Origin of the sequence: Nocardia grenadensis NBRC 108939 (assembly GCF_001613445.1) — a bacterium.
Lineage (GTDB): Bacteria > Actinomycetota > Actinomycetes > Mycobacteriales > Mycobacteriaceae > Nocardia > Nocardia grenadensis.
Genome location: NZ_BDCJ01000011.1, coordinates 55,878 through 112,328, shown reverse-complemented (window position 1 = coordinate 112,328; position 56,451 = coordinate 55,878). Strand labels below are relative to the sequence as shown.

The following is a 56,451-nucleotide window of genomic DNA, read 5'->3' as shown; positions in this document are numbered from 1 at the left end:
GGACGGGGCACCGGCGGCATCACGGTGCGGTCGGTGTCTTCGGCTGGCCCAGCGACAACACCGGCTTCCGTGGCGGCGGTCCCGGCGACGGAAAGTAGCCGCCGTCCGCGCGTCCGGACCCATTCCCAGGAGGAAACAATGCTCGAAGACCTGCCCGCGAACGCCGGCGCCGCGGCCGCCTATTCCGGCCTCGGGATCGTGCTGATGGTGCTGGGGTTCGTCCTGGTGGATGTGCTCACTCCCGGCGACCTGCGTCATCAGATCTGGGTGGAGCGCAACCGCAATGCCGCCCTGCTGGTCGCCGCGAATATGCTGGGTGTGGGCATCATCGTCGCCACCGCCATCTGGACCTCCGACGGTGCGGTCGGGCAGGCGCTGGTCACCAGCGCGGTGTACGGGGTCATCGGGCTGGTGGCGATGGCGCTGGCGTTCCTGGTGCTGGAGTTCGCCACTCCCGGCGAGTTCCGGGGTGTGGTGAACGAGCCCGAACTGCACCCGGGGGTGTGGGTGAGTGCGGCGGTGCATATCGCGGTGTCCGCGGTGGTCGCGTCCGCGCTGACCTGAGTTGGCACCGCACGATTTCCCGGCCGGCACCGTCGCGCCGGAAGTCCCGCCGGTCGGGGACGCGTACGCGTCCGCCGCCGAACCGGCCGAGGCGCCGCCCGTCTCCGGACGGTTCGCGCGACTGGCCCTGCTCACCACGGTGTTCGTCTGTGCCGCGTGCGGGCTGGTGTACGAACTGTCTCTGGTGACGCTGGGCAGCTATCTGATCGGCGATACCGCCACCCAGGCGTCGATCACGCTCAGCGTGATGGTCTGCGCGATGGGGGTCGGTGCCCTGGCCGCGAAACCGTTGCGACAGCGGGCCGCCGCTGCTTTCGTGGTGGTGGAGTTGGCGCTGGCGTTGGTGGGCGGTCTCTCGGTGCTGGGCCTGTACGCCGCCTACGCCTGGCTCGACCTGTACACGGCGGCACTGGTGGCCGCGTCCTGTGTGATCGGGGCCTTGGTGGGCGCCGAGATCCCGCTGCTGATGGAGATGTTGCAGCGGATCCGCAAACAGGAGGCGGGCAGTGCGGTCGCCGATCTGTTCGCCGCCGACTATGTGGGTGCGCTGCTCGGCGGTCTGGCGTTCCCGTTCCTGCTGCTGCCGGTGTTCGGGCAGATCCGCGGCAGTCTGATCGTCGGAGTGGTGAACGCGGTGGCCGGGCTGGTCCTGGTGCTCATCTGGTTCCGCGCCGATCTGTCCCGGCTGGTGCGGGTGGTTCTCGGTGCGGTGACCCTGCTGGTGGCGGCGGTCCTGGTCGGCAGTTATGTCTACGCCGACCGATTCGAGGCCACCGCCCAGCAGGCCCTGTTCGCGTATCCGATCGTCTGGCAGCGGCAGACCGAATACCAGAAGATCGTGCTCACCGAATCGGTCTCGCCGTTCGGAACCCGGGACACCCGGTTGTTCCTCAATGGTGATCTGCAGTTCTCGTCGGTGGACGAGTACCGGTACCACGAGGCGATGGTGCATCCGACGCTGGCCGGGCCGCGCCGCGAAGTGCTGGTCATCGGAGGCGGTGACGGGCTGGCCCTGCGTGAGATCCTGGCGTATCCCGATGTGGAGTCGGTGACGCTGGTCGAACTGGATCCGGCCGTGATCGAGCTCGCCCGCACCGACCCCCGCCTCACCGAACTCAACCGGAACTCCTTCGCCGATCCGCGGGTGCGGGTGGTCACGGCGGACGCCTTCTCCTGGTTGCGGACCGCCGGTGCCGACTACGACGCGGTGATCGTCGATCTGCCCGACCCCGACCAGACTTCCATCGCCAAGCTCTATTCCACCGAGTTCTACGCGATGACGGCCCGGGTGCTGGCCCCCGGCGGCACCATGGTGGTGCAGGCGGGTTCGCCGTTCTTCGCTCCGCACTCGTACTGGTGTATCGCGGCCACCGTCCGTACGTCTGGTTTGAATATCTTGCCCTACCACGTGGACGTCCCCAGTTTCGGTGACTGGGGTTTCATCCAGGCCACCCGGGCCCGCGAGCCGCGGCTCGCGCTGGACCCGCCGGCCTCGCTGCGGTCGATGGACGAGGAGAGCCTGCGGGCCGCGACGATCTTCGCGCCGGATCGCCGGGACACCGGCGAACAGCCGTCGACGCTCATGCATCCGACAATTCTCGAGCTGGCCCGCAAAGAGTGGGTTTAGCGGCCGGACCTCCGCTGTCCCGATCCGCCGCAGCGTGGCCGGGGCGGCTCAGGCAAGCGGTGTCCAGGACAGCACCGGACCCAACGCACGCAGGGCCGCGGCGTCCGGGGCCAGGCGCAGCACGGTGTTGCGCAGCGGAGTCGCCGCCGGCAGCGCGAGTTGCAGTGCGGCGCCCATCCGGTGCGACAGCCGGGCCAGTGGCTGTACCCGGGCACGGCGGATTCGGTCGTATTCGGTGAGAGCGCCGGGGATATCGGGTGCTCGGTCGAGTAGGGCCGCCAGGGTGACGGCATCCTCGACGGCGAGGTTCGCGCCCTGGCCCAGATTCGGGGTCATGGCGTGGGCCGCGTCGCCCAGTAATGCCACCGGTCCCCGCACGTAGGTGTCCAGCGGCGGCAGTTCGTAGATATCGTGCCGCAGTATCGCGGCCGGGTCGGCCGCCGCCAGCAGCGCCGGAATCGGGTCGTGCCAGCTGCCGAACCGGCGGCGCAGTGCGTCCAGTTCCCGGCCGGGATCACGCTGCCCGGCCGGCAGATTCGCGGTGCCGAACAGGTAGACGCATCCGTCGCGCAGCGGCGCGATACCGAAACGCTGCCCGCGGCCCAGGGTCTCGCCGCCGGCGAATACCGGTTCGGCCGGGGTGACGATGGTCCGCCAGGCGGTGTACCCGGCGTACACCGGGCGCCGGGCGCGCGGCCACAGGGTGGCGCGGAGCGCGCTGTTGATCCCGTCGGCGCCGACCACCAGGTCGGCCTCGGCGGTCCCGGCGCTGTGCCGCAACCTCACCCCATGCCCGCTGAACTCGACCGCCTCCACCGCGCACCCGAACCGCAGCGATCCGGTGCCCAGTGCGGTGCGCAGAATGTCCGACAGCTGGTTGCGGTGGATCACCACCAGGTCCCCGTAACGGTCGCGGAGGGTGGCGATATCGGTACGGGACAGCCAGCGGCCGGCGGTATCGCGCATCCCGCCCTCGGTCGCCGCCAGCGACTGTGCGCGGATCGCGGCACCGACACCGATCACATCGAGACCGCGCAGACCGTTGGGCCACAGGCTCAGTCCCGAACCGGCCGGTACCACTCCGGCGGCCCGTTCCAGGACCTCGACCCGCCAGCCGCGCTGTCGCAACGCGATCGCGGCCGTGAGTCCCGCGACCCCGGCGCCCACGACCACTGCCCGGCGTTCGGCACCCACCGGTTCCGCGCTCATCGCCACCTCCGCTTTCGAACTATGCTGCTCGACACGATTATTGCCGCGGGCCGGCGCGTATCACCGATCGGCCGATGACCAGCGGTATCCCCTGAAATCGGCGAACGTGTGGCGACCCGGCATGGTTCGTGGTGGCGGCGGTGTCACTTCGACGGCTGCCGCGTTGCCATTCCGTCGGTCGCCGCGCGTCCGCCGTCGCGGGGCGGTCGCCTGCCAGGGCGTCGCTGCCGGTCGTGGCGACGACCGCAGCGCCGGCCTGTACCGGATCAGGCGGTGTCGGGCGCGGGAGTGGAAGAGGGTCCGGAGGAGGGAGCCGGAGCCGGTGGCGGGGCCGGAAGGCGGGTGGAAGCCGGGATGGAGGAGGTCGGGACCGGGGCGGACGAAGAGACCGGGTCCTCGGGGGAATCCGGGGACGGGGAAACGAGCGTGGCGGTGGCGGCCGGGCCGGAGGCCGCCGTGGGCGGCAGGGCGGCGGGCGACGAGGCCGGAACGGTGGCGGGAACGTGGCCGGAAGAGGAGATCGCGCTGCCCCGGGTCCGTGGCTGTTCGGTGGTCGCGCTGTTCGCGGCGGCGCTCGTCTCCTCGCCGGTACCGGTGGTCTCCGGTGGGGTCGTCGTGGTCTCGCCGGGGGAGGGGGTGGTGGTACTCGTCCCGGGATCGGTGGTCGTGGTGGGAGAAGTCGGCGAGGCGGTCGGTTCGACAGTGGTGGTGGTCGGCGGTGCGGCGACACTGGTGGTCGGCAGTGGCGGCTTCGGCGGCGTGGTCGGTTGCTCCTCCACCGGATCACCCTGAGGCGTGGTGGGTACGTGTTCCACGATGGTGGTTTCCGGAACGGCCGGGGGTGCGGACGGAACCACCGGCATCGACCGGGTTTCCGAAAGGGTCGGCTCCTGTCCGGTGAGCTCCGGTGCGGGGGCGGGCGCGACCTCGGCTGCCCGATCGCCCGGCACCGCGGTGGCCGACACCTTCGACGGTGCCGTGGGTACCGGTGCGTCGGTGACCGTGGTGGTGTCCTCTCGGGTCAAGGCGAGGGCGGACACGCTCACCACCGCGGTCACGAGCGCGGCGGCCGCGGCCGTGGTCTTGGCCCGGATACGGGACCGTGTGCCGGGCGGTATGTCATCCGGCGTACCGAGGGTGGTCGGACGGTCGGCGGGCGGGGCGGCAGGGTATGTGGCCGGTGAGAAGCCGGGGGCGCGTGGGTGGCCGCCCGGTGGGAAGCCGGCGGGTCGGTTGTTGTCGGGCGAGAAACCGGTGCCGGGTGCGTTGTTGTCCGGCCAGAGGCCGCCGGCTGGTCGGTGGTCCTCCGGCGATGGACCCGCGAGTGGATCGTTGCCCGGTGCGAGGCCGGCGGGCGGGGTGGCGGCCGAGGGGAAGAGGGCGAGTGGCGTGGCGGCCGGTGCGGTGACATCGGGACCGCTGTCCGGCGGTCCGAAGGGCGTCGGTGGGGTGCCGACCGGCGAGTTGTCCACCCGCCAATCGGTGCCCGGTGCCGCGCCGTCCTCCGGATAGTCGTCCGACGGGTCGTCCACCGGCGCGGTAACGGCCGCCGATGTACCCGTTCCAAGGGAACCTGCCGGGTCCAGCGCCTGGCGCGCCGCCGACGCCAATTCCCCGGCCGACCCATAGCGTTGGTCCGGATCCTTCGCCAGCCCACGCGCGACGACCGCGTCGAAAGCGGGTGGCAGACCGGCGGCCGAGGGCAGCGGCGGCCGGTCGGTGAGGTGCGCGGCGATCTGCCGTTCCACGCTCTCGCCGACATACGGCTTCGAACCGGCCAGGCATTCGTAGAGGACGCAGGCCAGGGAGTACACATCCGAACGCGAGTCGACCTGGTCCAGGGTGAGCCGTTCCGGTGCCATATAGGCGAGCGTGCCGATCATCGTGCCGGCGCGGGTGAGCGTGGTGTCCTGACTGCTGCGGGCAATCCCGAAATCGATGAGGTAGGCGAAACCCGACGCGGTGATCAGGATGTTCGATGGTTTCACGTCCCGATGCACCACCCCGCTCGCGTGCGCGGCATCGAGGGCCGCGGCGATCTGGGTGACCACGGCGACGGCTTCGGCGGCGGGCAGCGCTCCCCGGTCCGCGAGCAGCGAGGCCAGGTTGGGGGCCTCCACCAGGCGCATCTCCAGGAACAGGCGGCCGTCGATCTCGCCGAAATCGTGGATGGGCACGATATGCGGTTCGTCCAGCCGGGCCACCAGCTGGGCTTCACGCTGGAACCGCCGGCGATAGACGGTGTCCTGCGCGAATTCCCGAGACAGCACCTTCACCGCCACCATGCGCTCGGTCCCGGTGTCGTAGGCGCGGTGCACTTCCCCCATGGCGCCCGCCCCCAGTGGATCGAGCAGTCGGTAACGACCGAACTCTGTACCTTCCACACCTTCCACGAGCTACGGATACCACATCCGGTGACCGATCACAGCACCCCGGCACCGGGGATGAGGCTGGAATCACCCGAGGACCAGCGGGTTTCGGTCAAGGGCCGGGTTCGTCGCGTCCCATGGACCCGGCGTCGCCCAGCGGTTCGACGGGTGGGTCCGCGAAAACCGTGGCCGCGCTACCGGTGGCCAGCCGGGCTGCGGCACTCGCGGCCACCCGGAGCGCGAACCGGCCGGAATCCGGGTCGACCGCGATCAAACCGTATTCGCGGTCGACCTCGTCCTCGGCCAGTCCCAGTTCCCGCAGGGCGTCGGCCAGCACCGAGCCAGGGGGCAGCGAGACGGTCAGCAGCGGCATTTCCCCACGCTACGCGCGGGCCGCGGCTTTTTGCAGCTCTGCGAGCAGGGCCCGGGGCTCGACGATGCCGTACCCGTAGTCGTAGTCGAATCCGGCGCCCGCCCGATCGCCCGCGGTGTTGCGCAACAGTTCCCGCAGGCGGGCGGGCGATACCTCGGCCGTGGTCCACCGAGTACGGAAGGCGGCGACGACTCCGGCCAGCACCGGGCAGGCGGTGGAGGTGCCGGTATCGGGTGCGTCGGCGCCGAAGGCGGTGGAACCCAGGAAATGGGAGTAGGCGCAGAGGTCGGGTTTGCGATCGGCGAGCCGGCCGGGACCCTGCGACGAGTATCCGACCCGCTCACCACCGGTGTCGACGGCACCGACCGACAGCACGTCCGGATGCGAGTTCGCTCCGGTGATGGGTCGCTCGGGGTAGGCGCAGCGTCCGTCGGGGCAGTCGCGGCCGCAGTTCCCGGCGGCGAAGAGGATATCGGCTCCCGCCGCGTCCAGGGAGGCCACGATGGCGTTGAACGGGTGATCGGGATTGTCGGAGTAGTTGCCCGGATCACCGACCGGGAAATCCCACTGCGGTGCGAACGAACCCCAGCTGTTGCTGACCACCAGGGCCCGGCGGTCCGCCGGTTGCGCGGTCAGCACCGTACGTAGATGGGCGAATGCGGCGAGTGCGTCGGAGAGCAGTCCGTCCATCCGGCTACCGCCGGAACGCGTGCTCTGTAGTAGCGGGATATCGAGGAAGGTGGCCTGCGGTGCGGCGATGAGCGCGTCGAAGGCGCACATGGTGCCGTGGTCGACCGGGAACTCGCCGGCGATGCCGCGGACCCCGGCCGGGTTCCAACTCCGGGCGGCGTCGATCGCGATCGGGGCACCGGCGGCCCGCCGCACCGCCGCCGCGTTGATCCCGGTGTCCAGCACGGCCACGGCCACACCCGCACCCGTCAGTCCGGCGGCGGTGAGCTCGGCGCGGCCGAGCCGCTCGGCGACGTCCGTCCAGGTGCCGACCGGGCCGGTGTCTCCGCAGGTGAGCACCGGTTCGATCACCGGATCGGCGAAGATCCCGGTCACCCCCGGAGCGCCCGCCACCGCGGCCCGGGCGGCCGGGTCGTCGTCGGGTATCTCCCCGCGCACCACATACGAGCCGCCGTCCCCGCGGGTATCGCTGGCCGCCGTGGCAGCGGGGACGGACACGGCACCGTAGCCGGAGTCGACGGTGAAACCGGGTACCTCACCGGTGAGCGCGGCGGCGGCGACTTCGCCCGCGGAATCCATTGCGGCGGAAATGAGTTCAGGGGAGGGGCGCAGCTCGATGAGGACTCGCATCCCGCCATAGTGCCCCGGGAACCGGCGGACGGCAATCGCTGCGCAATTGGTTGCCCGGCCACGCGGCGTGCCGGACCGGCGCGTCCCGCGGGGCGGACGCAATGAGTCACCTTCCCACCGGCGCGAGCCGCATCGGACGAGGCGGTCCCTTCCGGGGCGACCGACGGCCGGAGGGTTGTCAGCGGGTCGGCGCGGGCCCGCCGGTTCCACCGGTGTCGCGAGTCGCGGCCTCGCTCACCGGGCCTGGACCGGCGCGGCGATGCGATGCTCGGCCAGCCTGCTCAGCACCGCCTGATTGGCCTCCCAGCCGTCGGGAAACTTCACCGGCACCCCGAGATAGACCGGTTCCGCGGAAGGGTGCGCATCCAGGAGTTCCCCGATCCCGGCGCGGCCCACGACGATACAGGCGTGCCGGTGCCGGGACGCCAGCACGCACAACCGCCCGGCCTCCAGATGGAACGCGCCCGCGTCGCGGCGGCCGGAGAGCGGATGCAGGATGACGGTGACATCGTATTCGCGGCCCTGCAGCCGGTTGGCGGTATCGACGGTGACCGTTTCCGCCACCGTTCCCGCCAGCGCGTCGCGTACCGCCTGGGCCTGGTCGCGGTGCGCGGTACCGACCGCGATACGGGTCGCGTCGATCTCGCGGTTGCCGTGTTCGGAATGCGCGACACCGCCGCGTTCCAGCAACCGGCAGGCGAGGTCGGCGATGGCGGCCACCGCTTCGCCGTCGGTACGCAGCGTATGCCGGGCGGGCAGTTCGTAGTACGCCCAGCCGTGTGCGGCGGCCTCGTCGAGTACGTCGTCCACCGGCCCGCGCAGACCGCGGGTGGTGAATTCGAGCCGGCGCTGTTCGGGGCGGGTTCCGGCGGCGAACGGCGCGAACGGATAGAACGCCGAGGACACCACCGAGGCCGCCGAGGGTGGCAGCCGCCACGACACCGGCAGGGTGTGCACCGGGATACCGGCATTGTGGTTGAGCATCACCGCCACCGCGCTCATGGTCGGATCCCACGACAGTCCCGCCCAGCGGTCACCGTCGACGGTGGCGAATGGGTCCAGCTGGCCGGGGTCGCCGACGAAGAGGCCGCGTTCGAACCGGTTGGCGATCCGCAGCAACATATCCGAGCGCATCTGGTAGGCCTCGTCGACGATCGCATACGACCAGCGGCCCTCGTCCAGCGTCGCCCATTTCGCGGCGGTGCCGATCACGATCGCGCATTTCTCCAGATCGGCGGGCCGGTTGGCCACCTCGACATTGTCGCGGTCGATCCGCGCGCTGCGACGGTAGTCGCCGGCGGACAACCGCCCGATCAGCAGGCCGGGGTCGGCGGTGGCGAGCCGATCGATGAGGTCGTCGACCTGTTCGTTGGTCTGCGCCACGATCATCCGCTGTTCGTCGTCGGCCGCGGCCAGCTGCCGGGCCGCGCGTACCACCAGGGTGGACTTACCGGCGCCCGGCGGGGAATCCACCACCAAGGCGCGGTGGGCGGCGTTGTCGAGGTCGGCGAGGATCCGGCCGACCACCTCATCCGCAGTACTCACGACCACTCCTCCGCGAGTTCGAGGGTCGGGTCGGGCGGCGGGCCGCCGTGGGTCCACGGCGTCTCCTCCCGAGGCGGGAGTTTGGCGGGCGGACCGCCGAAACCGCTGGGGGAGAAGCGGGCGAAGCCGATCGCGTCGCCCTCCTCGGGGACACTGCCCGCGGCGGGGTTCTTGCCCTGTCCCATCCCGCTGACCAGTTCCAGCTGGATCACATCTTCCTCCACCGCGACGACCTCGGCCTTCTGCGCGGGCCGGTCGATCCGGATCAAGGTCTCGCCGAGGCGGGCCCGGAAGGGGTCGGCGGTATGCACCCACAGATACGGGCGCGGCACCTCGCGGGATTTCGGTTTCGCCCGCCGCTCGGGTTCGCAGGCGCTGACCGTGCCCTGGAACGCCTCGCCGACGAGCCGGTATTCGATCAGGACCCGGGGATCGTCGAAGGCGCGCTGTGCCTGGAAGGTGTCCAACGCCTGTTCCTGTTTGAGCAGGCGCCGGGTCGCCGAGACCGCCGAATCGCGGCGGGCCTGTGGATACCCTTCCGGGATATCGGCCACGAACCAGGAGAACGCCGCGCGGTCGTCGGTCCAGCGTTTGGCCACGCTCGCGCCCTCCGGCAGGGCGCGCAGCAGTTCCACGGCCCGCCACATCAGCTGCCAGGTCGGTTCCAATTGTCCGCGCAAAGCCTGTTCGAGCCGTTCGGTGGCTACGACCTTGGCCCATTCGTGCTCGGCGCCGTCGTAGGCGGCGATCAGGGGCGCCAGCTCCTCGTTGTCGAAACCGGGGTCGGTGGCCGGGCCGGCGGGTGGATAGGCCAGCGGATCCTCGGCCAGGGCGGCGGCCTCCGGCCCCGTCATGCCGGCGGGCGGGTCTATCCAGCCGAGCAGGGCGGCGAGGTTACCGTCCTCGAGCGCGGACTGCCCGGAGGCCCAATGGGTGGTGAGGACGGAAGTCATCGCCAGGCACACACTGGATCCCGGGAAATCGGAGCGGTCACCGAACCAGGTGAGCCAGCGGCCCAGCAGCGGAAGGGATTCCGGGACCGCGTTGTCGCCCTCGGTGCGATGGAACCGCACCGACCGGCCCAGCAGGCGCAGGAATTCGGCGCCGCCGGGATTGGGCACCAGCAGCTGCGGAGCGTCCAGGTACCGCAGGTAGGCCTCGCCGGTCGATTTCACCGTCAGTTCCTCGGCGTCCTCGCAGAACGACGAGATGTAGGGCAGCACCCGGTCCGCGAAGTATTCGATGAACCGCAGGCGCAGCACCCGGTCGCGGGGCTGGGCCACGATCAGCACCGTCGCGTCGTGCGGGGACGACCCGAGCGCGACCGCCAGCGGTGCCGCGGACTCACCGGCCAGCCGCAGCGGCACGAGTACGAGGGGGCGGTCCGAGAGGTGGTAGTGCCGCCGGTCGGCGATGGGTTCGGCGCGACCGCTACGTACCGCGGTCACTTTCGCCAGCGCGCTGAGCACGCTCATCGGGCGACCTCCAGGCGCAGTGCCCGCGCCCGGCGGAGCATCTCCGCGATATCGGCGTGTTCGGGACCCGGGTCCAGGGTGCCGTCGGCCAGGGCGAGCACCGTGTCGAGGTTGTCGATACCGCCCAGGTCGTCGCATACGCCGCGGCCGAGGGTGTCCACCGAGCCCTGGGTGCGGGCCTCGGAGCGGCAGGCGAAGGCCAGTTCACAGCTGGACATGCATTCCGGGGCGTAGCGCGATGGTATCGCCGCGACGGTGCCGGCCAGCCCGTCGCCCGGGGTGAACGAGGCGTCGGGCGGAACCAGATCGAGAAGGGTGTCGATCGAGGTGAGCCGGGACAGCTGGCGTCCGATCACCGCGAGCTGTTTACGCAGATCCACCAGAGCGGCGGTCGGGCGGTTGGTGAAATCCCGGGCGCACACCAGGATCGAATTGTGCGCGACCAGTTCCGGGGACTGCCCGAGTTCGCGCAGCAGCTCCCGCATGGCCAGCACGTAGACCGCCGACTGCCGGGCCGCAGAGGCCACCTGCGCGGGATCGGCCTGCCCGTCGACGACGGCGAACGATTTGATCTCCACCACGTGGAACAGGCCACCGATCTGCAGGGCCACCACATCCGGTTCCAGGTAGGCGGTGGCGCCGGCGATCTCCAAGCGCAACATCGGATGATCGAACAGAGTGCCCTGGCCCGAGGTCAACGCCTGGCCCAGCAACTGTTTGGTGCGCTGGTAGCGCACCGAATTGCTCGCGTTGTCGCCGACGGTCTCCAGATCGTGGTAGCCGACCTCCGGAATGGTCAGCCCGAGTTCTTCGCGCAGCAGCCGCAGCAGTTCGGCGCAGCCGTGCGCCTTCACCATGGCCTCGAAGCTGTTGCCGCGGGTGATCGCGAACGGCGACTGACCGAATTTCGGCGGGAAACCCAGTTCCCGGGCGATCACGGTCTTGTCCACCGCCGCGGCGTCCAGCAGCGCCCGGCGCGCGCAGCCCGGATTGGCGGTGAGCGCGGCGATGGTCCGGGCATTGTGTCGGGTGGCCGGAGCGTCGCCGCGCAAGTCGTCGAGCCGTTTGGTCAGTGTCTTTTCCGCAAGCGTCATGTCAGGCCTCGTTCCGTCGCCGGTCGGCTACCGCGAGCCGAACGCCGAACAATTGCGCCGCGGGATCCGCCAGTTGCCGCACCGCCCGCTCCGCGGCGTCGGCCCGCTGCTGTGTGTCGTCGTCTCTGTGCACCTCTAGTTCCCGTTCCGCGGCCGCCCGCACGAGCTCCGGGTCGATCCCCTTCCGGTCGGTCGCGCCGGGGATGGACACCGCCAGCTGCCACAGCACGCGTTGGCCGGCGGATGTGCATCCGTGGTCGATCATGTACTGGGCCAGGCGGATGGCGCCCGTGAGCAGGTCCACCCGCGGACTCAACGGCCCGACCATACGCTGCGCCGACGACCAGGTGCTCACTGCCAGCAGGCCGCGGGCCGGGGCCAGCAGATCGGTGGTCATGGCTGCGCAGATGTAGTACGGGCGAGCGTACGGCGCGGCCCGGAAGGACCGCTCCTCGTCGCGGCGCAGGCTGGTGAGCCGCGCCGGGACCAGTTCTCCGGAGAAGAACGCGTCGTGTACGGCGAGTACCAGTTTCGGGGCCGCGGGCACCGACAGCAGGGTGAGCGCGCGATGTACGTGCTCCCGGACCGGGACCGCCGCCGTGGACTGCCGGGTCGGCGCGGGTTCTTCCGGTACCCCGAGAACCGCGGCATCCCATTCCGTTTCGGCGACCCGGAGTTGGGCGCGCAACCTCCGGGCCGCGGTCCGATCTCCGGACCCGGCGGCCCGGCGCACCTGCGCGCGTAACTCGGCTATGCGCGCTTCGAGCGCCTCGGCGGTGGGCATGGGGTGAAATGTAGGGGGCGATTCCAGGGAAGTCCAGTGAATGCCAGTATTTGCCGGTAAATGTTGCCGCGCGGACCAGTTCCCGGGATCGCTACTTCAGCGACCATCCGATGCAGCGGCTGAAGCGCGATGTCGACGTAGTGAGCGGGCATGTGGTCTTCGACTACGACACCGCCCGTGAACTCGCCGGGGCGACCGCGATCGTCGGCAGGTGGACACCCGGCGGCTCGGAGATTCCGGCGGGGCTACAGCACGGGCAGCGGGGGAGCGGGCTCGAAGACGACGGGCAACCCGGCCAGTGCCCGGTGGAACGGGCCCGGCCGCCAGACCAGTTCCTGCCGGGTATCCAGGCATAGATCGGGAATGGCGTTGAGCACCACATCGATCGCGCTGCGTACGGCGGTGCGGGCCAGCGATTGCGCGGGGCAGGCGTGCGGCCCGACACTCCAGGCGAGGTGGGAGCGGTTCCCGACGAAACTGCCACCGGGGGTGTCGAAGTCGTTGCGGATCTCGGGGTCGTTGTTGCAGGCCGAGAGGCTGATGAGCACCGGTTGGTGGGCGGGCAACCAGGTATCGGCGACCGGTATGGGCTGACGCGGATAGGTCGTGCAGAAATTGGCCATCGGCGGATCGTTGAAGAGGACGTTGTCGATGGCGTCGTCGGTCGACAGGTTCCCCCCGAAGGTATCCCCGGGCCCGTACTGGGGCTCGGTGATCATCAGCAGCAGGGCGTTGGTGATGAGGTTGCGCTGAGCCTCGAAACCGGCCCCGTAGAAGCTCATCAACTGCGCGAAGACCTCGACATCGTCGAGGCCGGTGCTGTGTTCGGCGAGCCGTGAGGTGGCATCGTCGCCCGGCCGGTCACGTTTGAGATGGATCAGTTCCATCAGCGCGGATTTGAGGATGCCCATACCCTCCTCGGCCCGTACGGTGTCGAACCGCGCGGCCATACCGGCCGCTATCCGCTTGCCGATATCGTCGGGGCAGCCGCAGATGTGATTGATGATCTCCAGCGCCAACGGGAAGGCGTACTGATTCATCAGATCGGCGGCGCCGTTCGCACAGAAGTCGTTGATCAACGGAGTGGCGATGCGCTCGACCGTCGCCGGCAAGGCGTTGAGGTCCACGCCGTCGATACTGTCGGCTGATGCCTGTCGATAGCGGGCGTGGACGTCACCGACGTTGTACCGGGCGGCCGGAAGCCATTTCATCATCGGCAGCACCGGAGAGTCCTGCGGCACGGTCTCCTGCCAGTACCGGGGGTCGGCCGGGAAGTGGTCGGGATCGTTGAGGATACGCACGGCGATCTTGTGGCTGATCACCAGGGTGGCCGGCACTCCGGGGGCCAGGTCCACCGGAACCAGCGGCCCGAACTGCTCTCGTATCTCGCGGTACGCGCGGTGCGGGTCCGTGGCGAACTCCTGCGTGTACATCGGGTACCGCGGGCTCGGGGGTTCGGCGACGGGGCCGGCGGGAGCGGGAAACGCCCCTGTGATCATCGATGACTGCGATAGCGGGGCACGGCGTGGTGTGGACAAGAATACAACTCCGGTTACGAGGCTCGAACGAGATGGGATTCGGAGCGAACTCGTCGTGCCGACTCGTGCGCCCTGGCTGTTTCCCCCATGAATTTCACTGACTACAGCACGGTCGAACGTGTCGTGCGGCCACGATGAATTTCGGTGCGGTCGAGTGGGTCGCCATCCCGTTCATGCACCGGTCGATCGGCGGGCGGATATCGCTGTTCGGGGCAATTCGGCATGGGTGTCGACCGTCTGGCACGACCGGGCCCATGGAATTGTCACAGCGACAGCCTGTTTCATGCGTGCCTCTCGTCAGTTCGGGCAGAACTATAGTCCGCGCGGGCGATATCGCAATCGCTGGGTGGATGCCGGGGCCGGGTCGCATCGATCCGCGCCGAGGCGAGCGGAAGCGGCTCGTCTTTCCGGTCCGGATCTTCGCCGAGGTCGCAGCGATGGCGGTACCGGACGGTGACGGCCTTCTCGCCACGGCGAAGACCGGTATCGGTACATACGGTCGGCGAAGGCGGCGGAGCCGCCCCACCCGGCGGCAGGGAGCAACCGCCGGGTCGGGCGCCGTTCGTCCGGCGGATCAGCCCCGGCTGCCCTCCGGCGCCCGGACGAGCGACGCGATGGTCGCGGCACCCTGTTCGGCCTCCTCGGCCGTGTTGCGGCCGAAACCGCACGCGGCGGCCACCCCGTAGGCGGTGGTACCGCGGGCCTGCTCGAAAAGGGACAGGGCCTGCGCGCTCCGGTCGGGATCGTCGGTGGAGACCACCCCCGCGATCACTCGCCATTCGGGACCGAGTCCGCCCAATGGCGCGTAGAACTCGGGATCGGCCGGGGCCGGATGCGCGCCGTACGCGCACGGGATGTGTACCCGGGGGACGGGCACGCCGCGTTCGGCGAGGCGGCGGCCGGTACGGCTCAGCAGCGCGACGGCAGGCGCCAGATTCTTCGGACCGAGCAGGCTCTCGTGCTGATAATCGCCGTAACACAGGTGCACGATGGTCTCGGTCTCGATACCGTGCTCGCGATCGACCTCGTGCACCTTCTCCAGGAACCCGGCGAGTTGTCCCGCGACCGCCGGCGCCAGCGCCCACAGCGCCTTCAACTGCTGCGCCTTGACCATGCCGAGCAGCGAGATAGGGGTTTCCACCTGCCAGACGATCAGATCGCCGTGTCGCCGCCGGACCTCGCGCATCTCCTGTAGCACCGCCTCGGTGAACACCGGGAGGTTCCGTAATGCGGTGAGTGCCAGATTCGACCGCCGTAACGCGAGTCCGACCGGCAGGCCGGTGGCCACGGCGCCACCGGCGTGCACGAACATGGCGAGATCCAGCGGATGGGGCTGGCTGAGCTGAAGTTTGGTGCCGGCCAGTTCGGGCCGGTCGCGCAGGAACGACTCGAAGGCCGTCACCACTTCACCGATCCGCTCGACCCGGTTCATCGACACATCTCGCGGTTCGAGGGTCCGGCCGGCCCGGACGCCGTAGGTGGGGAAATCGGAATATCCGTCGAACCCGCCCGGGCGCAACAGCTCCAGGGTGTCGGTGCGGTTCCCCAGATCCTTCAGGTAGACCAGGATCCAGTCGGGATCCAGATCGCAGGGGATCGCGGTGACCGGACGGCCGTCGGTGCGCGCGGCGAACCAGTCCAGGACGCCGCGATCACCTCCGGTCATCAGTTCGTGGGGGAGGCTACCTACAAAATGCGCGTACCTGGTCATGCGTCACTCTTCTGTCGCCCGGCAGGATGGCGACCGGTTCGGCGCACCGATCACCCGAGGCGGCCGACACCCATCCGGCCGATCGTCGCGGACGAAAGTGTGCCGCACGGTGTCTCACGCCACCGTCCGATAATAGCCGCTACACATTGTGGAGCGGGCCGCTCTCGGGGGATCGGGGCCGGCGGATCCCGCTCGGCGGGCCGGACATCCGCCGGGGTGCGCTACTTCCGCGGTGCGGCCTCCGAGTGGCGCATCACCCCGGCACCCCGGCGGACCGCGGCGCCGGAATCCGACACGCTAGACGATTCCCCGGGACCGCAGCGCCGCCACCTCGGCCGCGGATTTCCCGAGCAGACCGGAGTACACCTCGTCGTTGTGCTGACCCGGCCGCGCCGGCCCGGCATTGCGGATGGTCCCCGGGGTAGCCGAGAGGACGGGTACGACCCCCGGACCTTTCACATTCCGTTCGATGCGCTCGTCGTAGTGGTCGGCGATCATGCCGCGGGCGTTCAGCTGCGGATCGGTGACCACCTCGGCGACGGTATTGATGGGCCCGCTGATCACCCCGGCTTCACCGAGCGTCGCGATGATCTCCCGGGGCCGACGCCGCGCCGCCCATTCGCCGATGATCGCATCGAGTTCGTCCTGGTTGCGACCGCGGGCGGTGTGGTTCGCGAACCGTTCGTCGGTGGCCAGCTCCGGTCGGTCCATCGCCGCGCAGAGCCGGCGGAACACCGTGTCCTGGTTGGCCGCGATCACCACCCAGCTCCCGTCGGCGGTGCGATAGATATTGGACGGCGCGATACCCTCCAGCCGGGTACCCGACGGGCCGCGGACCACCCCGCCGATGTCGTAGTCGGGGATGGTGGATTCCTGCACCGCCAGACAGGCCTCGGTGAGCGCGGCGTCGACAATCTGCCCCTCCCCGGTGACGGTGCGCCGGTACAGCGCCGCCAGTGCTCCCTGGGCGGCGAACATCCCGGCCAGACTGTCACCGAGGGAGAGCGCGAGCCGCGGCGGCGGGCCGCCGGGGAAACCGTTCATATGGCGCAGGCCGCTGGCCGCTTCGGCGACCGAGGCGTATCCGGCCTTCTGGGCTTCCGGGCCGGTCTGCCCGTACCCGGACACCCGGACCAGGATGATGCCTCGATTGCGTTCCCGCAGTGTGTCGTAACCGAGACCCCATCGTTCCAGCGTGCCGGGCCGCAGATTCTCCACGATGATGTCGGATTTCGCGGCGAGTTCCAGGAACAGGTCCCGTCCCGCGTCCTCCCGCAGGTTCAGCGTGACGGCCTTCTTGTTGCGCGCGTGCACGGTCCAGAAGAAATGATGTCCGTCGAGTTCGGCCTGACCCCAGGTGCGCAGCGGGTCCGGAGCGTCCGGCGGCTCGAGTTTGATCACCTCGGCGCCCATATCACCCAGTAGGCGGCCGGCGAACGGGCCGGAGATCAGCGTCCCGATCTCGAGTACCCGGATACCGTCGAGAGCACCGGTTGTCGCGGAGTCCATCGCGGCATTATCTCCGGTGGCCGCGCGGGCGGGACCGAGGGGTGCCGCGCTCCGGCCGGGCCGACGGTCGCGGCGGGGTCATGCGGCGGGGCCCAGGTCGCGGGCGCGCAGCCCGCCGTCCACGAGCGCGATCGCCTTCGCCGGCGGTTCACGCTGGTCGGGGCCCACCACGACCACTCCGGTCCGGTCCGCCCCGACCTGTCGGATCCGGCTGTGCGAGCGGCCGATCCCCATGGTGCCGCGGCACCGCCGCCGTAATCCGGTCCGATCGGGTGAGCCCCGGCGCGACGACCCGGTTCAGTGCCCGCCGGTCAGATACCCCGACAACCGCCGGTGCCGTGCTACGGACGCCGGATTCAGGCCCAGGATCTCCACGCGTTTGCCCTTCGCGGCGTACTTCGTGGTGATGGCGTCGAGCGCGGCCACGGTGGAGGCGTCCCAGATATGCGCTTCGGACAGGTCGAGCACGATATCGGCCGGATCGCCGCTGTAGTCGAATCGGTGGACGAGATCGTTGCTGGAGGCGAAGAACAGTTCGCCGCGCACCTTGTAGACGCGAGTGGTGTCCTCCGGGTCCGCGGTCGCGACGGGTATGACCTCGGTGAAATGCGCGACGCGGTGCGCGAAGGCGACCATCGCGGTGACGACACCGGTGACCACGCCGTAGGCCAGGTTGTGGGTGACGACGGTGACGGCGACCGTCAGCAGCATGACCGTGGTCTCGGCGACCGGCATCCGCCGCAGCGTCGCGGGGGCCAGCGAATGCCAGTCCATCGCGGTGACCGACACCATGATCATGACCGCCACCAGGGCCGCCATCGGGATCCGCGCGACCAGCCCGCCGAGCCCGACCACCAGGATCAGCAGGAATACTCCCGCCAAGAAGGTGGAGATCCGGGTGCGGGCCCCGGCGATCTTCACATTCATCACGGTCTGGCCGATCACCGCGCAGCCGCCCAGGCCGCCGAAGAACCCGGTGACGATATTGGCGACACCCTGTCCCCAGCTCTCACGCGTTTTGTTCGACGGGGTATCGGTGATGTCGTCGACGAGTTTGGCGGTCATCAGTGATTCCAGCAGTCCGACCACCGCCATCGCGAAGGCGTAGGGGGCGATGATCCGCAGCGTCTCGAGGTTCCACGGCATCTCGGGGAGCAGTGGGAGCGGCAGAGCCGACGGCAGATCGCCTTGGCCACCGACATCGGGCACGTGCAGCCCGAACGTCACGGTGACAGCGGTGAGCGCGACCACCGCCACCAGGGGCGCGGGCACCGCGGTGGTGACTCTGGGGAGCACCGCAATGATCACGATCCCCGCCAGCACCAGCGGATACACCAGCCACGGCACTCCGATCAACTGGGGGAGCTGGGCGAGGAAGACCAGCATCGCCAGCGAGTTGACCACGCCGACCATCACGCTGCGCGGGATGAACCGCATCAGTTTCGCGACGCCCACCACACCCAGCGCGATCTGCAGCACACCGGCCAGGATCACCGTGGCCAGGAGATAGTCCACCCCGTGCTCGCGCACGACCGGCGCGACCACGAATGCCACAGCGCCGGTCGCCGCCGAGATCATGGCGCGTCGACCACCGGTGAATGCGATGGTGACCGCCATGGTGAACGACGCGAACAACCCCACCCGCGGGTCCACGCCCGCGATAACGGAGAAGGCGATCGCCTCCGGGATCAAGGCCAACGCCACGACCAGCCCGGCCAGCACCTCGGTACGCAGCAGTTTCGGGTTGCGCAGCGCCGCCACCACCGAGTTAGCGGACCGGTCGGTGCGCATTGCCGTCGCCACGGTGGCTGCCTCCGTTCGCTGAGCGCGGCCGCGGCCGCACGGCCGGGTCGGGCCGGCACGGGATATGGGGGAGCCGAGCGGGCGCGGAGAAGCCGTTGGCGGGACGAAGTCCGGTACCGGCCGTGCCGCCGGACAGCTGTGGTCGGCGAACACTCGGCCAGGCAACAGTACCCCTCCGTCGAAGTAGGACTCCGACCAGCGGCGGGTGACCATCTGTCGATGGGTGGACCGGCCGCCCCGGCGTGACCGCAGACCCGGCTTTCCGGCGAGCCCGCCCACAGCGCGGGCCGGCTGCCGCCCAAGGCGACGACCGGACCGCGCCGATACGGAGCGGTCGGCTGCTGCTCGGCCGGCGGCCCTGGCGGCCTCGGCTCAACTGCTCAGCCGATCAGGTCCGCCAGGCGATCGACCTGGTCCGGGTCGGTGCCGTAGCAGTACAGCATGACCTCGTCGGCGCCGAGGTCGGCGAATTGCCGAATCGCCGCGCGGATCTCGTCCGGCGTCGTACGCATCCCCGACACCATGTATTCGGCCTGGTCGGTGAACGCGTAGTAGGCGCCGGTGGCCGCCCGGGCCTCGTCGACGACCGATTGTGGTCCGAGCGCGGCATTGACCTGGGCGACGATCCGCGGTTCCCCCGGCCGGCCGTGCTCGTGCCAGCACCGGCGGACGGAATCGAACAGCCCTGCGCACCATTGCGCCGGTGCCGCCGACAAGAATCCGTCACCCCAGCGAGCCACGCGTTCCAGCGCGGCGGGCCGGAACCCACCGATGAGAATCGGCGGTCCGCCGCGGCGAACCGGTGCCGGCCCGATCGGGCCGCAGTCGCCGCCGAACGGTTCGCCGGACCACAAATCGCGCAGTCGCGCGAGTTGCTCGTCCATCCGGCGGCCGCGGGTGCGCAGGTCCACGCCTGCCGCGAGATGGTCGTCGGCGCGACCGCCGACACCGAGCCCGAGCACCAGCCTGCCGCCGGACATACGGTCCAGCGTGGCGACCTGTTTCGCCAGCAGGGCGGTATCGCGCAGCGGAGCGAGCAGGACCTCGGTCTGCACATCGATCCGGCTGGTGGCGCCGGCGAGCACCGACAGCGCCACCAGCGGTTCGGGGTTGTCGTAGACGAGGCGGTCGAGCAGGCCGAGGGTCGAGAACGGTCCCGCGTCGGCCCGGCGCGCCCAGTCGAGTAGGACGACGGGGTCGGCGATGGGGAGTCCGAGTCCGATGTGCATGGAATTCCTCCGGAAAATGGGTGGGCTGAATACACCGCCCACTCCATCGCCCGGTGCGTTCGGGCGCGGGCTCCCACTCTGCGGCTGTATTTCCGGGGAGCTCCGATCGGATCACGCCGACTATAAGCGTGAATACGACCGTCCGCAACGGATATCCGCCCGCGGTTCGCCTCGGCCTCCCGGCTCCGCCCCGGAGATCCCGGAGGAACGATGTGTCCGCTACGACGGCGACCGGCTCACTTCCAGCACCGCTTTCCCGTGCAGGCGGCGCGACAGCAGCGCCTCGGCCGCCTCGCCGACCCGGGTCCAATCTCCCTGCCAGGCGATACTCGGCCGGAGGGCCCCGATCGCGACCTGCCCGGCCAGCCAGCTCAGATCGGGGCCCAGGTCGCGGCACCCGAGAAGGAAGAAGGAAGTGACCGATCGGTCGTGCCGACCTTGATCGCCGAAGAACGCCCCATAAGGGAACGTCTCGTCCGCGCCGGCCGAATGCCCGACCGCGACCACCGTTCCGCCCTCGGCGAGATGCTGGTAGGCGTCGACCAGTTGGCTGCCGCCGACCAGATCGATAGCACCGTGGACCGGAGTGTCCAGGTCACGGGCGCCGGTGACGATCTCGTCCGCACCGAGTTCGCGTAGGCCCGCACCGTGCGTGGCGGGGTCGCCGGTCGCCGCGACGACATGCGCGCCACCGAGCCGGGCGAGCTGGACCGCGTACCGGCCGGTGCCGCCGGTCGCCCCGGTGATCAATATCCGCCGCCCCAGCAGCGGCCCGAGCCGGTGCAGGGCGCGCAGCGCGGTGGTCGCGGCGACGGGAACGGTGCTGAGAGCCGCCGGTTCCGCGCCGGCCGGGGCCGTGCCGATGAGCTCGGTGTCCACGGCGCGGAACTCCGCCCAGGCGCCGGACCAGCCGAGGGTGACCACCGGTGTCCCGGCCGGTGGGCCCGAGCCGTCCACGGCAGCCTGCTCCACGATCCCGGCCGCGTCCCAGCCCAATACCGCGTCCTGGGTTGCGTCACCCCGCGCGAACTGGACCTCGCCGTAATTGAGCGATGTCGCGGTCACCCGTATCACCGCCTGGTGCGGCGCCGGGACCGGATCGGCTACCTCGTCGATACGTAATCCGGCCGGTACGGAGCGGTCGACGATCAATGCGCGCATGAGACAGCGCCTTTCGAGTGCAGAGGATTGCGGGGTGGCACTGGGTTCGATACCGTCCTCAAAAATGCCACTCAGAGGCAAATGGCGTCAAGGGGCGATAGTAATCGAGGGGCGGCCGGACGCTATCCTGTCCACATGGCCGACGCTGCGCTGGACCGGCCGCCGCTGCGCGAGCGCAAGAAACTACGCACCCGCCGGGCACTGGTCGACACCGCTCTGGAACTGTTCACGAAGAACGGGTTCGACAACACCACGCTCGACGAACTCTGCGACGCGGTCGAGGTCTCCAAACGCACCTTCTTCCGCACCTTCACCAGCAAAGAAGACGTCGCCATGGCGCCGCTGCGGGATATGTGGGCCGCTTTTCTCAACGAACTGGAAACCCGCGAACCCCGCGGATCGCTCTACGAGATCCTGCAGGACAGCGTGCTGGCGGCACTGGAACGTATGCCCGCGCCGGACTGGGCCGATCGCGCCGCCCGCAGCCACCGACTCGCCCGGTCCACGCCCTCCATGGGCGCGAACAACCTCCAATTCTGTGACCGCACGGTCCGCGAGGCGCTGGAGATCCTGCACCGCCGTTTCGGCGCCGGACTTCCCGCCGACCAACGTCCCCGGCTGGCCCTCGACATCGTGGTCGCGGCATTCCACTGCGGCATGGAAGCGTGGAGTGACAGCTCGAGCGAGGGAGATACGGTCGGCCTCGCGGACCATCTGCGGGAGGCCTTCACCGCCGCACCCGGAGCGCTCGTTCTGGTGCCGGACCCGCGAGCCGCCGGCCGAGTCGGATACCCAGCTCCCGGACGGTCGAGGTCGAATAGGTAGGCCGCAACCCTGGGTCTTGGAGGGCATCGGCTGTGCCCGCACCGGACCGCTCCGGCTCGGTGGCGGAGGCCGGCCCCGGCCTTGCGGTCGGCGCCGCGGAATTCACCGGTCACATGCTGGAAAACGGGGATGGAACCAGTTCTCGACGAGCCGCGCACATGAACTCGGGCAGTGCATTCGCGCGCGGGATGCGTTACCGACCCGGTGACCGGCACCGGTGGCCCTGGACGTCGGCCTGGGCATTCGACCGGGGTCAACGCTGGAAGCGGGACTCCTGCACTCCGAAGCGGCACTCTCGCGGACGATGGGTGGGATGATGCGGGACAACGCCTTACCCGTCCAGGACCTCGCTCGGCCTTCCGGCCGGGGAAAAGAAACGGCCCCGGAAAGCTTCGACAGCTCTCCGGGGCCGCCGGTCAGGGATGAATCATCCGAGACCTACGCAGATTTTGGGGTGGTGCTGTACGTCCTCACCGGAGCGGGCCACGCCCGGCGAACAGGGGCCACGATATCGACGGGAGGATGTACGAGTACTTCTCTATCAGGCGCCGCCGCCCGCGTTGCCACCGGTTTCGGTGCCACCCGCGGAACCGGTCAGCAGCGGCAGCAGAGCCGGCAGCAGCTGTTCGGCGGATCCGGTGCCCTCGTCCTGGATCTCGGTCCCGGTCTGATTCACGGGAGCCGATTCGGTCAGGGGCAGCGGTGCGGCGGACGCGGCACCGGCCGCGACGCCGACCCCGGCCGCGGCGATGGAGACAGCAGCGGCGAAGGTGCTGAATCTTGGTCTCACAGTGTTCCTTTCGTTGGTGTCCCGAGTATCGGGACCGAGAATGGTTACGCTGTCATATGTCCCGCCGCCGCGAGAGTGTTACAGCGAGATATGTTGTCTCTCACAGGTTGAGAAGCATCGACGCCTCACTTGCCCGCTGGTGCGCTTCGCCTCGGTGCCCGCGACCCTCGCGACCTCGGTTTCTGCCTGAACAACTGAACCGCGCCCGCTGTGCGGCCACCGATCCAGATGTATGACTCGTCCCGGCCGCCTCGCGGTGGGCAGCTGCTCGAGACGGGGCGAGAAGAATCCGAGCGGGCGCGCGATCGGCCGGTCGGTCGGTTTGCCGTGCGGGGCGGTGCCGACGGCGAGGCGGAAGCGAACACCGACGCTTGTCCGGGCCGCTTGCCCGGATGCTCAGGGACACCACAGAACGCGAGGACAACGGTTTTTCCTCGTTCGGTCGGCGGCGGTGCGCTTCCGGCTCGACGGCATACAAGGCCGAGTGCTTCGCCGGCCGTGGCCGTACCGACGCAAACGGCGTCTCATTCGCACCCGAACCGCCACCGAATCGATGCCCGGCGTGTGCCGGGACCCGCCCCGACCTCGCTAATGTCGGAACCCGTGCCGAGCGAACCCGAGCAGCCCGCACGGGCGCCGTCGTTCCACCTGGATGCCATCGCGGCCGCGCGCGCCGCGGACGCGACGTCCGGCGCCGATCCCATGGCCCTGCTCGTCGCTGCCCTCGATATGCAGGCCGCCCTCCCCGGAATCCGGCGTATGCGCCACTGGGCCCACGAGGCACTGGCCGTAGGCGTCGGGGAGCGGGCCCTCGATATCGGCTCGGGAACCGGGTCGGAAGTGCTGGAGTTCGCCCGCCGGGTCGGACCCGAGGGGGAAGCGGTCGGTGTCGAACCGAATCCGGTAATGCTCACCGTGGCGCGGGAACGGGCCGCGCCGGCGGGAGCGCGATGCCGGTTCGTCGAAGCCGACGCCTACCGGCTGCCGTTCGACGACGACTATTTCGACGCGGTGCGCTGCGAGCGTGTCTACCAGCACCTCGACGACCCGGCCGCCGTCACCGCGGAGATCGGCCGGGTCCTGCGGCCGGGTGGCCGGGTGGTGCTGGTGGACAGCGACTGGCAGACCGCCATCCTGCACCCCGGCGACCCCGCGGTGGTCGCGCGGTTGACCGCCGCGATGTTCGAGGCCACCCCCAACGCCAGATCCGGCCGGACCCTACGCGGCCGGTTGGTGGCGGCCGGATTCGAGATCGACGATATGGGTTCGGAAGCGGTGATCTGGGATCCGGCCACCGCGCGCCCGATGTTCGACGAGGTGGGCGGTGCCGCGCTGGCCCGGGAGGCGATCACAGCGCAAGAACGTGACGATCTCGTGGCCGCCATCGACGCGGGCGTAGCGGTCGGTGACTATCACCTGTCGGTCACCATGTTCGCGGTCCTCGGCCACCTCCCCCTCCGCTGATCCGGGTTCCCGGCCCTACCCATCGCACCGCGGGTAGGCCGCACCGGAAACCGGTTACCGGCTCCGCGCCCAGCCGAGGAACTGCTGGGCAGTGAAGATCGGTTTCGCGAACTTGATCGCCTGTTTGGCCTTCCCCGACAGAGTGCCGGCCTCGGCAGCGATCAGTGCCTCGCATTTCGTCTTGGTGACGGTGGCGACGGGCACGAGTCCGCACTTCTCGGACAGACGCTCCAGCTCGATGCGGTCCCAGGGTTTTCCGGTGTCGTCGGTGAAGCTACCGGTGAAGCACACACGCGCGCCCGTTATCAGAATCGCGGCGAGATCGGCCGTGGCTCGGTCGGAATCGGGAGCGAGCAGCGGATATCCGAGCTTGCGTTCGAGGTCGTTGAGCAGAGTACGGGTGTCGTCGTCGGGCCTGATCCTCGCGGCCGTGGCGTGCAGATGTTCGGCGAGGACTTGTTCGCGGGGCTTGTCGGGGGGCAGTACGCCGTCGGCCCGGAAACAGTCCGCTCCACCGCCCCGGCACAGCAGATATCCGGTGGCGGGAGCGGCGGGCAGGAAAACACCGGCACTCGGCGGCGGTACGGGCCGGCGCGCGACACTATCGCGGACGGCGCGGGCCCGGTCGATCGCACGCGGTGCCGCGAGGCGGTTCCGGTCCGCCGGCGTCGGTTCGAATGTGGTCAGGTCGGTGCCTATGGGCATGGCTACGGCGGAACCGTTGCGTTTGAGTTCGGTGTCGATACAGCGGAGGTGACGGTCGATATCGGCGCCGACCGGGGTTCGCCCTGCCAGATATGGTGCGAGTGCGACCCAGGCCAGAGGCAGGGTCGGTGCGAGGAGTACGTCGGCGGCGGCGATCCCGTAGTCCGCGCGGGCGGCTCCGAGATCGCGTTCCGGGTTGATCAGGGTGCTGATCTCGATACCGTCGTCGGTGATCAGGGCGATTTCCACCGGGCGTGGTTGATCGTAGCGGCGAAGAGATCCTGCCACAGGATCGGGAGCAGGAGACAGTACGCGGTCGACGGCCCTATTCGACGTGATCGCGCTGTCGCACTACCCGGTCATCGAGGTCTGTGGCGCAGTGCTTCGATTCGGGCCGTTCGGCCACATGATGGTTTCAGCGGGTTCGGGCCCGGCATCGAACAATCGGCGAGTAGGGCGAAGCGCTTCGCGGGACGGGCCATTCGGCCAGGCCGGCCTCCCACTGCTGCGCAACCGCGTGCTTCTCACCGCCGCACAACAATGACGCTGCCGTCGCCTGGCGCGGTCATCATCACGGAAGTGTCCAGATCCCATGGTTCACCGAGTCTGTCGGCCCCTTTCATAGACGCGCATCTGTTCGGCCATCCGTTCGAGCTCGGCCGTAGATGCGGCAGAGGCGCTGTTGAGCCCGCTGTACGCGGCGGTCGAGCTCCGCAAGAAGCGCCGCAGTACGACGGTGAGCAGCCCTTCCGGCAGGATCGTCAACGCGACGAACCCGCGGGGGACCGGCGGAGTCGGCATGGCGGCCAGGTGTTGCCTTATACGGCGGATCATGCCGCGGACCGCGTCCGGATCATCGGCGAGTGCGATCGGCCCGCCCGCCGCGTGTACCGCTTGCTCGAGTGGCACCGCGAAAGCGGCGTGGGTCTTGAGCCAGGCATCCATCCGCGGCTCGGCCTCGGCATTGATCCCGGCGGTACCGAGCGCCCGCAGGATCCGTTCCAGTCGCGGCGTGGTCCGGCCGTCGGGTTCGCCGATCGGCATGGGGACCAGGCGGGTCATGAGATCGGTCGCACGATAGCGGACCACGTCGTGGTCCATCGTGCCGGCGGCGGGGAAGCCTCCGAGCAGCACCCGCTCGTACCCGATCACCGCGCCCAGTGGCTCCGCGCCGGCCGCCCAGTTGAGCAGGAACAGCACGTCGCCCTCGACACCGGCGAGTGACTCCAGCACCGTGTCCACCTGATGGGTGCGGACGGTGACGGCGATCAGGTCGTACTTGTCGGCCGGGTGCTCGACCACCGGAACCGGTACTCGCCTGACGTGGGGGCTGTTTCCCTCCGCGAGCTGCATGCCGTGCCGACGTAATGCGGCAAGGCGCTCACCCCGGGCCAGGAGCGAGACCTCATGTCCGGCTTCGTGCATCCGGGTGGCGAGCAGACTGCCGAGAACCCCGGCACCGTACACGAGCAGCTTCATGACAACTCTCTCTCATACGTTCGTTTCAGTCATACGTTCGTTTTATTCGAACATATGTATAGTACGCACATATGGCGTCACCGGACACCCGCACCCAGATCCTCGACGCGGCCGAACGAATCTTCGCCGAGCGCGGTTTCCACGGCACCTCCATCCGCGCGATCACCGACCTCGCCGGCGCGAACTTGGCTGCCGTCGGGTACCACTTCGGTTCGAAGGCCGAACTCCTGGCCCAGGTCGTTCGCCGCGTGATCGAGCCCATCAACGCCGCGCAGTGCGCCGAGCTCGACCGACTGCTCGCCCGGTCCCCGGACCCGACGGTCACCGAACTGGTGGAGGCGTTTGTGGGGCCGCTGTTCGACGAGGGGCCGGTCGGCGACGAGGGCGGCGCCCGCACGTCCCGGCTGATCGTGATGATCTTCGGCGACCCGGCCGAGGAAATGCGCACCTGGACCGGCCCCTCCCAGGAGAAGGTCGGTAATCGCTACCTGGCGGCCTTCGGACGCGCACTGCCCGGCCTTTCCTCCGAGGAGCTGTGGTTCCGGATGCGGGGCATCCTCGCTGTGACGGCCGTGGACCGCGTCGAGCTCTACAACCGGCGCCCCCCGGTCTGCCAGTCCCCAGCGGCCGGCGAGGCGACCCGGCGTTGGGCGATCACGTTCCTGTCGGCAGCGATGAGTGCGCCACCCACCGGGACCTGACGACTCGGCAAGGCGGTCACGAAGTGCCTCTCGGCCGACACTCGCGGGTTCTACGATCCGCGCGGCGCAGTGCGAATACCGCTCTCCGATGCACATCGAATATGGGCCGGGCATGTCAACTCGAATCGCCTCGGAAGTAGGTCCACGTCGCCGAGTAGGAGTCGAACCAGCCGAGATCGCCTATGTGGGTAGTCGTAGAAGTCGTCGGGTCGATCAGCGGGGCCCACAGCTCGAAGCGTGGACGATCAGGATCAGTACGCGCGGTACGCGACAGGGGTGCTCGGCCCAGGCGCCGCCCGATAGCAGATGCCGGTTGCCCAGAACTGAACGAGAACAAGGTCGTTCGGGAAAATGGGCTGATGGATCGCCGATGTGATATCGAGGACGCGGCTGATGGGAAGTGCGCGGCCGGCTCGGTTCACCGCTTATCATCCGCTCTCGGGCCGGTGTGGGAGGTGTTGCACCGGCGTCTGTCCGAGGGGCGCCCGGTGCATCGGATCAAGGTGGGCCCGTTGACCGATACGCAGCGCAGCGCGGTCGCCGATCTGCTCGGAGACGCTCGGTTGCCCGGCGAGTACTGGTCGATCGGTCTTTCGCGCCTGGACGAGGTGTTGTTCGACAGGGTCGGATGTGATGGGCGGGCCGTCGTCGAACAGTTGCTCGGCCCGCTCGCCGACCGTTCGGCCGAGCGGAGCGCGGCGGCCGCGGAGCGGGCGGCGCTGTGGGAGTGGCTTGCCCGGCACGAGGTGGTCCGCGCGCAGCCGGCGCTGGCAGCATGGGCCACGGCCGTGCGGGGGGCCGGCCTGGTAGGCGGATCGGTCGAGCGGACCAGGCGGGAATTGGAACGTGCGCTGCGCGTCTTGCGCGCGGTGCCCGCCGCCGGATTGCCGCTACCGGTATTCGCCGAATCGACGGTCCGTGATCCGCACGCGCTCGACGAAGGCAGCCGGCTGCATACGATGGTCGTCCGCGCGCTGACGATTCTGTACGACCGGGAGCGCCCCGCCGGCGCCGCCGCGCTTCGTGACCTGTGGGCATGTGCGGGTATCACCGACGACGAACTGTCCTCCACGGTGCTACTGGCCGGTGCCCCACTGCGCGGTAAATCCGGGACTGTCCCCGATATCCTGCGTATCTGCGCCGATACCGGTGTGGCGGCCGTCCTGACACTGCAGCAGTTGCGGCTCACCCGGCGGTGGCCGGCGGCGGCCGAGCGGGTGTACGTGGTGGAGAACCCGAGCATTCTGGCAATGGCGTCCAGCAGGCTCGCGATGACCAGGAAACCCTGGAGAGTCTGGCGTCGCAGGCCGCCGAGGAAGCCCGCAACGCCGCACACCGGGCCGGAATGACCAGCGTGTACGGGGAGTTGACGCAGCGAGCGGACGCCGAAGGCGCGCGACCGTTCTTGCGCGGTGCGGTGCGCAGCCGGACCGAAGCGCTCGACACGGTCGCGAGCATGCTGCGGGCGCGCGAGTCGGCGGTACGGGAGCGAGATGCCGCCGAATCGGCTCTGGAAGCAGGACGCGCCCGGTCCGCTGCCGCGGCCGAGCACGTGGCCACGGCGGTCCAGGAGCGCGAACGCGAACTCGCGGTATTGCGCGACCGCATCAGGGAATGGACGCAGACCTGCCGGGCGCTGGTGATCGAGGACCCCGAAACCCTGGCTGCGCTGGCCGAACACGAATCAGAGCTGGTCGAGGTGGTGAACCGGGCGGCGAGGTCGCGACTGCAGGAGCTGACCAGAAAATCGTCGACGTGCGAGCAGCGAATCGCGGCGGTGGGTGCCGAGCGCGCCGCGGCTGTCACCGAACGCGAGCGTCTGGCCGGCGAACACGATATCGAACCGGCCGCACCCGATTGGCGGACCACCGACCGGAACCGGATGCACGGCGCTCCGCTGTGGCGATTGGTCGACTTCCGTCCGGAGATCGCCGCGGCGACCGGCGCTCGGATCGAGGCGGCACTGGAAGCCGCCGGCCTCCTGGACGCCTGGGTGAGTACGGGCGGCGCGGTGAACGGACACGACGTCCTCGCCGACCCCACCGCGCTTGCGCCGGTGGCCGATGCGAACCTGGCCGATGCGCTGGTCGCGGTGCCCGACGCCGGGGTGCGGCCGGAATCCGTGCACAGGCTGCTGGCAGCCATTGCCTACGGCGAACGGGTACCGGCCGACGCGGTGGCCGGTGTGGGCGCGGACGGGAGCTGGCGGTTGGGGAACCTGACCGGCACCGCCGGCAAGGAACATCCCACCTATATCGGCGCTGCCACCCGGCAGCGATTCCGGCAACGCCGGATCGGGGAGCTCACCGGCGAGATCGCCGAATACGATGCGGTGATCGAGACCGCGCGCGAGCGGCTGCGCCAGTTGTCCGCGCAGCAGGAGCTGCTCGAATCCGAGGTCGGTAATCGTCCCGGCTACGACCGGCTCACCGGGGCCGAGGAGCGGCTGATCCGTGCCGAATCGGATCTGCGGGCGGCCGAAGGCCAGGTACGGGAACGCGTCGAAACCCTGTCCGCCACACAGGCCGCGGTCAAACAGGTCCTGCACTCGCTGGCGGTCCTGGCCTCGGAGACCGGCTTACCCACCGAAACCACCGCGCTCGCGACACTGCGGGACGCGCTGGAGGATTTCGCCGGACAGGCCGCGGCCTGGCTCGACGCCGGGCGGCAGGCCGATTCCGCGCGGAACCTGACTGCCGCGCGAGCCGATCAGGCGCAACGTTCGGCCGCGCAGGCCGCCCGGGACGCCGAGACCGCGGCACGAGCCGAGGCCGAATATCGCGTCTCGGCCGCGGAATGCGAGGGCGTCGAGCAGTCGGTGGGTCGCGAATACCGCGAGGTACTGGCCGAGATCAGTAGGTTGGGCACGCAGATCGGCCAGTACAGCGACAGTATCGAGCGTCATCGGCAGCGGCTCGTCGAGCTCGCCGGTGAACTCGGCGGTCTCGCCGAGCAGCGCCAGAGCACGGCCGCCGCGGTCGAGGCCGCGACCGGGCTCCGTGATCAGCACGCCCGGCGCTTCCGCCACCTCGCCGGTGGTGGTTTGCCCGCGGACAGCGACTTGCCCGACCCGGCCGCGTTCCGGGAAACACTCGCCGCCTCCGACGGCGTCCGTGCCGCCCTCGACGCCGCCCGGTCGGTCGCGGCGGCCTGGCCCACGACCCCCTACGCACCCGCCAATCTGAGCGAGGCCGCCCGCCGCCTCAATGATTCGGTACACGAATGCCGCACCGCGCTCGGCGGCCGCGCCGACCTCGACCTGGAGACCGACGAGGACGTCCAAGTGTTCGCCGCTGTCGTCGACGGGGTCCGCGTGGGCAGTAGTGAACTGCTGCGCATCCTCACCGCCGAGGCGGCGGAGAGCAAGAAGGAGATCACCGACCAGGAGCGTCTGCTGTTCGACCGGACATTGACCGGCGACACCCGCCGGCACCTCGCCGCACGGATCCGCCAGGCCAACGAACTCGTCGACGCGATGAACACCCGTCTCCGGCAGGTCCGCACTTCGTCGAATATTGCCGTGCAGCTGGTGTGGCAGGTGGGTAAAGACCTCCCACCAGGGACCAAGGCCGCCCGCGACCTCCTGCTGAAGGACCCGGCCGGCCTCGGCCACTCCGACCGCGAATCACTGCACCGTTTCCTGCGCGAGCGCATCGAGGAAGCCAAAGCCGACGGTACGGCGACCAGCTGGGAACAGCAGCTCGGCCAGGTCTTCGACTACACCGCCTGGCATCGCTTCGTGGTGAAGATCGACCGTGGCAAAGGTGACGGATTCCAGGAACTGACCAAGAAACTGCACGGTGCGCTCTCGGGTGGCGAGAAAGCGATCGCGCTGCATCTTCCGCTGTTCGCGGCCGTGGCCGCGCATTACCAGGCCGCACCGCGAGCTCCTCGGGTGATCCTGCTGGACGAGGTGTTCGTCGGTGTCGACACGGCCAACCGCGGCCAGATCTTCGCCCTGCTGTCGGCACTGGACCTGGATCTGGTCCTCACCTCCGACCACGAATGGTGCATATACGAGGAACTCAGCGGTATCGCGATCCACCAGATCGTCGGTGGGGACGACGACGATGCGGTGACCACGGCGCGGTTCACCTGGAACGGCCGGGAACTGACCCCCGATCTGCCGCCCGGCGCACCCGAATAGTGACCGGTAATAGGTGATCGGCCACGGCACAAACCGACACGACGACTACGGTGCTCGGTCGCACTGCTCGTATCCTCAGGCAAATCAATGAGCGCGTTGTTCCTGCTTTGCAGCAGATTCTGACAGCGAAGTCGGCAGAGATCGTACGGCCGGTCCCGCCGGTGCGAAGCTCAGCGGATCGAGCCGCGTGGCACGATCCGGTGCTGACGCAGGCCGGGGTATGCGGCAGAGATCAGTTCGAAGTGCTTGTCGTAGTGCAGGACCGTGGCGCCGTAGTGGACCGCGGTTGCCGCGATGAGGATATCGGTGGTCTGTGCGGAGCGCCCCTGGCCCGCGGCCCACAGCCGCTGCCGGATGGAGCGGACTATCGGGTCGACGGCCGGATCCATCGGCAGGTAGCGGAACACCTCGGTGTAGATGTGCAGGACCTGCTGGAGTTCGTCGGGGTTGCGGGCGCTGAACGCCGCTTCATCGGTGGTGACGGCGCAGGAGCAGATCACTGCCGCGGAGTCGTTGAGTCGGTCGAACGCCTCGCGGACCGATACGTGACGCTGGATGCGGGAGACAGCGCTGTGATCGGCCAGATACAGGGCGCGAACTGCGGGGGTCACCGTGGTGGCTGCTGAGTGCTTTCCCGGGCGATCTCGTGCTCCGATAGAAACGGTTCATTATCGGCGAACCAGGCGATGGCGTCATGCTGCTGTTGCTGGCGGACGAGCAGTCGCAGGGCGGTGCGTACGGTCTCTGTCTTCGTCGCTCCGCCGGTGATCTTCCGGGCTTGCTCCATCAGTTCGTCCGGAATGTCGATCAGTGTTTTGGTCATAGCTCTCCAATCGGATATATGAATTACTTCTCCAGGATATCCAAGCGGGTCGGGTGGGTCCAGGCGCGCTGCAGCGGGGTGCCACCGTCGCCCACCGCGGGGTGGTTCGGGAGGACTTGCTGCCACATGGGGCTCCTTGTCGGCCCCATCGGACCATGCTCAGAGTCCTCCAGGGAAGCGGAGAAACCTCGAATTGCAGAGCTGGTGGCGGGATCGGCGCCGGCTGCCCGAAGGTGAGATCCGGTTGTGGCCGGAAGTAGTAGAGGCGCGCGCTCGGGTGGTGTTTCACGGGCATGGACTCGCTGGGCCCGGCGGTCTCCTACTATGGCTATCTCTTGCTGAGAACGCCCATAACCAGCGTAATGTCGATTTTACTTGCTTTTGAGCTGATGTTGCGCAATATTTCTTGCATGAATCCGGCCCCGCTGATGAGGGCGGGACCGGATCTGTGATTTCAGTGCGACCCAGTGCCCAGAAAGGCCTGACATGACCGCAACCTCAACCTCGGGTGAGCCGGTGACTCACGACGCCGGGAGCGACCCGCGCCGGCACGGCGCAAAACGCGTGATCACCGCATCGATGGCCGGGACATTCGTCGAGTGGTACGACTACGCCGTCTACGGGTACTTCGCGACCTACATAGCTCTCGCCTTCTTCTCCGCCGACGATTCCTCTGCCGCGCTGCTGGAAACCTTCGCCGTTTTCGGTATCGCGTTCGCCGCGCGTCCGGTCGGCGGCGCATTCGCGGGACATTTCGGCGATCGTGTCGGCCGCAAACGCACCCTGACGATTCTGGTGCTCACCACGTCCGTCGCCACGGCCGCGATCGGCTTGATCCCCAGCTATGACAGCATCGGTGTCTGGGCGCCGGTTGTCCTGGTGCTGGCGCGTCTGGCCCAGGGGTTGGCAGCCAGCGGCGAATACGCCGGCGCAGGTGCGATGGTGACCGAATACGCGCCGGCCAAGTGGCGGGGCGCACTCGGTGCCACCATCGAACTCGCGACGCTGGTCGGCTTTCTCGCGGGATCGCTGACCGCGACGGTCCTCGAATTCACTATCGGTTCCGAGGCGATCGCGAACGGCGCGTGGCGTGTTCCGTTCCTGGCGGCGTTGCCGCTGGGCATCGTCGGCCTGTACATCCGGATGAAGCTCGACGACAGCCCCGCGTTCCGTGCGCTTCAGGACTCGGGCGAGGTCGCGAAGGCGCCGGTTGCCGAGTTGTTCCGGGACCGACGGTACTCGCGCCAAGTGCTGCGGATCATGGGAATCGGGGCCAGTGGATTCGTGGCGTACTACACGATCTTGACCTTCTATCCCGCCTATGTCGGGAGTGCGGGCCTGCTGCCGAAATCCGAGGCATCGCTGTGCACCACCATCACCCTTGCCTGGATGATTCTCATTCAGGTACCGGCAGGTGCATTGTCGGATGTGGTGGGGCGCCGGCGCGTGATGATGGCGGCCCAGGCGCTGTTCATCGTGACCGCGGTGCCGCTCTTCCTGCTCATGATGCAGGGCGGTCTGGCGGCTGTTCTCACCGCGCAGCTGGCGCTGGGCACTGTCCTCGCTCTCGTTCTCGGCGCGCAGACGGCCGCCTACCAGGAACTCTTCCCCACCCGCGTGCGGGTCTCCGGGGTATCGGTCGGGCAGGGCATCACCGCGGCGATCTTCGGCGGAACCGCCAGCTATCTGGGGCTATGGCTCACGAGCCAGTTCGGCACCCCGATCGCCGCGGTGATCTACATGTGCGCGATAGCGGGGATCTCGCTGCTCACATGGGCGGTCAGCGGCGAAACCGCCCGGAAATCATTGGAAAGCAAGTAGGAAGCGAGGGAACACCCGTGTCTACAGAGACCGGATCTGTCACTACCCATCCGTTGCGCGTCGGCGTCGATGCCGGTGGCACATTCACCGATATCTGCGCCATCGACGCGGTGACCGGCGAACTGTTCACCCATAAACTCTCCAGCACCCCCGCTGACCCATCGCAGGCGGTCGTCGACGGCGTCGCCGAACTCCTCGAGTCCCTGGCCGGTTCGTCCTGGGCCGATCAAGTGGAGTTCTTCGCCCACGGAAGTACGGTCGCCACCAATGCCCTGCTCGAGAGGAAGGGTGCGCGCACGGCGCTCGTCACGACCGAGGGCTTCCGGGATCTGCTCGAGATCGCACGGCAGCGCCGGCCGAGCCTCTATGACAACAGAGCGGCCAAACCCGAGCCGCTCGTGCAGCGTCGCCATCGCTTCGAAGTCGCCGAGCGGCTCGACTACCACGGCAACGCCCTCCGAGAGCTGGACGAGTCGGAAGTCCGCGCCGTGGTGCGCGAGCTCGCCGGCCGGGATCTCGAAGCCGTCGCCGTCTGTTTCCTCTACAGCTACGTCAACCCGAAGAACGAGAAGGTGGTGACCGATGCCCTGGCGGAGTTGGCGCCGCACCTGTTCGTGAGCGCCTCACACGAGGTCGTCCCGGAGTTCCGTGAGTACGAGCGAATGTCGACAACGGTGCTCAACAGTTACGTCGGACCGGTGGTCAGCAAGTATCTGAGCAAGCTGCGTGACAAAGTCCGCGCCCTCGGCGTGCCCGCCGATGTGCACATCACCCAGAGCAACGGCGGCATCATCTCGCTGGACACCGCACGCAGTCAGCCGGCCCGCATGATGCTGTCGGGCCCCAGCACGGGGCTCGTCGCGGCCACCCATATCGGCACCTTGATCGACGAGCCGAACATGATCACCTTCGATATGGGGGGAACATCTACCGATGCCGCCCTGATCCACCAGGGCCGGGTGACGCTGGCCCAGGACAGCGACGTGGACGGCTACCCCCTCCGGACACCCATGCTGGATATCACCACAGTAGGGGCCGGGGGCGGATCGATCGCCTGGGTCGACAGCGGTGGCGCGCTGAAGGTCGGACCGCGCAGTGTGGGTGCGGACCCGGGACCGGCCTGCTACGGCCGCCAAGCCGAGTTCGCGTCGGTTACCGATGCCAATGTCGTCCTCCAGACGCAGAACCCCCGGCACCTGCTCGGCGGCAGACTGCCCATCGATGCCGAGGCATCCCATGCGGCCGTCGGCCGGCTGGCCGAACAGCTGGGACTCGGTACCGAGTATGTCGCCGACGGGATCATCCGAGTTGTCACCGCGAATATGGCGAAGGCGATCCGGGTCATCTCGGTGCAGCGTGGTCACGACCCCCGGGACTACGCCCTCACCGCATTCGGCGGGGCCGGCCCGCTGCACGCGGCGCGCCTGGCCCGGGAACTGTCGATCCCGAAGATCATCGTGCCCCCGGCTCCAGGCGTGATGTGCGCCTACGGGTTGATGGTGACCGACCTCCGTACCGATCTGTCACTGACCAAGATCGTCGATGTCGCCCGCGAGAACCTCGGCGATATCCAGGCGGCAGTCGCGTATCTCGCTGCCGAGGCCGAGGGCTGGTTCCGCGCGGAGAAGATCAGCGATCCGGATCGGGAACTTCGCCTCACCGTCGATATGCGCTACTTCGGGCAGAACTACGAACTCGCCGTCGAACTGGACAGCACAACAGTCGATGCCGACGCGATCAACGCACTGATCGGCAAGTTCGAGGCCGCGCACAAGGCGCTGTACGGATACACCGTCCCCGACGCAAAGATCCAGGCGGTCACCTTCCGTTCCTCGGCAGTCGGGAAAGTGGTCCAGGCGAAAACCGCGCGCACCGACCAGAGCGCATCGGATCCCGAACCTGCCCGCGCCGAGTCCCGGCAGGTTTACTTCGGTGCCGAGTACGGCCGGATCGACACCCCCGTCTACGACCGTGGTCGCCTGACCGCGGGAACGCACATCGAAGGTCCATCGATCATCGAACAGATGGACTCGACGACCGTTGTCCTGCCAGGTCAGCAGGCCACGATCGATGCCTACGCCAATATCGTCATCGAGGAGTTGCAGTGACCACCGCGTCATCCGCCCAGCTGGACCCGATCACACTGGAGGTGATCGGCAGCGCCCTTCAGTCCATTGTCGAGGAAATGGGCGAAACCCTTATCCGAGCGGCATATTCGACCAATATCAAAGAACGCCGCGATTGCTCGACCGCGCTCTTCGACGCCGAAGGCAACATCATCGTGCAGGCCGCGCATGTACCCGTGCACCTGTCGTCGCTTATGGGTGTGGTCGGTGAGGTCATGTCCAGGTATCCGCTGTCCGCGCTCTCGGACGGCGATGTGTTCATCGGCAACGACCCCTACACCGGAGGCGGCAGCCATCTCCCGGATATCGTCGTCGTCTCACCGGTTTTCGTCGAGAACACACTGATCGGCTGGTCCGCCAACACCGGACACCACGCCGATTTCGTCGACCGCGGCACCAAACACATATTCCAGGAGGGGCTGCGGATCCCGCCGGTCCGGCTCTACATCGGTGGGGAAATCCAATCGGATGTGTGGGATCTGATTCTGCTCAACTGCCAGGTTCCCGAAGAGCGGCTCAACGACGCCCGGGCGCAGGTCGCAGCCAATCGTGTCGGCATCACCCGGCTGCGCGAGCTCTGTGCGCGCTACAGCGCCGAGCTGTTCGCTGCCGCTGGTGCCGAGCTCCAGGACTACGCCGAACGCCAGACCCGAGCCGGTATCGCGCAACTGCCCGACGGTACCTACCGTTTCACCGACACCTTCGACTGCGACGAATTCGAGGGCGAACTCGATATGGTGGTCGAGGTGACCGTCGACGGCGACGAGATCTCGTTCGACTTCACCGGAAACCCCGGCCAGCTGCCGTGCAGCGTCAACATGATCTACACCGCGTTGCTCGCCACGGTATATTTCTCGGTCAAGACGATCGTCGATCCCACGATTCTCCCGAATTCGGGCATGTACCGCCCCATTCATGTCGAGGCCCCGCGCGCGAGCATCGTCAACAGCGAGAGCCCAGCGGCGGTGAACCAACGCTGCCAAACGGCGCAGCGGGTGGTCGATCTCATCTACGGGGCCTTGGCGCAGGCAGTGCCCGCGCAGGTCACCGCGGCGTCCAACGGAGCAAACTCGTCGATCTCGCTCAGCGGCGTCGATCCGCGGACCGGGAAGTACTACGTGTACCAGGAAACCCTCGGCGGCGGGTTCGGTGCCGCCCATGATCGCGACGGACTCGACGGCGTACAGGTGTATATGACCAACACGAGTAACCTGCCCATCGAATCGCTCGAGCAGGAGTACCCGCTGTTCGTGGAGCGATACGAACTGGTCGGCGACTCGGGCGGCGTCGGGAAGTATCGGGGCGGGCTGGCGATCCGCCGGGTTCTGCGACCGATCGATCACGAGGCTGTTCTCAAGGTGACGACAACCCGCAGGACGTCGCGACCCTGGGGGCTGGCCGATGGCGGAGCGGGTGCTCCGTCGGTCACCGTGGTGGCGGAGGGAGCCGTCACACCCGCGATGGGCATCTGCGAACTGACCTCCGGTATGCCGATCGATATGGTCACCCCCGGTGCCGGCGGCTACGGCTCCCCGGCCGACAGGGACCGCGCCGCGATCATCGACGATGTGCTGGAGGGCAAGGTGAGCCGCGCCGCCGCGCTGGCCGAGTACGGCGTCGACGAGGAAGTTCTCGAGATGGCGGTGCAGGCATGATTGCGTTCGATCACGTCACCGCGTTCGTCGAAGACCGGCACCAGACCGCACGACATCTGCGCAAGAGAGGATTTCATGCGGTCGAAGGTGGACGGCATCAAGGCTTCGGCAGTGCCAACGATCTGTGCTACTTCGATCTCTTCTACCTCGAACTGCTGGAAATTCTCGACAAGCGGGAGGCTACGGTCAGTGGTTCCGAAGTGTGCCGCTACGCAGTCGAATTCCTCGCATCGGGCGAAGGCTTGGCCACATTGGCACTGGAGACCGACGACCTGGACGGCATCACACACCGGCTGAGGGAACGCGGATTCGATGTCGCTGATCCGATCGATATGCAGCGGGTGCACGACAACGGTTTCGTCTCTCGTTCCCGGATCATCTACCCGCGATCGGGTCAGTTGCCGATTCGCCCGCCGATCGTCATCGAGCGCTCTTCGCCGCCCGCCGAACGGCGGCGCACACTGACCGATGGCGGTGTGATCGGGCAGCACCGCCTCGGCGCGATCGATATCGAATTCGTCGGTGTCGCCGTCGCCGACGCCCTTTCGGCGGCACAGGCGCTGGGACAGGCATACGGGGTACCGGCCGACAGCGAAGCGCACGTCGACCGCCGCATCGATGCGCAATGTGCCGATGTTCATTTCGACCGGGCACGACTGCGTTTCTGCCAACCGATTTCGGACGCCGGTGCCGCGGCGATCCGGCTGCGGAGTCGCGGCCCCGGACCGTTTTCGATCGGGGCCCGTGTCTCCGACGAGGTTCGCCGGGAGTTGAATGCGGACGCGGACGGTCATGTCGACGCGGCGGTCACCGGATTCGATTGGTATCTGTCATGACCGTGATCGGAAGCACCAGCCCTGATTCTGTGGTCGCGGAGAATCGGCGACGCGCGTTGGAGATCGTCGGCACCATCCCGTACGGGTTGTTCATCGACGGCGAGTTCGTCGTGCCGCAATCCCCGGCGAGCATTCCCGTTGTCGATCCCGCATCGGGCAGCGTCATCGCCGAGGTGGCAGAAGCTCGTCGCGCGGATGTCGACGCAGCGGTGAGTGCGGCACAGCGAGCCTTCACCGGTCCGTGGTCGACGCTGCGCCCCTCGGAACGGGCCGGACTGCTGTGGCGGCTCGCCGAGGGCATCAGCCGGATGGCGGAAGAATTCGCCCTGATGGAGACTCTCGACAACGGAAAGCCGCTGGAACTGGCACGCGGAGATATCGCCGCCACGGTCGAGGTGTTCCGGTACTACGCGGGCTGGGCGGACAAGATCGACGGGCGCTCGGTCACCCCGGCGACACTCCAGGGCTGGCAAGGCCAGACCCGCAGGCAGCCGCTCGGAGTGGTCGGCCAGATCATTCCCTGGAACTTCCCACTCAATATGGCCTCGTGGAAGCTCGCGCCCGCGCTCGCCACCGGCAACACCGTGGTGCTCAAACCCTCCGAACTCACGCCCCTGACGGCGCTGATGCTCGGCCGGCTGATCAGCGACTGCGGGTTCCCACCCGGGGTGGTCAATATCGTCCCCGGCTTCGGGAACACCGCCGGAGCTGCGCTCGCCGGGCACCCCGACGTCGCCAAGGTCGCCTTCACCGGTTCGGTCGAGACCGGCCGCGCGGTCGCGCATATGGCGTTGGGAACGTTGAAACGGGTCAGCCTCGAGCTGGGCGGTAAATCGCCGACGATCGTGCTACCCGACGCCGACGTGGAAGCGGCCGCGGCCGGTGTCTGCCGGGCGATCTTCACCAATCAGGGAGAAGTGTGCACCGCCGGTTCGCGGGCGTATATCCATGAGGCGCTGTACGACCGGGTCCTGTCCGAGGTATCCGCGATCGCCCACGCCATGGTGATCGGTAACGGACTCGACCCCGCCGTGGACCTGGGACCACTGGTCAGTGCGCAACAGCGTGACCGAGTAGCGGCTTTCGTCGAACGTGCGCGGGCCGGAGGTGCCACGATAGACCAGGTGCCCGTGCCCGAGGACGTCGACGGATACTACTATCCACCGACCATTGTCTCGAATGTGCAGGCCGACGCGGAGATCGCCACCAGTGAGGTCTTCGGCCCCGTCCTCGTAGTCCACCGTTATACAGACGACGACGGTATCGTCGCCCTGGCCAACGACAGTGAATTCGGCCTGGCAGCAGGTATCTGGGGACGTGACCTGGCTGCTGTGCTCAGCATCGCCGAGCGACTTCAAGCCGGAAGTGTATGGGTCAACGGCTATCATGCGGTGGATCCGGCGCTCCCTTTCGGTGGATGGAAATCCTCCGGCTGGGGACGGGAGCTGGGCCCCGATGCGCTCGAGCTGTACACCGAGACCAAATCGATCAACATTTTCGTGGGTTGATGGGAGCGCTGAACGCCCTGAGTGGTTGCTGCCCTTTCCCCGCCGGACGTGAGGAAGGGGCAGCACCACGGGCCGCCGAGATCCTGGTGAAGGAGAATATCGAGGTTGCCGGCGCGCCGTTCTCGTGCGGATCCGCCACCCGCGCGACGGTCCGCGGCACGCGGGATGCAGAGTGCGTAACCGCGCTGCGGCGCGCCGGTTTTCATATCGCCGGCATCACCCGGTGCGACGAGTTCGCCTACGGATGCACCGGGGAGGCAAATGCGTACGGCCCGTGCCGGAATCCGCACGATCTCGAGCGCATCACCGGCGGATCGAGCAGTGGTTCCGCCGCTGCCGTGGCCGCCGGTCTCGCCCGGTACGCCCTCGGTACCGACACCGGCGGGTCGGTCCGTATTCCTGCGGCGCTGTGCGGGGTGTACGGGTTCAAACCGGCGTTCGGGTCCGTCGGCATCCGCGGTGTCTTTCCTCTTTCGCCCTCGCTGGACCATGTCGGCATAATCGCCGATTCGCTGGCAGCGCTGGTCGCGGTGTGGCGAGCACTTTCCGGCGGGCCCGCGGTGGACCCCCGCCGGCCGGCACCGCGTCTTGGTCTTGCGGATGCGCCGGAGGTCTATGTCCTGTCCCAGGAAGTGGACAGAGTATGGCGTCAGGTGGTGCACGACCTGGAATTGACACGGCGGGCGCCGCTGACCGGGTTGCGGGACGCGCATATCCACGGGCCGGTCGTTCAGGGGTTCGAAGCGCACCGCATTCACGCCGGCACCCTGCGCGAGCGGCCCGAAGGCCTGCAACCGGCAGTTCGGGAAAGACTGGAACAGGCCGCGTCGATCTCCCGTCCGGACTACGAGTCGGCGCGCAGCAGCATGCTGGAGTGCCGCTTGCGCGCCGCAGACGGCCTGGGCGATGTGGACGTCGTCTTACTTCCCACAGTTGCGGTGGTCGCCCCGCTGCTCGGCACCGAGTCCGTCGTTCTCGGCGGTGAGCGGGTGTCCGTGCGCGAGACGCTGCTCCGGAACACCCGGCCGGCCAACTTCTCCGGACTTCCCGCGCTGACGCTTCCTTTACCGCAGGAGCCCCCGGCCTGCCTGTCGGGCTACAACTGATCGGGCGCGACAACGAGGCGGTCCTGCGAGCCGGACTCCTGGTACTCTCGGCGCTCGGTATCAGTCCGAGTAGAAGGTGCGTGCACGCCCCCAATGCGCCTCGAGCTCCGCGAGCTTTGTCCGAGACAACTCCGGCCGAGCCACACTGCAAGCAGTGACCAGAGCGTTGACCAGCGAGGTGACCGATGTGGTCGACTGAAAGAACTCTGTCCGGGTGGTGGCCACGATCAACGCGAGCTGCGATCTGGTCGCGGTGGGGCTGAGTACGTCGTCGGTGATGGCGATCGAACTCATCCCGACTTCGCTCGCGAGTTCTATCGCTCGCAGGGTCGACTGGTTGTATCGGCGCAACGAAATGCTCACCAGAACGTCGCGCTCGTCACAGTTGTGGAGGTCGATCACCGAATCCGTTCCGGCGCCACCCAGGACGAAGGCGTCGATACCGATCATGCTCAGTCCGGACCGGAGCAGATGGGCGGACGGAAAGGCCATCAGGTGCCCCACCACATGGACGCGTCGTGCGTTGACGAGCCGGGTGACCGCCGCATCGAACTGTTCGTCGTCGATGATGCCGCCGGTCTGCAGGAGCGCCTCCACGTCCTGTGTGAGGTAAGCACTGAGCATCGAATCACTCGGCGCCGAATCCAGGGTCGACGCGAATCGGCTCACAGTTGTCACCTCGCTCCGCAGCGAGGCCTGCAGCAGTCGGCGCAACTCGGGATAACCTGAATAGCCGAGGCTTTTCGCAAAACGCACAACTGTTGCTTCACTGGTGCCCACGGCCCGCGCCAACTCCGCCGCCGTCAGCAGACCGGCAGCATTCTGCGGATCCAGAATGTATTCCGCGAGACGTCGGTGCGCTTTGGAGAGCGATGTAGCGGCGTCCCGAATCCGGCTTTCCAAGCTCGTCGTGTTCATAACAGGCCCCCGATTGGTTTCTTGCATTGGATGCAAGAAATCATACACATGTGGAATGGCTTCCATCGCCGGGACAGTCAGGAAACAGCAACTGCGGCGGCGATGATGATGCCCGACCCGCCCGGAGTCGCTCTGGTGGAGGTCGGCGCAGCATTTACATCACTGATGTCGACCAGTCGACATCAGTGATGTAATATGCCCGCTATGCGCACTACGATCCGACTCGACAGCGATGTGGCGGCTGCTGCGGAGCGGCTCCGGCGTGAGCGCGGAATCGGGCTCGGGGAAGCGATCAACGAGCTGGTACGCGCCGGAATCCACCAGGGGCCGGCGGCTCCGCGTCGCCCGTTCCGCCAGCGCACACGCGCCATGGCCACGCGGGTGGACCTGTCCCGGAACTCGGAGGTCTTCGACCTGCTCGACGAGCAATACCCCGGTCGGTCGTGATCCTCGACGTCAACGTGCTGCTGTACGCAGTCGACGAGGGCAGCCCTCATCACGAGGTGGCGCATTCCTGGCTCGAAGACGCAATGAACGGTGACGTACGGGTCGGATTCCCCTGGCACAGCCTGGTCGGTTTCGTGCGAATCGCGACGCACCCGAAAATCTTCACCGCGCCGATGACCGGCCGCGAGGCGTGGAGTTATGTCGACGAATGGCTCGACCACGATATGGCATGGGTCCCGTTGCCGACGGATCGGCACCGCCGGGTCCTGGGCCGGCTGGTCGATGACCATTACGCAACGGGAAACCTGGTGCCCGACGCGCATCTCGCGGCGCTGGCCGTCGAGCACGGTGTGGCGGTGTGCTCCTTCGACACCGACTTTGCTCGCTTTCCCGAGGTGAAGTGGATCAATCCACTCCGTCGGTGAACACTTCGGTGTTCACCCCCGTGGCCGTCGGCCTACCGCCGATACCTGCGAGAACGACGTGGGAGTATCCCATCTCCTTCGAGCGGTGCATCGTCATCACCTGCACATGGCCGGGCACTATCGTCAGCCGTTGAGAAAAATGGGCACCCGCCCCGGTTGGGCACGCTGAACCCGGGTGCCATCATCGCCGCATTACCTGAGAATCATGGGGCGTCGATGTCCAGGGAAGCAGCGGTCGGCAGGAACGGTCTCCGACTGCTGGGCGTGGCAGCCACGTCCCCGCACTTTGCGGAGGTCGGCGCACTCCGGTCCGCCCCGCGGATCTCGGCTGCCACCAGCCATGCCGTATACAGGTCCGCGCCGACCAGTTTCACCTCGGTCAAGACCGCCTCGCTCAGCTCCGCGCCGAGCAGGTCCAGACTGTACAGATCGGCTCCGGTGAAACCCAGTCCTGCTCCGCTGAGCAGCGTCGAAGACCTGCTCTCGCGCCTGGCGTCGGCGAGCAAGGTTGACAGGTAGTCGGTCAGGGCCTGGTGAGCTCGTTCCGAATTGGCTTTCGAGTGCTGCATCAGCTCTGTGGTCGGCTCACGTTGAGCCTGACGAGACCCCCTCTGGATCGCCGAGATAGGCGTATCCCTCCAGAGGTTGAGGGAACCTCACCCGGCCGCCGCGACAGTATCCAGCAGGTTGGTGCTGGTCTTGGCGGTGTTGTGGTTGCGCAGCGGGATCCAGGCGTGCTGCGCTTGTCTTCCTGTCGCGGCCCGCGACCGGCACCAGCAGCGCGTCGGTCTCCTGGGTGGTGCGTGCCGAAATCGAATCGGTCACCGAGGTCCCGGCTCCGGGACCAGCGCCGGGGTGTGCGCGTACTTGTCCAGCCCGGCCTAGATTCGGGTCGTTGCCGCCAATTCATCAGAGGATCTGGCGCAGAAACTGCCGGGTCCTGGGGTTCTGGGGGTTATCGAAGAACTGGTCCGGGTCGGCGTCTTCGACGATCTTTCCGTCGCTCATGAAAACGATTCGGTCGGCCGCTGCCTTGGCGAAGCCCATTTCATGACTGACCACGACCATGGTCATACCCTCGTCCCGCAGGCGGACCATCACATCGAGTACTTCTTTGACCATTTCGGGGTCGAGCGCCGATGTCGGCTCGTCGAACAGCATGACCTTCGGTTTCATGGCGAGAGCCCGGGCGATGGCGACGCGTTGCTGCTGTCCTCCCGAAAGCTGCGAAGGATAGTTGTCGCCCTTGTCGCCCAGCCCGACCAATTCGAGCAATTCCCGGGCTTGCCGGCGCGCGCGATCCTTCGGCGTGCCCAGGACATGACGTGGCCCCGACGCGATATTGTCCAGCGCCGTCATCATGGGGAACAGGTTGAAGCTCTGGAACACCATCCCGGTGTGCTGCCGCTGTTTCGCGAGCTGCGTTTCCGGAAGAGGCCGCCGCCGATCGTCGTCGGTGAATCCGATCATCTCGCCACAGACGCGCACTGTGCCCGATTCGACCGTCTCGAGGCAGTTCAACGTGCGGAGAAGAGTGCTCTTTCCGCTTCCTGAAGGACCCAGTAGCAGGACCACTTCTCCTTTGCTCACGGAGAAGTCGATCCCGTCGAGCACGACCAGATCGTTGTATGCCTTGGTCATGTTCCGGACTTCGACCATCATCGGAGTTTTCTCCGCGATATCGGTCATCGGTTCACCGCCTCTGCCTCCACGGTGCTCTCGTCCAGGATTTTCGGGTCCGGGGCGCCCTTACGTTTGTAGTTGCGGTCATAACCCCGCCCGGCTCGAGCCTCGAGCATCCGTTGGATCACACCCCACAGGGTGGTCAGGACCAGGAAGTACAACGCTGCCGCACAGAGGCCTTCCAGTACCCGGAAATTGACCTGGACCAGGAACTGTGTTCGCCGGAGAAGCTCCTGAACGGAGATCACCGAGACGAGTGTTGTGGTTTTGAGGAGCCCGTTGAAGCTGTTTCCGAGCGGTGGGATCATCACGCGAAGTGCCTGGGGGAGGACAACCACGCGGAAAACCTTCGCGGGCGACATCCCGAGCGCTCGCGCGGCCTCGGTCTGACCGGCGGGCACGGACATGAGACCCGACCGCACGATCTCGGAGAGGTAGGCCGCTTCGTTGAGCACCAAGCCGAGCAGTGCCGCTTGGATAACGCCGAGCTTGATGCCGACCTGCGGCAACCCGGTGTAGATGATGACGAGCTGAACCAGCAGGGGAGTGCCCCGCATCAACCAGACATAGAACCCGGAGACCGCGCGCAGCGGCAGCAGCCGCGACGACCGTGCGGCGGCGACCACGACCGCGAGAACAAGGCCGAGGACCATGCTCACGACCGTCAGCCAGATCGTGACCCACGCGCCCTCGAGCAATTGCCGGCTCGTCAGGATGGAAAAGAATGCGTCCCAGGACCACATGGGGATGCCTTTCGGATAGAGCTGAGGATCAGCTGTCGAGCGGACCCTTACGCACGGCGATATCACCGTCGTAGCCGGTGACGCCGTACTGACCGAACAGGTCCGGGAGATAACCGTCCGTGCGCATCTCGGTGAGTACGCGGGCCACCTCGGTGGCCGCCTTGCTGCCCTTGGCGAAGCCCAGGGCCAGCGGCGCTTCGTTGATGCCGCCCACGGCGGTCTCGAACCGGCCGTCCCTCTGGTAGAAGGAGGTAACCGACTCCACGATCGAGGCTCCGTCGATCTGGCCGGCGGACAATGCCTGATAGGCGTCGGCGTTCGTCTTGAAGGTCTGCACGTTCAGCGCCGGCTTGCCTTTCGCGGTGAACTGCGCGGCGAGCTCGGTCAGCGTGTCGAACTCGTATCCGGGTGCTTCGACGCCGATCGTTTTGCCTGCCAGATCATCGACACTGGAGATCGACTCCGGATTGCCCGACGGCACCGATATGGACACCGCCTGCTTTTCGTAGGGCACGAGATCGATGGTTTCGGCACGTCCCGGTGTGTAGAACATCCCGGTATCGATCATGTCCCAGCGGCCGCCCTGCACACCGGGTATCTGCGCGTCGAACTCGATGTTGACGAACTTCGGCGCGAGGCACAGGCGCTTCGCGATCTCCTTGCCGAGGTCGATCCGCATACCGGCGACCTCGCCGTCGGCATCCACGTATTGCATGGGCGGGAGGGTCGCGTTGGTCGCCATGGTCAGCGTGCCCTCCTCCGCGAGGTCGGCGGCACCGAGCGTCGGCGAGCAATCCGCCGGGGCGGCGGCCTCCTCGGTCGAGCCGCATCCGGTGACGGCGGCCGCGGTGACAACCGCTACCGCGAATCCGATGATCTTGCGCATTGACGAGCCTTTCGAGATGAACTGCACCGCAGCCGAGGTCGGGGAAATATCGAAATCGATTCGCCCATTACTGTGGGATCGATTGCATTGAGAGTGGCAAAACCCGCGGGTGCCGTCAATATGGTTAACGGGTCCGGCACCGAAGTAATCAATTGTTAACGAGACGGCGGATCGGACGATGAATTCGGGTGGGCTCCGGCGCGGGCCCGGCACGATTCGCGTTCGATCAGGCGCGCGCCGATCCGATACGTCCGGCCGTCCGGTTCGGCGGCGTCGTTGATCTGCTGGAAGAGCAGATCCATCGCGACATTCGCCAGTTGAGCGGCACCATTGTCCACGACGGTGATCGCCGGTTTCCACATCGCCAGCCACGGCATGTCCTCATGGCAAACCAGAGACAACTCGTCCGGCAGGGAAACCCCGCGCCCCGACAGGGTGGGCAGGATCCCGAACACCGCCTCGTGATTGGCGGCGTACAACGCGGTCATCGGCGCGGGGCCGTCGAGTAGGGAGTCCACCGCCGCCGCGCCGAACTCCGTGGTGAAGGGCCCTTTGCGGACGAGGTCGTCGTCGACCTCGATTCCGGCATCGGCCAGCGCCAACCGGTAACCCTCGAACCGCTCCAGGCCGGAGGTCGCGTCCGCGGTGCCACCGATGTAGCCGATCCGGCGGTGTCCCAGTGCCAGCAGGTGCGCGGTGGCGTCCCGGGCGCCGTCGAGATCATCGGCGAGCACGGTGGGGGCCTTGCTCCCCGGTACGGACCTGATGAGGTTGACCACCGCGCGACCGTGTGACAGCAACGTGTTCGACGCGGCGGCGCTGCGGCCGCTGCCGATGACGATCGTGCCGTCCACCGCATGCTCGCCGAGCATCGCGAGCACATCGTTCTCCCGGCCGGGATCCGCGTCGGTGATGCACAGGATCACCTGGAACCCGCCGGCCGAAGCTCTTTTCTGCACCACTTCCGCGACCGTGTGAAAGGTCGCGTTCAGGAGGTTGTTCATCACCAGGCCGATCAGGTGCGATCGGTTCGACCGAAGCGCGCTCGCGGCACGGTTCGGCCGGTATCCGAGCGTGCGGGCGGCGGTTTCCACCGCAGCCCGGGTCTCGGCCGAGATCAGGTTGGATCCACTCAACGCGCGTGACGCGGTACTGCGCGATACGCCCGCGGCGATCGCGACATCGATCAAAGTGACCGCCATCGACTCCTCTTGTCTCCATTCCGTTTCCCGGCATCCGATATTCGACACCGCCGCGGTTACCGTCATGTTTCCGGCTTGACGGCGGAGGTCGTGTGACGGCAGTGTATGCAATCGATCCCATGGTGGTGGGCAAAACGACCATCTCCGGTGGATATTCCGCTCGAAAGGTATGAGCATATGAATCGCGATGATGTCTCGTGGTCCGGATACTGGCCCGCGGCCCCCACACCGTTCACCGCGTCGGGTGAGCTCGACACGGAGGCGCTCGCGGCGCTGATGGACCTGTACGCCGGAATGGGGGTGAGCGGGGTACTCGTCAACGGCAGCACGGGTGAGTGGTTCAGCCAGACGGGCGAGGAGCGCCGGACCGTGGCGGAGGTGGCGGTCGAAGCAGTAGCCGGTCGCTTCCCTGTCGTAATCGGGATCAGCGCGTACACCGCCCGGCAATCCTCGGCGTTGGCGGTGCACGCCGCCTCGGCCGGTGCCGACGGTGTGCTCGCCACACCCCCTCCCTACGTCCACACCTCGCCCGACGAGACGATGCAGTTCTTCACCACCGTCTCCACGGCGACCTCGTTGCCGTTCATGGTCTACAACTGGCCGCGCGGGGTATCCGTCGATATGGGCACCAGTCCGGGGTTGTTCTCCCGGCTGGCCGATCTCGACAACGTGGTCGCGATCAAGGACAGCACCGGCAACTGGCTGTCCATGCTGGACACGGTGGAAGCGGTGGCCGGGCGGGTTCGGGTATTCGGCAGCTTCCTGCACCGGCGCGGACTCGCCGCGCTGCTCGGGCTGGGTGGTGACGGCAATATCGACGGCGGTGGCGTCGGCGCACCGTTCGCGGTGCCGTTCTACCGCGCGGTGGCGGCCGGTGACGCGGAATCCGCGCGCGCCTGGGCCGACCGATACCGCGCGTTCTCCGGGCGGCTGATCAACGGCGACTACAGCGGTGTGTTCGCCTCGCCCATACCGCAGCTGAAAGCGGTGATGAACCTGCTGGGCCAGCCGGGCGGCGCGGTGCGTGAACCCCTGCTGCCGGTTACGGACGCGTCGACTCTCGCGGCACTGCGCAACATCATCGACGAATCCGGTATCGCCGAGGCGTCGGCCCGTACTCTGGGAGCCGGGAATGCATACTGAGGCCGATGTAGTCGTCATCGGTGCCGGAATAGTCGGGGCCGCCACCGCATTGGCGTTCACTCGGGCCCGCTCCCGGGTCGTGGTGCTGGACCGCACGACACCGAACACGGCAGGTTCGGGCACCACCGCGGGAAACCTGCACATCCAGACCATCCACGCCCGCCGCCCCGGCCAGGGCCCGGCCGTCGACGTCGAACGTCTCCTCCCGCTGCAGAAGGCCACCAGTGGGTTGTGGGACTCGCTCGCCGCCTCCGTGCCCGATCTCGGTCTCGTTCGCTGCGGCGGATACATGGTCGCCGAGACCGAGGATCAAGTGCGCCGACTGCACACCAAGCACCAGTGGGAACGCGCCGCCGGGATCCCGACAGAGGTACTGACCGGAGCCGAAGCGCGTCGCGCCCTGCCGCTCCTGGGCCCGACGATCGAAGGTGCCACCTGGTGCGCCTGGGACGGCTTCGCCGAACCCGATATGGCGGGCCCGGCGTTGCTGCGCCGGGCGGTCGCCGAAGGCGCGGGCCTGCATACGGGCACGCCGGTCACGTCGCTGCATCGAGCGAACGGTATATGGGAGGTCGGCACGCCTGCCGGGAGCTGGCACACACCTGTCGTGATCGATGCGGCTGGCCCATGGATGGCCGATATCGCCGCGCTGGCCGGAGTCGGACTGCAGCTCACGCCCATGTCACTGCAGATGCATTCCCTGGCCGCCGCCCCGAAGACGCTCGAGGTGCTGGTCCAGCATGTCGGCGAAGGTATGTCGATCAAACAGGATCGCCGTGATCGGCTCGTCCTCGGCGGCGGCTGGCCGGCGGGCCCGTTCCACACCGTCGATCCCGCGCCGGTCCTGGAGCACAGCACCACCGGCAATATCGCCCAGGTGGCCCGGTTGCTACCGGACCTGTCCGGTGGGCAACTTCTCGAGGTATGGACCGGGCCTGTTGTCACCACACCCGACGAAATGCCGGTCATCGGCGAAGTCGAGGGCGCACCCGGATTTTTCGTCGCCGGCGGTACCTACTCGTTCACCTTCGCACCCCTGTGGGCAGAGCTGCTCACGGCACTGGCCCTGGGGGGAGAGACCGGTCCGGACGTATCGGCCTTCTCGCCCGCCCGCCTTCTCCGGCTCTCGACGCAGTAAAGGAAATCTCATGGATCGGGTCACAATGTTCGTCAACGGGCAGGCGATGTCCGGCGGCACTCTCAACGACGCGTTGACCGGCGCGCGCTTTCTCGGCAAGGTCGATACGGCCCCGAAGTACCGATTCTACTCTGTCCGCGACGAATTCCCGGGTCTGCATCCCGTCGGCTCCGGTGGCGCCGTGGTACCGGGTGAACTGTACGAGGTCGACTACGACCTGCTGCGCGAGAAACTACTGCCCCGGGAGCCGGCCGAACTCGAACTCGGCGTGATCGAACTCGCGGACGGGAGCGGGTCGCTGGCCATGCGGATGCGAGAGAGCGCACTCGGCGCGCCCGGTGTCACCGATATCAGTGACCGCGGCGGATGGCTGGCATATCTGGAGGACAAATGAGGAAAGTCGTGCGCGGCGGCACGGTGGTGGAATCGAACTGGTCCGCACCGGCCGACCTCGTGATCGAGGACGGCAAGGTCGTGGCGGTGGTCGCACCCGGTACGCCGGCCGGCGAATCCGCCGAGGTCATCGATGCCACCGGTAAACTCGTCCTGCCCGGCGGAGTGGATCCGCACTGCCACGTCGGCTTCACCTCCGGCGAATTCACCTCGCTGGATTCCTATCTCGAATGTACGACCGCGGCAGTCTTCGGTGGTACCACGACAATCATCGACTTCGCCATTCCCCGTCCGGGCCAGCGGCCGCTCGACGCCGCGGAGACACAGCGCGCCAAGGCGGTGGAGGGACTGTGTGATTCGGCGCTGCACGCCTGTGTCGTCGAATGGGACGAGACAACGGCAGGGCAACTGGCGGTCATGGCCGATGCCGGTATCCGCACGGTGAAGATGTTCACCACCTATGCCGGCGAGACGATGGCGGACGAACACACGATCCTGAACACGATGCAGGTGACTCGTGATCTCGGCGGGATGGTCGTCATCCACTGCGAATCCGACGCCATCGTCACCGATGCGCAGAACACCGCGGCAGCCGCCGGTGGTGTCGATGCCGCCCATATGTCGCGGACGCGACCGGAACTCGCCGAGACCGCGGCGGTCGCCGCGATACTCGCTATCGCCGAATCACAGGGTGCGCCGGTCTACTTCGTGCATCAATCCAGTGCCGCCGCGGTCGAGCTGGTGGTCGACGCCCGCAAGCGAGGTGTGGTCGCCTTCACCGAGACCGTCGCACACCACCTCACGCTCGACGACACCGAATACGCCGGCGCTGCACCGCAACGTTTCGTCTGCTGTCCGCCGCTGCGATCCGCCGATATCGTCGAGGGCCTCGGTCGGCAGCTGTTCACCGGGAATATCACCACCATCGGGTCCGATCACTGCTGTTACGACACGGCGCAGAAGAATTCGCACCGTCACGATGTCCGGCATATGCCCAATGGACTACCGGGCGTCGAAACCCGGCTCCCGGTCATCTTTTCCCACTATGTCGATGGGGCGGGGCTGTCGCCGAGCAGGTTCGTCGAGCTGACCGCGACGAATCCCGCGCGGACCAACGGCCTCTACCCCCGGAAGGGTTCGCTCATGCCGGGCGCCGATGCGGATATCGCGATCTGGGATCCCGGACTCGAGTGGACGGTCACCATCGGCGAGCTGCATATGGCCACCGACTACACCCCGTACGAGGGGCGGCGTCTTCGCGGCAAACCCGTCACTGTCCTGGTCGGGGGTCGCGTCGTGGTCGAGAACGGGCAGCTGGTCGACGCTACACCCCGCGGCCGGCACCTGCGGGCGGACCCGTTGGACTTCAGCGGCGCATTCCACATGTGAGCGGCCCTGTCCGGCCACCGAAGGTCGGCGTTCGTCGCGGGAATCGGTGATCGCGGCCTCGTCGCGACGCAGACCAGTTATTTCGTCGCCGGGCAACGCGCTTCGGATGTCAGCCCAGGTACCGATCGGATGACCCGCGCTCGAGCTGCGCACCGGCCGGAAACATCCACGTCCCCACCTCGATATGCCGCATACACGCTGCGAGGAGGCAACCTGGTGGTTGTTCCGGTGCGCCGAATAGTTACAGGCGCCGTCGGCCGGCGACGTGGAAGGGCGGGTAGCGACCGGTCATCCGAGGGGACAGGTCATGCGGTATGCCCGGTGTGTCGGTGTCTACCAACCGGGAACCGCATCGGTAGATCAGTTCTCAATCGCCGCTGAACCACAGGTAGCCGTGTTCACGGATCGCCAATTCGGCAGCGCGTTGCAGCGATGAAATGGTTTCTCGTTCGCCTTCGCTTCTCGGTTCGAAATCATTCAGTTCCCTCAGCAGGAACTGAAGTTGGTACGAGTTGAACATGGTGTCGGCATAGTTGTGGATTCCCTGAAACATCGGCATACGGGGATCCCGGAGAACTATGTCGGGGAGGGTCGACCCGGCCGGGCCGGTGACCGTTTCGATCGGCTGATGTATCTGGTTCTGAACAATTATGTCGATTCCCACTTCACTCCTATTTCACTGGATGCATGTTGATAACTGTCCTCCACGGCTTCCACGTCGGCTCGAGGTATGGCGAGAACGTACCTGTCCCATCCGGCGCGACTGAGAATCCTCGTGCCGTGGGGATCTCCGTGCGAGAGATGGACTTGCACAGTGCAACCACGGGAACTGCTCCGTATGAGTCCGACTCTAAGGTTCCAATGCGCGGAATAGTTACAGGCGCCCGCGGTCGGCTGCATGGAAGGGCGGGTACCCCCACTCCCGGGCATTGAGGGCGGGATCGTCGTACCACGGGTCACCGTAGTTCTCGTATGGGTCGCCGAGTGCTTGCAGGCGCGACCGGCCGCGCTCGGTGATTTCTGCTCGGAACACCTCGCTCGAGCCAGTTTCCTCTTCCGAGATATCAAGGTATCCGGGAACGCCGTTGAACCCGCGGGCGATCCGCTGAATCGCCTCCGCTGTGGGTACTTCCCATGGTTCCCAGGACCGGCCACCGCCGGGAAAGGCTCCTGCGCGGATATATCCCTTGTCGAGAAGCTCGCGAATTTGCTCCAGCACCGCTTGCCTGGAATGTTCGGACGGAGTCAAAGTTCGTATGTTCTTCTCGAACTCGGACAGGGGTGCCCAGTCGTCGTAAATTCCATACAGCAGAAAATTCTCCAGAACGATATTCATCACTTAGGCAGGTGCACCTTCACTACTCGTCCGTTGAGATATGTTCCGTCGATCGTGATGATGGTGGCCGCGCCGGCGACGGTGCTACGGGCGGGTAAAGGCCGTGATCCGAGGGGGAGGGTCGTGCGGTATGCCCGGTGTAGGTGTCCACCCACCGGGCACCACATCGGTAGATCAGTTCTCAATCTCCGCTGAACCACAGGTAGCCGTGCTTGCTTATGGCAAGCTCCGCGGCACGACGTAGCGATGAGATGGCCGCTCTTTCGTCTTCACTTTGCGGTTCGAAATCTTTCAACTCCTCCAGCAGAAATTTCAGCTGGTACGAGTTGTACATTGTATCCGCGTATCTGTGAATTCCCTGCATCAGCGGCTTCCTGGGCTCCCTGAGTACTACTTCAGGCAGCGTGGATGCGGTTGTGCCGGTTATTGTTTCTATGGGCTGGTGTATCTGGTTCTGCACGATAACCGCTATTCCCACTGTGCTCCCTACTCCAATGGGAACATGTTCACGACTGTTCCCCATCGGTCAGTGATTACCGAAGCTAGGGTTGACGGACTCGGACGTCTACTGCGCCGACGGAGTTGAGCCAATCCTGCAGTTCGGTCCTATCCAGGAGTGTCGGCGTGTCCCCACCCACATCGACTGGGCCGACGACCATGCCTGCGGCGCCCTCGAGGCGGGCGCCGGAAATCCTTGCACGAGAGAGTCTCGTGCGCTCGAACGTGCAACCACTGAAGTTCGCTTCGCGAAGATCCGCTCCCGAGAATGTGGCTCGCTGCAAGTGGGCCTCGTGGAAATCCGCACCCGCCAATTCCGATACCGACAGGTCGGCGCGCTGCAGATCCGCACCGTGGAAGACGGCATGCTGGGCGTGACAGCCGCGACCCTGCACTTTGCGGAGGTCGGCGCTACTCAGGTCTGCCCGGCGGATGTCGGCTGCCGTCAGCCATGCCGTATACAGATCCGTTCCGATCAGCTTCACATCGGTCAGGATCGCTTCGCTGAGTTCCGCGCCGAGCAGGTCCAGGCCGGACAGGTCGGCGCCGGTGAAGTCGAGCCCGGCGCCGCTGAGCAGTGTCGAAGAACTGCTCTCTGTCGTGGCATCGGCAAACAGGGCCGAAAGGTAGTTGATCAGGGTCCGCCGAGCTATCGGGTTCGCAGGCCAGTTGCGAGCCCTCAGCTCAGAGGTCAAAGGCCCCACGCCAATTGACGATGGACGACCATATCGTGTCATGCGGCGCGTCGTACTTTTCGAGATCGCCCTTTTCCGAAATTAGTTCGATCAGTTGCTCGATTCGAGTAACGACTTCGGCGGAATCGGTTTCTCGTGAATGGCAGCCCAAGAGTGCCGTCAGAAGGTCGCCTGGGTAGAAGTCACCTTCGGTAAGGGGATTGGCGCCGAGGATGTCCAGCGCCACCGGAGTCAGCACATCGACACCCTCTCTTTGCGACAGGAGGATGCGAATGTCTTCGACGGTGAGATCTGGCAGAGGGACGTCTCTCAGCGCATGCACAGTTTTCATGAGTCGGGTCGCATTCGCGTCCGGCGCGGGCCAGGCCTGGCCATCGATCTGCGATAGTGACCGTGGATCGCGATTTGTCACTGTGTTCCTCTCCTCCTCTGCGGCTGAACCAGTTCATCCACGTGGGACGAACTGTTCGCTGTAGTCGAGTAGTCGGCTCGCCTCGGACAGCTCCCGTTCCAACTCCGCGCGATCGGCGGGGTTGGTTCGCGAGTCTCCCAGTTGGCGTTTTATCTGGTCGATACGCTTGACGAGGCCGTTCTGTGCGTCTCGTACTTCCCGGACATGATCCCATGGCGTACCGTCGGGCTTTCTCGCCACTACTTCGCCGTTCAGTTCCCGACGCGCAGCGTCGAGGTCACGATCCGTCAGGTGTTCTTTTATCTTGTCTGTTTTGGTCGGCCGGTCGCTGGTGCTTGTGCCATCGGTGCCGGCGGGGCCCTCGGCCTCGGTGTCGAGGTAGGCACGAGCGGCGATAATGGCAGCGAGACTGGTGGTGACCTGTGTGAGGTCCGGAATTTTATCGAAGGCGACGACGGCTGCGGCGGCGCCTGCGAGGCCGAGAAGGGCCCAGAGCCGGCTGGCCCGGTAAATGCGGCTGATCGTCAGGGCGGTGTCACCGGCGAGCGCGACGATACCGGTGGTGCCGGCTGCCAGACTACCGCCGACAGTGAGCCAGGAAACAGCGACTGCGGCGGCAATGATGATCCCCGACTCGACGAGAAACGTGGTGGTCTCGCTGCTGATCTGCCGACTGGTTTCCTCGGTGTTCGTGCGGTATTCACCGATGGGCGCGGCCATTACCTGTGCCGCGTCCGCGAGGCTTTCGGCGGCTGTTCTCATGGTGGCGAAGTCATTGGCAATGCCTTGCCTGGTCTGCGGTTCGTCTATGCCGGTGAGCAGGTCGGCGATTGCGGAGATGCGGGCGGCGGCGCCGGTGACGGTCTCGTGGTTGCCGAAGGTTTTCCACACGGTTTCGGCGGTGGCGAGTTTGTCGAGGTCGCCGTTGGGGAGCTTCCCTAACTCGGCGGTCACCTTGTCGAGGAGGCTGTCGAAGAACTCCGCTGCTCCGCCTTGGTGGCCCAGTCCGTTGCCGTTGTCGGCGACCGAGCTGGGTATCTGCACAGAGTGGACGGTGACGTCGGCGACCTGTGGTCGGTCGGGATTGCTCTTATTGGCTACGCCGTGGTTGTAGCCGGTGGCATAGAGGAGGTAGCCGAAGTTGGTGAGGGCGTCGGCGAGGTTGGTGCAGGTCTGCAGGACCGTGCGTGCGCGTTCGTCGTAGGTTTCGCCCCATTGTTTGCAGCCGGGGGCATCACCGGCCATGCCGGTGCATCGGCCCTTGACCGCATCATGGACAGGTTTGTCGGCGGTACGGAGTTCAGCGGCAAGGTCGTGGCATTTTTTGGCGGCGTCGTAGTAGGTCTGCCAGTTCACGTACACGGTGGTCTCACCTGTTGCCGAACATGGTGCGGTTCAGTTCGATCGCGCGGGTGTAGCGGTCGTGGGCGGCGCGGGCCGCGTCGCTGATATCGGCCAGGCCGGTGCCGAATTCGCGGGCGCCCACCGCCCAGAGCCGGTGGGCGTCACGGTAGGCGTTCGCGGCCAGGGTTTCCCAAGCGCCGTCGAGGACAGCGACTTTGTCGTCGATGAGGTCGAGTTGTTCAGTGAGGTATCCGGCCAGGTTTGACAGGCGGGTGACCAGTTGGTCGAGGCGTTCGAGGTCGACGGTGAATTCGGGGTTGTTCACAGGTTCAGGCTCGGGAACTGCTGGGAGTTGTGGTCGTCGGTGGTTTCGTAGGTGCCGGCCTGCACGCCGAGTTCGGCGGCCATACCTTCGAGGGCCTGCAGAATTTTGATGCCGCCGTCGCGGAGCTCGGTCCAGCCGCCGCTGAACTCGTCGGAAGCGTCGCCGCGCCAACCGTCG

54 protein-coding genes and 1 pseudogene (2 of these 55 running past the window's edge) are annotated in these 56,451 nt (G+C 67.3%); 21 read left to right on the top strand and 34 right to left on the bottom strand.

Annotated elements, in window-relative coordinates; genetic code table 11:
* From NGR01S_RS31535 to NGR01S_RS13970, 3 genes are all read left to right on the top strand, one after another.
* A protein-coding gene (locus NGR01S_RS31535) for a DUF4247 domain-containing protein (protein WP_169811910.1) crosses the window boundary here: on the top strand, window positions 1-98 show its 3' end. Its footprint begins 325 nt before the window's first position; only the last 98 of its 423 coding nucleotides appear in the window; the start codon falls outside the window, past its left edge; the stop codon is at window positions 96-98.
* A gap of 40 nt (window positions 99-138) precedes the next feature.
* The gene (locus NGR01S_RS13975) at window positions 139-564 is read left to right on the top strand and encodes a DUF350 domain-containing protein (RefSeq protein WP_063036781.1); all 426 of its coding nucleotides are present in this window, start codon (window positions 139-141) and stop codon (window positions 562-564) included.
* 121 nt (window positions 565-685) lie between these two features.
* Window positions 686-2,191, top strand: a complete 1,506-nt coding sequence (locus NGR01S_RS13970; protein ID WP_063036926.1) for a polyamine aminopropyltransferase — start codon at window positions 686-688, stop codon at window positions 2,189-2,191.
* Window positions 2,192-2,239: 48 nt separating this feature from the next.
* On the opposite strand, the gene NGR01S_RS13965 is transcribed toward NGR01S_RS13970, so the two are convergent.
* From NGR01S_RS13965 to NGR01S_RS13930, 8 genes are all read right to left on the bottom strand, one after another.
* Window positions 2,240-3,400 carry an FAD-dependent monooxygenase gene (locus NGR01S_RS13965; protein WP_063036779.1) on the bottom strand — a complete coding sequence of 387 codons (1,161 nt, stop codon included), beginning with the start codon at window positions 3,398-3,400 and terminating at the stop codon, window positions 2,240-2,242.
* 266 nt (window positions 3,401-3,666) lie between these two features.
* On the bottom strand, window positions 3,667-5,793 hold the full coding sequence (locus tag NGR01S_RS32525) for a serine/threonine-protein kinase (RefSeq protein WP_063036777.1): 2,127 nt from the start codon (window positions 5,791-5,793) through the stop codon (window positions 3,667-3,669).
* An 88-nt stretch (window positions 5,794-5,881) separates the two neighbouring features.
* On the bottom strand, window positions 5,882-6,142 hold the full coding sequence (locus NGR01S_RS13955; protein ID WP_063036775.1) for a hypothetical protein: 261 nt from the start codon (window positions 6,140-6,142) through the stop codon (window positions 5,882-5,884).
* Window positions 6,143-6,151: 9 nt separating this feature from the next.
* Window positions 6,152-7,462 carry a S8 family peptidase gene (locus tag NGR01S_RS13950; protein WP_063036773.1) on the bottom strand — a complete coding sequence of 437 codons (1,311 nt, stop codon included), beginning with the start codon at window positions 7,460-7,462 and terminating at the stop codon, window positions 6,152-6,154.
* Between the two features lie 234 nt (window positions 7,463-7,696).
* Window positions 7,697-9,007 (bottom strand): AAA domain-containing protein, encoded by a 1,311-nt coding sequence (locus tag NGR01S_RS13945; protein ID WP_063036924.1) that lies wholly within the window; start codon window positions 9,005-9,007, stop codon window positions 7,697-7,699.
* Window positions 9,004-10,482, bottom strand: coding sequence for a hypothetical protein (locus NGR01S_RS13940; protein ID WP_063036771.1), 1,479 nt, complete (start codon window positions 10,480-10,482; stop codon window positions 9,004-9,006). The genes NGR01S_RS13945 and NGR01S_RS13940 overlap by 4 nt, the downstream gene beginning before the upstream one ends.
* On the bottom strand, window positions 10,479-11,576 hold the full coding sequence (locus tag NGR01S_RS13935; RefSeq protein WP_084480928.1) for a hypothetical protein: 1,098 nt from the start codon (window positions 11,574-11,576) through the stop codon (window positions 10,479-10,481). The genes NGR01S_RS13940 and NGR01S_RS13935 overlap by 4 nt, the downstream gene beginning before the upstream one ends.
* Before the next feature lies 1 nt (window position 11,577).
* A complete protein-coding gene (locus NGR01S_RS13930) occupies window positions 11,578-12,360 on the bottom strand; it encodes a hypothetical protein (protein WP_063036769.1) in 783 nt (260 codons plus the stop codon).
* 101 nt (window positions 12,361-12,461) lie between these two features.
* Between NGR01S_RS13930 and NGR01S_RS33195 the strand changes: the two are divergent.
* Window positions 12,462-12,581: pseudogene (locus NGR01S_RS33195) on the top strand (acyl-CoA dehydrogenase family protein); the annotation flags it as partial.
* A 24-nt stretch (window positions 12,582-12,605) separates the two neighbouring features.
* Here NGR01S_RS33195 and NGR01S_RS13925 read toward each other — a convergent pair.
* The 7 genes from NGR01S_RS13925 to NGR01S_RS13900 form a co-directional block, all read right to left on the bottom strand.
* Window positions 12,606-13,793, bottom strand: coding sequence for a cytochrome P450 family protein (locus NGR01S_RS13925; protein WP_307718773.1), 1,188 nt, complete (start codon window positions 13,791-13,793; stop codon window positions 12,606-12,608).
* A 679-nt stretch (window positions 13,794-14,472) separates the two neighbouring features.
* Window positions 14,473-15,564 carry a hypothetical protein gene (locus tag NGR01S_RS13920; protein ID WP_063036765.1) on the bottom strand — a complete coding sequence of 364 codons (1,092 nt, stop codon included), beginning with the start codon at window positions 15,562-15,564 and terminating at the stop codon, window positions 14,473-14,475.
* A gap of 342 nt (window positions 15,565-15,906) precedes the next feature.
* On the bottom strand, window positions 15,907-17,118 hold the full coding sequence (locus NGR01S_RS13915; RefSeq protein WP_063036763.1) for a CaiB/BaiF CoA transferase family protein: 1,212 nt from the start codon (window positions 17,116-17,118) through the stop codon (window positions 15,907-15,909).
* A gap of 78 nt (window positions 17,119-17,196) precedes the next feature.
* Window positions 17,197-17,352 carry a hypothetical protein gene (locus NGR01S_RS30955; protein ID WP_157107257.1) on the bottom strand — a complete coding sequence of 52 codons (156 nt, stop codon included), beginning with the start codon at window positions 17,350-17,352 and terminating at the stop codon, window positions 17,197-17,199.
* Between the two features lie 63 nt (window positions 17,353-17,415).
* Complete coding sequence (locus tag NGR01S_RS13910) at window positions 17,416-18,909, bottom strand: SulP family inorganic anion transporter (protein WP_063036761.1); 1,494 nt, start codon at window positions 18,907-18,909, stop codon at window positions 17,416-17,418.
* Between the two features lie 392 nt (window positions 18,910-19,301).
* Window positions 19,302-20,150, bottom strand: a complete 849-nt coding sequence (locus NGR01S_RS13905) for an LLM class flavin-dependent oxidoreductase (protein ID WP_063036759.1) — start codon at window positions 20,148-20,150, stop codon at window positions 19,302-19,304.
* A gap of 219 nt (window positions 20,151-20,369) precedes the next feature.
* Window positions 20,370-21,311 carry a zinc-binding dehydrogenase gene (locus NGR01S_RS13900; protein WP_063036757.1) on the bottom strand — a complete coding sequence of 314 codons (942 nt, stop codon included), beginning with the start codon at window positions 21,309-21,311 and terminating at the stop codon, window positions 20,370-20,372.
* A 135-nt stretch (window positions 21,312-21,446) separates the two neighbouring features.
* On the opposite strand from NGR01S_RS13900, the gene NGR01S_RS13895 reads away from it, so the two are divergent.
* Window positions 21,447-22,136, top strand: a complete 690-nt coding sequence (locus tag NGR01S_RS13895) for a TetR/AcrR family transcriptional regulator (RefSeq protein ID WP_084480905.1) — start codon at window positions 21,447-21,449, stop codon at window positions 22,134-22,136.
* Window positions 22,137-22,677: 541 nt separating this feature from the next.
* Here the strand turns inward: NGR01S_RS13895 and NGR01S_RS13890 are convergent.
* On the bottom strand, window positions 22,678-22,926 hold the full coding sequence (locus NGR01S_RS13890; RefSeq protein WP_063036755.1) for a hypothetical protein: 249 nt from the start codon (window positions 22,924-22,926) through the stop codon (window positions 22,678-22,680).
* 603 nt (window positions 22,927-23,529) lie between these two features.
* On the opposite strand from NGR01S_RS13890, the gene NGR01S_RS13885 reads away from it, so the two are divergent.
* Window positions 23,530-24,390, top strand: coding sequence for a methyltransferase domain-containing protein (locus NGR01S_RS13885; RefSeq protein ID WP_245664586.1), 861 nt, complete (start codon window positions 23,530-23,532; stop codon window positions 24,388-24,390).
* 54 nt (window positions 24,391-24,444) lie between these two features.
* Here NGR01S_RS13885 and NGR01S_RS13880 read toward each other — a convergent pair whose 3' ends face one another.
* Window positions 24,445-25,344, bottom strand: coding sequence for a hypothetical protein (locus tag NGR01S_RS13880; protein ID WP_063036753.1), 900 nt, complete (start codon window positions 25,342-25,344; stop codon window positions 24,445-24,447).
* A 348-nt stretch (window positions 25,345-25,692) separates the two neighbouring features.
* Window positions 25,693-26,574: a ketopantoate reductase family protein gene (locus tag NGR01S_RS13875; protein ID WP_063036751.1), complete on the bottom strand. Its 882-nt coding sequence runs from the start codon at window positions 26,572-26,574 to the stop codon at window positions 25,693-25,695.
* 71 nt (window positions 26,575-26,645) lie between these two features.
* Here NGR01S_RS13875 and NGR01S_RS13870 point away from each other — a divergent pair, with 71 nt between their 5' ends.
* The 3 genes from NGR01S_RS13870 (at window position 26,646) to NGR01S_RS13860 (ending at window position 31,422) form a co-directional block, all read left to right on the top strand.
* A complete protein-coding gene (locus NGR01S_RS13870) occupies window positions 26,646-27,275 on the top strand; it encodes a TetR/AcrR family transcriptional regulator (protein ID WP_063036749.1) in 630 nt (209 codons plus the stop codon).
* Between the two features lie 182 nt (window positions 27,276-27,457).
* Complete coding sequence (locus NGR01S_RS13865; RefSeq protein WP_084480903.1) at window positions 27,458-28,624, top strand: TIGR02679 domain-containing protein; 1,167 nt, start codon at window positions 27,458-27,460, stop codon at window positions 28,622-28,624.
* Window positions 28,621-31,422 (top strand): TIGR02680 family protein, encoded by a 2,802-nt coding sequence (locus NGR01S_RS13860; RefSeq protein ID WP_063036745.1) that lies wholly within the window; start codon window positions 28,621-28,623, stop codon window positions 31,420-31,422. Before NGR01S_RS13865 ends, NGR01S_RS13860 begins: the two co-directional genes overlap by 4 nt.
* A 170-nt stretch (window positions 31,423-31,592) precedes the next feature.
* Here NGR01S_RS13860 and NGR01S_RS13855 read toward each other — a convergent pair whose 3' ends face one another.
* Both NGR01S_RS13855 and NGR01S_RS13850 read right to left on the bottom strand, forming a co-directional pair.
* Entirely contained in the window at window positions 31,593-32,033 is a 441-nt protein-coding gene (locus NGR01S_RS13855) for a PIN domain-containing protein (protein WP_063036743.1), read from the bottom strand.
* Window positions 32,030-32,245 (bottom strand): type II toxin-antitoxin system VapB family antitoxin, encoded by a 216-nt coding sequence (locus NGR01S_RS13850; RefSeq protein ID WP_063036741.1) that lies wholly within the window; start codon window positions 32,243-32,245, stop codon window positions 32,030-32,032. The genes NGR01S_RS13855 and NGR01S_RS13850 overlap by 4 nt, the downstream gene beginning before the upstream one ends.
* Window positions 32,246-32,731: 486 nt before the next feature.
* On the opposite strand from NGR01S_RS13850, the gene NGR01S_RS13845 reads away from it, so the two are divergent.
* From NGR01S_RS13845 to NGR01S_RS13820, 6 genes are read left to right on the top strand one after another with little or no spacing between them, the layout of a single operon-like run.
* Window positions 32,732-34,066, top strand: coding sequence for an MFS transporter (locus NGR01S_RS13845; protein WP_084480895.1), 1,335 nt, complete (start codon window positions 32,732-32,734; stop codon window positions 34,064-34,066).
* A 17-nt stretch (window positions 34,067-34,083) separates the two neighbouring features.
* Window positions 34,084-36,174 carry a hydantoinase/oxoprolinase family protein gene (locus NGR01S_RS13840; RefSeq protein WP_218020766.1) on the top strand — a complete coding sequence of 697 codons (2,091 nt, stop codon included), beginning with the start codon at window positions 34,084-34,086 and terminating at the stop codon, window positions 36,172-36,174.
* Window positions 36,171-37,847: a hydantoinase B/oxoprolinase family protein gene (locus NGR01S_RS13835; protein WP_063036735.1), complete on the top strand. Its 1,677-nt coding sequence runs from the start codon at window positions 36,171-36,173 to the stop codon at window positions 37,845-37,847. The genes NGR01S_RS13840 and NGR01S_RS13835 overlap by 4 nt, the downstream gene beginning before the upstream one ends.
* A complete protein-coding gene (locus tag NGR01S_RS13830) occupies window positions 37,844-38,683 on the top strand; it encodes a VOC family protein (RefSeq protein WP_063036733.1) in 840 nt (279 codons plus the stop codon). The genes NGR01S_RS13835 and NGR01S_RS13830 overlap by 4 nt, the downstream gene beginning before the upstream one ends.
* A complete protein-coding gene (locus NGR01S_RS13825) occupies window positions 38,680-40,191 on the top strand; it encodes an aldehyde dehydrogenase family protein (RefSeq protein WP_084480889.1) in 1,512 nt (503 codons plus the stop codon). Before NGR01S_RS13830 ends, NGR01S_RS13825 begins: the two co-directional genes overlap by 4 nt.
* Window positions 40,191-41,297 carry an amidase gene (locus NGR01S_RS13820; protein WP_063036731.1) on the top strand — a complete coding sequence of 369 codons (1,107 nt, stop codon included), beginning with the start codon at window positions 40,191-40,193 and terminating at the stop codon, window positions 41,295-41,297. Before NGR01S_RS13825 ends, NGR01S_RS13820 begins: the two co-directional genes overlap by 1 nt.
* A 60-nt stretch (window positions 41,298-41,357) precedes the next feature.
* On the opposite strand, the gene NGR01S_RS13815 is transcribed toward NGR01S_RS13820, so the two are convergent.
* Window positions 41,358-42,281 (bottom strand): MurR/RpiR family transcriptional regulator, encoded by a 924-nt coding sequence (locus NGR01S_RS13815; RefSeq protein ID WP_084480883.1) that lies wholly within the window; start codon window positions 42,279-42,281, stop codon window positions 41,358-41,360.
* A 138-nt stretch (window positions 42,282-42,419) separates the two neighbouring features.
* Here NGR01S_RS13815 and NGR01S_RS13810 point away from each other — a divergent pair, with 138 nt between their 5' ends.
* Window positions 42,420-42,662 (top strand): ribbon-helix-helix protein, CopG family, encoded by a 243-nt coding sequence (locus tag NGR01S_RS13810; protein WP_063036727.1) that lies wholly within the window; start codon window positions 42,420-42,422, stop codon window positions 42,660-42,662.
* The gene (locus NGR01S_RS13805; protein ID WP_063036725.1) at window positions 42,659-43,087 is read left to right on the top strand and encodes a type II toxin-antitoxin system VapC family toxin; all 429 of its coding nucleotides are present in this window, start codon (window positions 42,659-42,661) and stop codon (window positions 43,085-43,087) included. Before NGR01S_RS13810 ends, NGR01S_RS13805 begins: the two co-directional genes overlap by 4 nt.
* A 203-nt stretch (window positions 43,088-43,290) precedes the next feature.
* Here the strand turns inward: NGR01S_RS13805 and NGR01S_RS13800 are convergent, their stop codons facing one another.
* The 5 genes from NGR01S_RS13800 to NGR01S_RS13780 form a co-directional block, all read right to left on the bottom strand.
* Window positions 43,291-43,656 (bottom strand): pentapeptide repeat-containing protein, encoded by a 366-nt coding sequence (locus NGR01S_RS13800; protein ID WP_063036723.1) that lies wholly within the window; start codon window positions 43,654-43,656, stop codon window positions 43,291-43,293.
* A gap of 340 nt (window positions 43,657-43,996) precedes the next feature.
* Window positions 43,997-44,746, bottom strand: a complete 750-nt coding sequence (locus NGR01S_RS13795; protein ID WP_063036918.1) for an amino acid ABC transporter ATP-binding protein — start codon at window positions 44,744-44,746, stop codon at window positions 43,997-43,999.
* Between the two features lie 26 nt (window positions 44,747-44,772).
* Window positions 44,773-45,513, bottom strand: coding sequence for an amino acid ABC transporter permease (locus tag NGR01S_RS13790; RefSeq protein ID WP_063036722.1), 741 nt, complete (start codon window positions 45,511-45,513; stop codon window positions 44,773-44,775).
* A 28-nt stretch (window positions 45,514-45,541) separates the two neighbouring features.
* Entirely contained in the window at window positions 45,542-46,612 is a 1,071-nt protein-coding gene (locus tag NGR01S_RS13785; protein ID WP_245664585.1) for an ABC transporter substrate-binding protein, read from the bottom strand.
* Window positions 46,555-47,601, bottom strand: coding sequence for a LacI family DNA-binding transcriptional regulator (locus NGR01S_RS13780; RefSeq protein ID WP_063036720.1), 1,047 nt, complete (start codon window positions 47,599-47,601; stop codon window positions 46,555-46,557). The genes NGR01S_RS13785 and NGR01S_RS13780 overlap by 58 nt, the downstream gene beginning before the upstream one ends.
* A 177-nt stretch (window positions 47,602-47,778) precedes the next feature.
* Between NGR01S_RS13780 and NGR01S_RS13775 the strand changes: the two genes are divergently transcribed.
* From NGR01S_RS13775 to hydA, 4 genes are read left to right on the top strand one after another with little or no spacing between them, the layout of a single operon-like run.
* The gene (locus tag NGR01S_RS13775) at window positions 47,779-48,744 is read left to right on the top strand and encodes a dihydrodipicolinate synthase family protein (protein ID WP_063036914.1); all 966 of its coding nucleotides are present in this window, start codon (window positions 47,779-47,781) and stop codon (window positions 48,742-48,744) included.
* Window positions 48,734-49,882, top strand: a complete 1,149-nt coding sequence (locus NGR01S_RS13770) for an NAD(P)/FAD-dependent oxidoreductase (protein ID WP_063036718.1) — start codon at window positions 48,734-48,736, stop codon at window positions 49,880-49,882. Before NGR01S_RS13775 ends, NGR01S_RS13770 begins: the two co-directional genes overlap by 11 nt.
* Before the next feature lie 10 nt (window positions 49,883-49,892).
* Entirely contained in the window at window positions 49,893-50,276 is a 384-nt protein-coding gene (locus NGR01S_RS13765; RefSeq protein ID WP_063036716.1) for an allophanate hydrolase-related protein, read from the top strand.
* Window positions 50,273-51,664, top strand: coding sequence for a dihydropyrimidinase (hydA, locus tag NGR01S_RS13760; protein ID WP_063036714.1), 1,392 nt, complete (start codon window positions 50,273-50,275; stop codon window positions 51,662-51,664). Before NGR01S_RS13765 ends, hydA begins: the two co-directional genes overlap by 4 nt.
* Before the next feature lie 367 nt (window positions 51,665-52,031).
* Here hydA and NGR01S_RS30950 read toward each other — a convergent pair whose 3' ends face one another.
* The 8 genes from NGR01S_RS30950 to NGR01S_RS13725 all read right to left on the bottom strand — a co-directional run.
* Window positions 52,032-52,328, bottom strand: a complete 297-nt coding sequence (locus tag NGR01S_RS30950; RefSeq protein ID WP_157107254.1) for a hypothetical protein — start codon at window positions 52,326-52,328, stop codon at window positions 52,032-52,034.
* A 210-nt stretch (window positions 52,329-52,538) separates the two neighbouring features.
* On the bottom strand, window positions 52,539-53,000 hold the full coding sequence (locus tag NGR01S_RS13750) for a hypothetical protein (protein WP_245664584.1): 462 nt from the start codon (window positions 52,998-53,000) through the stop codon (window positions 52,539-52,541).
* Between the two features lie 181 nt (window positions 53,001-53,181).
* Window positions 53,182-53,478 (bottom strand): hypothetical protein, encoded by a 297-nt coding sequence (locus NGR01S_RS30945; RefSeq protein WP_157107253.1) that lies wholly within the window; start codon window positions 53,476-53,478, stop codon window positions 53,182-53,184.
* Between the two features lie 64 nt (window positions 53,479-53,542).
* Complete coding sequence (locus tag NGR01S_RS13745; RefSeq protein ID WP_169811908.1) at window positions 53,543-54,193, bottom strand: pentapeptide repeat-containing protein; 651 nt, start codon at window positions 54,191-54,193, stop codon at window positions 53,543-53,545.
* Window positions 54,183-54,605, bottom strand: coding sequence for a contact-dependent growth inhibition system immunity protein (locus NGR01S_RS30225; protein WP_157107252.1), 423 nt, complete (start codon window positions 54,603-54,605; stop codon window positions 54,183-54,185). The genes NGR01S_RS13745 and NGR01S_RS30225 overlap by 11 nt, the downstream gene beginning before the upstream one ends.
* Window positions 54,606-54,638: 33 nt before the next feature.
* Window positions 54,639-55,961, bottom strand: a complete 1,323-nt coding sequence (locus NGR01S_RS13735) for a polymorphic toxin type 28 domain-containing protein (protein WP_245664583.1) — start codon at window positions 55,959-55,961, stop codon at window positions 54,639-54,641.
* A 13-nt stretch (window positions 55,962-55,974) separates the two neighbouring features.
* Window positions 55,975-56,274, bottom strand: coding sequence for a WXG100 family type VII secretion target (locus NGR01S_RS13730; protein ID WP_084480877.1), 300 nt, complete (start codon window positions 56,272-56,274; stop codon window positions 55,975-55,977).
* Window positions 56,271-56,451 carry the 3' portion of a WXG100 family type VII secretion target gene (locus tag NGR01S_RS13725; protein WP_063036701.1) on the bottom strand. The gene runs 152 nt beyond the window's last position, so 181 of the gene's 333 nt are visible here — the last part of the coding sequence; the start codon falls outside the window, past its right edge; it ends in the stop codon at window positions 56,271-56,273. Before NGR01S_RS13725 ends, NGR01S_RS13730 begins: the two co-directional genes overlap by 4 nt.

What these genes read in the sequence shown, in the direction of transcription:
- NGR01S_RS13830 (WP_063036733.1), top strand. Translation starts at nt 37,844, where the DNA reads ATGATTGCGTTCGATCACGTCACCGCGTTCGTCGAAGACCGGCACCAG.
- NGR01S_RS13940 (WP_063036771.1), bottom strand. Translation starts at nt 10,482, where the DNA reads ATGAGCGTGCTCAGCGCGCTGGCGAAAGTGACCGCGGTACGTAGCGGT.
- NGR01S_RS13925 (WP_307718773.1), bottom strand. Translation starts at nt 13,793, where the DNA reads ATGTACACGCAGGAGTTCGCCACGGACCCGCACCGCGCGTACCGCGAG.
- NGR01S_RS13950 (WP_063036773.1), bottom strand. Translation starts at nt 7,462, where the DNA reads ATGCGAGTCCTCATCGAGCTGCGCCCCTCCCCTGAACTCATTTCCGCC.
- NGR01S_RS13975 (WP_063036781.1), top strand. Translation starts at nt 139, where the DNA reads ATGCTCGAAGACCTGCCCGCGAACGCCGGCGCCGCGGCCGCCTATTCC.
- NGR01S_RS13930 (WP_063036769.1), bottom strand. Translation starts at nt 12,360, where the DNA reads ATGCCCACCGCCGAGGCGCTCGAAGCGCGCATAGCCGAGTTACGCGCG.
- NGR01S_RS13910 (WP_063036761.1), bottom strand. Translation starts at nt 18,909, where the DNA reads ATGCGCACCGACCGGTCCGCTAACTCGGTGGTGGCGGCGCTGCGCAAC.
- NGR01S_RS13845 (WP_084480895.1), top strand. Translation starts at nt 32,732, where the DNA reads ATGACCGCAACCTCAACCTCGGGTGAGCCGGTGACTCACGACGCCGGG.
- NGR01S_RS13795 (WP_063036918.1), bottom strand. Translation starts at nt 44,746, where the DNA reads ATGGTCGAAGTCCGGAACATGACCAAGGCATACAACGATCTGGTCGTG.
- NGR01S_RS13820 (WP_063036731.1), top strand. Translation starts at nt 40,191, where the DNA reads ATGGGAGCGCTGAACGCCCTGAGTGGTTGCTGCCCTTTCCCCGCCGGA.
- NGR01S_RS13875 (WP_063036751.1), bottom strand. Translation starts at nt 26,574, where the DNA reads ATGAAGCTGCTCGTGTACGGTGCCGGGGTTCTCGGCAGTCTGCTCGCC.
- NGR01S_RS13920 (WP_063036765.1), bottom strand. Translation starts at nt 15,564, where the DNA reads ATGACCGGAGGTGATCGCGGCGTCCTGGACTGGTTCGCCGCGCGCACC.
- NGR01S_RS13810 (WP_063036727.1), top strand. Translation starts at nt 42,420, where the DNA reads ATGCGCACTACGATCCGACTCGACAGCGATGTGGCGGCTGCTGCGGAG.
- NGR01S_RS13935 (WP_084480928.1), bottom strand. Translation starts at nt 11,576, where the DNA reads ATGACGCTTGCGGAAAAGACACTGACCAAACGGCTCGACGACTTGCGC.
- NGR01S_RS13860 (WP_063036745.1), top strand. Translation starts at nt 28,621, where the DNA reads ATGACCAGCGTGTACGGGGAGTTGACGCAGCGAGCGGACGCCGAAGGC.
- hydA (WP_063036714.1), top strand. Translation starts at nt 50,273, where the DNA reads ATGAGGAAAGTCGTGCGCGGCGGCACGGTGGTGGAATCGAACTGGTCC.
- NGR01S_RS13815 (WP_084480883.1), bottom strand. Translation starts at nt 42,281, where the DNA reads ATGGAAGCCATTCCACATGTGTATGATTTCTTGCATCCAATGCAAGAA.
- NGR01S_RS13750 (WP_245664584.1), bottom strand. Translation starts at nt 53,000, where the DNA reads ATGAATATCGTTCTGGAGAATTTTCTGCTGTATGGAATTTACGACGAC.
- NGR01S_RS13780 (WP_063036720.1), bottom strand. Translation starts at nt 47,601, where the DNA reads ATGGCGGTCACTTTGATCGATGTCGCGATCGCCGCGGGCGTATCGCGC.
- NGR01S_RS13905 (WP_063036759.1), bottom strand. Translation starts at nt 20,150, where the DNA reads ATGCACATCGGACTCGGACTCCCCATCGCCGACCCCGTCGTCCTACTC.
- NGR01S_RS13965 (WP_063036779.1), bottom strand. Translation starts at nt 3,400, where the DNA reads ATGAGCGCGGAACCGGTGGGTGCCGAACGCCGGGCAGTGGTCGTGGGC.
- NGR01S_RS13790 (WP_063036722.1), bottom strand. Translation starts at nt 45,513, where the DNA reads ATGTGGTCCTGGGACGCATTCTTTTCCATCCTGACGAGCCGGCAATTG.
- NGR01S_RS13825 (WP_084480889.1), top strand. Translation starts at nt 38,680, where the DNA reads ATGACCGTGATCGGAAGCACCAGCCCTGATTCTGTGGTCGCGGAGAAT.
- NGR01S_RS13775 (WP_063036914.1), top strand. Translation starts at nt 47,779, where the DNA reads ATGAATCGCGATGATGTCTCGTGGTCCGGATACTGGCCCGCGGCCCCC.
- NGR01S_RS13850 (WP_063036741.1), bottom strand. Translation starts at nt 32,245, where the DNA reads ATGACCAAAACACTGATCGACATTCCGGACGAACTGATGGAGCAAGCC.
- NGR01S_RS13865 (WP_084480903.1), top strand. Translation starts at nt 27,458, where the DNA reads ATGTGGGTAGTCGTAGAAGTCGTCGGGTCGATCAGCGGGGCCCACAGC.
- NGR01S_RS13870 (WP_063036749.1), top strand. Translation starts at nt 26,646, where the DNA reads ATGGCGTCACCGGACACCCGCACCCAGATCCTCGACGCGGCCGAACGA.
- NGR01S_RS13895 (WP_084480905.1), top strand. Translation starts at nt 21,447, where the DNA reads ATGGCCGACGCTGCGCTGGACCGGCCGCCGCTGCGCGAGCGCAAGAAA.
- NGR01S_RS13955 (WP_063036775.1), bottom strand. Translation starts at nt 6,142, where the DNA reads ATGCCGCTGCTGACCGTCTCGCTGCCCCCTGGCTCGGTGCTGGCCGAC.
- NGR01S_RS13900 (WP_063036757.1), bottom strand. Translation starts at nt 21,311, where the DNA reads ATGCGCGCATTGATCGTCGACCGCTCCGTACCGGCCGGATTACGTATC.
- NGR01S_RS13800 (WP_063036723.1), bottom strand. Translation starts at nt 43,656, where the DNA reads ATGCAGCACTCGAAAGCCAATTCGGAACGAGCTCACCAGGCCCTGACC.
- NGR01S_RS30955 (WP_157107257.1), bottom strand. Translation starts at nt 17,352, where the DNA reads ATGGGGATCGGCCGCTCGCACAGCCGGATCCGACAGGTCGGGGCGGAC.
- NGR01S_RS13765 (WP_063036716.1), top strand. Translation starts at nt 49,893, where the DNA reads ATGGATCGGGTCACAATGTTCGTCAACGGGCAGGCGATGTCCGGCGGC.
- NGR01S_RS13770 (WP_063036718.1), top strand. Translation starts at nt 48,734, where the DNA reads ATGCATACTGAGGCCGATGTAGTCGTCATCGGTGCCGGAATAGTCGGG.
- NGR01S_RS13915 (WP_063036763.1), bottom strand. Translation starts at nt 17,118, where the DNA reads ATGGACTCCGCGACAACCGGTGCTCTCGACGGTATCCGGGTACTCGAG.